The sequence below is a fragment of the Oryzihumus sp. genome (genome assembly GCF_054325275.1).
In genome coordinates this window covers 56,342-114,012 of sequence record NZ_JBTCWL010000001.1, presented here as the reverse complement: position 1 = coordinate 114,012, position 57,671 = coordinate 56,342, and the positions used below count along the sequence as shown (strand labels likewise).

Genomic DNA, 57,671 nt, shown 5'->3' with positions numbered 1-57,671 from the left:
CGGAGGCGTTCTACCTCGACCTCGAGCGTGACCAGGCCGAGCGCGCGACCATGTCGATGCTCGTGCCGCCGCAGATGATGAACACGATGGTCCCCTCGACCGACGGCCCCATGCCGGCGGCAGGCGCCGAGTTCACCGCCGCGTTCTACGCCGACCCGGTCCGGCGCTACATGCTCCCGGTGTTCAGCGACCGGCGCACCGACTGGCCCTCGCACCCCTACTCCTCGCGCGACTCCCTGCACGAGCACGACATGTGGGTGGCCGAGGGGCTGACCCACCGCTACCCGACCAAGGTGCTCGCCGAGCTGCTGCCGACCTGCCCGCAGTACTGCGGGCACTGCACGCGCATGGACCTCGTCGGCAACTCCACGCCGACCGTGGCCAAGCTGAAGTTCGACCTCAAGCCGGTCGACCGCTACGCCGCGATGCTGGCCTACCTGGGCAACACGCCCTCGGTTCGCGACGTGGTCGTCTCCGGTGGCGACGTGGCCAACATGCCGTGGAAGAACCTCGAGTCCTTCCTGGACCGGCTGTTGGAGATCGACAACATCCGCGACATCCGCCTGGCGACCAAGGCGCTCATGGGCCTGCCGCAGCACTGGCTGGCCGACGACGTCGTCGAGGGCGTGGGCCGGGTGGCCCGCAAGGCGCGTGAGCGCGGGGTGTCCCTGGCGATCCACACCCACGTCAACACCGCCCAGTCCGTCACCCCGGCGGTCGCCGCGGCGACGAAGGCGATGCTCGACGCCGGGGTGCGCGACGTGCGCAACCAGGGCGTGCTCATGCGGGGCGTCAACGACAGCACCGAGGCGCTGCTGGACCTGTGCTTCGCCCTGCTCGACGGCGCCTCGATCACGCCGTACTACTTCTACATGTGCGACATGATCCCGTTCAGCGAGCACTGGCGGATGTCGCTGGCCGAGGCCCAGCACCTGCAGCACTCCATGATGGGCTACCTGCCCGGCTTCGCCACCCCGCGCATCGTGTGCGACGTGCCGTTCGTCGGCAAGCGCTGGGTGCACCAGGTCGACTCCTACGACACCGAGCGCGGCATGTCGTACTGGCGCAAGAACTACCGCACCTCGATCGAGGGCGCGGACACCGAGGCGCTCTCGCGCGAGTTCGTCTACTACGACCCGATCTACACCCTGCCCGAGGCCGGCCAGCAGTGGTGGGCCCAGCACGGCGGGCACGAGGAGGCCCACGCGGCCGCCGTCGAGCAGGCCCGTGCCTCCCGCGAGGCCGCCGAGGCCCAGGCCCTCGACCCGGTGCCCAGCCACTCCGTCCACGCCTGAGCCCCCCGCGCGGGCCTACCCGCGCCCACCCAGGTATGCCGTGCCCCTCACCGTGAGGGGCACGGCATACCCGTTCCCGTGGGCCGGTGACGTCCTACGGTGGAGCTGGTGCGGGCCACCGGGGCCGGCGGGGAGGACACAAATGGACCTGAGCAAGTGTGCCGTGGCGACGCAGGTCGCCGTCTCGGACGAGCGGCGGGCGGTCGCCTTCTACGAGGGCGTCCTGGGGCTGACGCGCGGACCGGGCGCGCACGAGGGTAGCTGGGCCTACCCGTGCGGGGCCGGGACAGTGCTTCACGTGTACGTGGCGCCGGCCCACGCGGGCACGGCCACGGGCACGGTGGCGCGCTTCGACGTCGAGGACGTCGCCCGGGCCGTGGAGGAGCTCTCCGCCCGAGGGGTGACCTTCGAGCGGTACGACGTGCCCGTGGCGACCGACGAGCGCGGCATCCATGACTCCGGCTACGGCAAGGTCGCGTGGTTCACCGACCCCGACGGCAACACCTTTGCGCTCGAGCAGGTCTGAGGGTCGCCACTGCCCGGTCACCGCGCGTGGCTAGGGTCGGGCGCATGGGCAAGGCGAAGCAGGGCAGCACCGGGACGCCGGCGACGGTCGCGCTGACCCGGGCCGGGGTGGCGTTCGAGGCGCGCAGCTACGAGCACGACCCGGCCGCACCCTCCTACGGCCTGGAGGCGGCGCAGGCGCTCGGCGTGCCGGCCGAGCGGGTTTTCAAGACCCTGCTGGTGCAGGGCGAGAGTGGCCTGGCCGTGGGGATCGTGCCCGTCGACCGGCAGCTCGACCTCAAGGCCGTCGCGGCGGCGCTGGGCGCCAAGAAGGTGGCCATGGCCGACCCGGCGGCCGCCGAGCGCAGCACCGGCTACGTCGTCGGCGGTATCAGCCCGATCGGCCAGAAGCGGGCGCTGCCCACGGTGCTGGACGACAGCGCCCTGGCCCACGTCACCGTGCTGGTCTCCGGTGGGCGGCGCGGGCTGGACCTCGAGCTCGCCCCGGCGGACCTGGTCACGGTGACAGGCGCGACAACCGCTCCGATCGCCCGCTAACCTCGTCCCATGACATCCGTGCGCCAGTCCTGGTGGGCCGCCTGAGGGCGGACCTGTCCGGCGCACGCGCACACACCACCAGGGCCGCCTCGACGAGGCGGCCCTGTCGTGTCCCCGGCCACCCGTCGACGCACCCACCTTCGACGAAAGGCCACGACCATGACCACCGTCTCCGGCATCACCCCCTCGGGGCGGCTCACGCTGGGCAACCACCTCGGTGCCTTGCGCCGCTTCGCCGACGACCCCGAGGGGTTCTACTTCGTCGCCGACCTGCACGCCATGACCATGCCCCACGACGGCCGCCTGCTGCGGGAGCTGACCCGGGAGACCGCCGTGCTCATGCTGGCGGCCGGGGTGCGGCCCGGGCGGGTGTTCCTCCAGTCCGATGTCCCGGCACACGCCCAGCTGGCCTACCTGCTGGAGTGCACGGCCAGCGTCGGCGAGCTGTCGCGGATGATCCAGTTCAAGGAGAAGAGCGCGCGCACCGGGGACCGGTCGGTCCGCGCCTCGCTGTTCACCTACCCGTGCCTGATGGCGGCGGACATCCTGCTGTACGGCGCGCGCACCGTGCCGGTCGGCGGCGACCAGGACCAGCACGTGGAGCTCACCCGCGACCTGGCCCTGCGGTTCAACCGGGAGCACGGCGAGGTGTTCGTCGTGCCCGAGCTGCACCGGGCGGCGCTCGCGGCCCGGGTCGCCGACCTGACGGACCCCACCCGCAAGATGAGCAAGTCCGCGCCCGATGCCGCCATGGGCGTGGTCCGCCTGCTCGACACCCCGGAGGTCGTCCGCCGCAAGGTGATGCGTGCGGTCACCGACATCGACGGCACGGTGCGGCACGACCCGGTGGCCAAGCCGGGCGTGAGCAACTTGCTGGAGCTGCTGGCCGCCTGCACGGGCGGGGAGCCGGCGGCGCTCGCGGCCGGCTACACCTCCTACGGCGCGCTCAAGGCCGACGTCGCCGACGCGGTCGTCGCCACCCTGGAGCCGGTGCAGCAGCGGTATGCCGCGCTGGTCGCCGACCCCGCCGCGGTGGGAGAGGCGCTGGACCTCGGGGCGCGCCGGGCGCGGGACCACGCCGAGCCCCGGCTCCACGCCGCGATGGCGGCCGTCGGGCTGGGCCACGTCGCCTGACCTGACCCCTTTGCGCACGTTGGTGCTGCTGGACGCACCGGAAGCCGGCCATCCAGCAGCACCAACCTGCGCAAAGGCACGTTGACGCGGTCCGGGGGCGGTCCTACCGTCGAAAGGTCGTCCTGACGGCGAACGGAGCACCCCATGAGCCTGCCGACCCCTCCCCCGCTGGCACCGGTGCCCGACACGCTGCCCGCGCACACGGCATACGGCGTGGACGGCCTGGCACACCACCACGGGCCGGGCTGCTTCTGGGACCTGGCCGAGTGCGGCTGGCACTGCGCGCCCGCGGCCGCGACGACGCCGCCGGCCCCGGACCCGGTCATCGACCCCGGCTGCCCCGACGTGGCCTGAGCCGGGTCAGCCCTGGCGCTCGGGCGGCACGGGGCGGCCCTCCCACGGCGTGGACAGCACGACCGTGGTGCGGGTGGAGACGTTGGCCGCCGCCCGGACCCGGGCCAGCAGGTCCTCCAGGTCGCCCGGCGAGCCGACCCGCGCCTTGAGGATGTAGCTCTCCACGCCGGCCACCGAATGGCACGCCTCGAGGTCGCCGAGCCCGGTGAGCCGATCCGGCACGTCGTCCGGGGCCGCGGGGTCCAACGGGGAGACGGAGATGAACGCGGTCAGCGGCAGGCCGAGCGCGTCGTGGTCGACGATGGCCCGGTAGCCGCGGATGACGCCCCGCTCCTCGAGCCGGCGCACCCGCTGGTGCACCGCCGAGGTCGACAGACCCGTCGCCCTGCCCAGGTCGGTGTAGCTCATCCGGCCATCGGCGGTCAGCAGCTCGATGATCTGTCGGTCCAGGTCCTCCACGCCGCAAGGGTACGGGCCCGCGGGGCGCGGTGGCGCCAGGTTGCCCGGGTGCGACGATGTGGCCCATGACCGAGCGACTCATGCTGCTGGACTCCGCGAGCCTGTACTTCCGGGCGTTCTACGGCGTGCCGGACCGGCGCCGCACCCCGCAGGAGCCGCCGACCAACGCCGTGCGCGGGTTCCTGGACATGATCGCCACGTTGGTCACCACGCACGCACCGACCCACCTGGTGGCCTGCTGGGACAACGACTGGCGCCCGGCGTTCCGGGTGGCGGCCATCCCGACGTACAAGACGCACCGGCTCGCCAGCGGCAGCGACGCCGTCGAGGACACGCCCGAGGACCTCGTGCCGCAGGTGCCGGTCATCCGGGACGCGTTGCAGGCGCTGGGGATCGCGCGGGTCGGCGCCGACGGCTACGAGGCCGACGACGTCATCGGCACGCTGACCCACCTGGCCGGGGGCCGGATGCCCGTCGACGTGGTCACCGGCGACCGCGACCTGTTCCAGCTCGTCGACGACGCCGCCGGTGTGCGGGTCCTCTACACGGCCCGTGGCGGGGTGCGCGACGCCGACGTGGTCACCCAGGACTTCCTCCGTGCGAAGTACGCCGTGGCGACCGGTGCGGCGTACGCCGACATGGCCACGCTGCGCGGGGACACCAGTGACGGGCTGCCCGGCGTGCAGGGCATCGGGGAGAAGACCGCGGCAACCCTCATCGCCCGGTACGGCGACCTGGCCGGCGTGCGCCGTGCCCTCGCCGAGGGTGACCCCCAGATCAAGGGCGCGCAGCGGACCCGCCTCGAGGCCGCCAGCGACTACCTCGACGCGGCGCCGACCGTGGTGCAGGTGGCCCGGGACGCGCCCGTCGGAGAGGTCGACGGCGTGCTGCCCGGCGCCGTCGCCGACCCGGTGCTGATGTCGCGGCTGGCTGCCGACTTCGGCTTGGCCGGCTCGTTCAACCGCGTGCTGGCCGCGTTCGGCATCGACGGCTGAGCGCCAGCAGGGCTCAGGCCGGCTCCCAGACGGCCTCGTCGTGGGCGAGGACGACGCGGCGCGGGTCGAGGTCGAGCAGCCGGGCCACCCACGGCGGCGTCGGCGCCAGGTCGTGCCGGCCGGTGTCCCGGGCCGCGCCGACCTGGCGGAAGGCGGTGGCCAGCTCGGAGGTGGTCTCGGTGGACTGCCCGGCCAGCACCACCGTGCCGTCGGCGCAGCGCAGCACCAGCGCCTGGTGGCCCTCGGTGTGCCCGGGTGTCGGCACCACGAGCACGCCCGGGGCGATCTCGCCCTCGCCGTCCAGCTCCTCGTAGCGGGCCCCGGCGAAGTCGACCAGCTCGGGGACCGTGTAGTCCCCCGCCCGGGCGGTGGCCAGCTCGTGCCCCTGCACGAACACGGGGCGCCCGGCCAGCGCCGGGTTGCCGCCGCAGTGGTCGAAGTGCAGGTGGCAGTTGACCACGAGGTCGACGTCCTCGACGCCCAGGCCGGCACCGGCCAGGGCCTGCGACAACGGGACGCGGGACGGGTCGTACCAGGCGTCGGTCTCGGCGTCGGCCGCCCCGATGCCGGTGTCGAAGAGGATGAGCCCCTCGGGGTGCCGCACGGCATACCCCAGGACCACCTCGACGCGCGGGTGCTCGGCGCCGGTCTCGGCGCGCGGCCGGGTGAAGGTGCCGTAGTGCACCCGGTGGATGTCGCTGACCCGCAACGCCACGGCGCCCTCCTCAGTCCAGCCGGTCCGCGGCCACCACGCCCCGCATGACGGCGTCGACGGCCTTGCGGGCCGTGGCCGACAGGGTCGGCTCCGGCGCCGCGTCGCCGATCTGGCCGAGCAGGTCCACGACCTGCTTGCACCGGCGCACGAAGTCGCCGGCGGCCATGTCGCTGTCGCGCAGTACCGCCTCCAGCCGCTGCCCGCTGGCCCAGCGGTGCATCATCCACGCCATGCCGGCGTCCGGGTCGCCGGTGGTCGGCAGGGTGTGCAGGCGCTCGCGGTCCTCCAGCTCGCTCCACAGCCGGACCATCACGTCGAACGCCTCGTGCACGTCCTCGTTCGGCATCCGCGGAGAGATCTCGCCCTCGTCACGGCGGGGCTCGTGCACCAGGGTCGAGACGACCGCAGCCAAACCGGCCGCGTCGAGGCGCTTCCAGACCCCGTGGCGCAGGCACTCGGCGGCCAGCAGGTCTTTCTCGGTGTAGAGCCGGCGCAAGTTCTCGCCCTGCGGGGAGACCGCTGTGCCGCCCTCGGTGAGGTAGCCCATCTCGGCGAGCAGGTCGCAGATCCGGTCAAAGGTGCGGGCCACGGAGTTGGTGCGGCCCTCGACCCTGCGCTGCAGCACGTCGGTCTCGCGGCGCAGCCGCCACCAGCGCTCGGCCCAGCGGGCGTGGTCCTCCCGCTCGGGGCACTGGTGGCAGGGGTGCGCCTTCATCCGGCGGCGCAGGTCCGCGATCCGCTCGTCCTCCGTGCCGGCGCTGCCACCCTTGCCGGTATGCCGTGCCGGCGGCGGGTCGTGCGGGACGGCGGTGCGCAGCGAGGCGGCGAGGTCCCGGCGGGACTTGGGGTTCTTGGCGTTGAAGCTGGCCGGGATCCGGACGTGCGTGACCGGCTCGACCGGCACCGGCACGTCGACGGCCGTCAGGCGCCGCACCTGCCGGTCGGCGGTGAGCACGGTCGGCGAGGCCGGGTCGTTCTTGCCGCCGCGGTTCGGCTGGATCACCACGGCGTAGCCGGAGCGGCGCCCGGCGGGGATGCGGATGACGTCGCCGGCGCGCAGCTTCTCCAGGCTGAGCACCGCCTCGGCCCGGCGGCTGGCCGAGCGCGCCCGCGCCGCCTCCTTCTCGACGTCGCGGATCTCGTTGCGGATCGCGGCGTACTCGCTGAAGTCCCCGAGGTGGCAGGTCATCGACTCCGCGTAGCCCTCGAGGGCCTCCTCGTTGCGGCGCAGGGTGCGGGCGAGGCCGACGACCGCCCGGTCGGCCTGGAACTGGGCGAAGGAGGTCTCCAGGATCTCCCGCGCCGTCTCGCGGCCGACCTGGGCGACGAGGTTGACCGCCATGTTGTAGGTCGGGCGGAAGCTGGAGCGCAGCGGGTAGGTGCGGGTGGAGGCCAGGCCCCCGACGGCCAGCGGGTCCAGCCCGCGGTTCCACAGGACGACGGCGTGGCCCTCGACGTCGATGCCGCGCCGGCCGGCCCGGCCGGTCAGCTGGGTGTACTCCGCCGGCGTGATGTCGGCGTGCACCTCGCCGTTGAACTTCACCAGGCGCTCGAGCACCACGGTGCGGGCCGGCATGTTGATGCCCAGCGCCAGGGTCTCGGTGGCGAACACCGCCCGGATCCGCCCGGCGGTGAACAGCTCCTCGACGATCTCGCGGAAGGTGGGCAGCATCCCGGCGTGGTGGGCGGCGAACCCGCGCGAGAGGCCCTCGACGAAGTCCCAGTAGCCCAGCACGGACAGGTCCTCGTCGGCCAGGGACTGGATCCGCTCCTCGACGGTGCGGCGGATCTTCTCGCCCTCGGACTCGGGGATGAGCCGGGTGCCCCACGCCAGCAGCTGGCTCACCGCGGCGTTGCAACCGACCCGGCTGAAGATGAACGTGATCGCCGGCAGCAGGCCCTCGCGGTCGAGCCGGTCGATGACCTCCGCGCGGCTCGGTCCGCCGCCGGGCCGGGTGCCGCGGGCCATCCCGGCCCCGCCGTGGCCACCACCTGGGCCGCGCCCACCGGATCCACCCCGGTAGCGCTCCTTGCCGCGGCGACCGCGCGGTCCGCCGTCGTCGTCCAGCCGGCCACGCCGCTCCGAGGCCCGGATCGCGTCGAGCAGCTCGGGGTTGACGTGGGTCGTCTCGACCCGCTCCCCCGGCGTCGCGGTCTCGTCGACGAACAGGTCGTACATCGACGGGCCGACCATCATGTGCTGCCACAGCGGCACCGGCCGGTGCTCCTCGACGATGACGGCGGTGTCGCCGCGCACCTCGCCCAGCCAGGCGCCGAACTCCTCGGCGTTGCTGACCGTCGCCGACAGCGAGACGACCTGGACGTCGTCGGGCAGGTGGATGATGACCTCCTCCCACACCGCCCCGCGGAAGCGGTCGGCGAGGTAGTGCACCTCGTCCATGACCACGTAGCCGAGACCGCGCAGGGTGTGCGACCGCGCATACATCATGTTGCGCAGCACCTCGGTGGTCATGACCACCACGGGCGCCTCGCCGTTGATCGAGGAGTCACCGGTGAGCAGCCCGACCTTGTCCGAGCCGTGGCGGCGCACGAGGTCGGCGTACTTCTGGTTCGACAGCGCCTTGATCGGCGTGGTGTAGAACGCCTTGCGCCCGGTGGCCAGCGCCAGGTGCACCGCGAACTCGCCGACGATCGTCTTGCCCGCGCCGGTGGGCGCTGCGACCAGGACCCCCTGGCCGGACTCGACCGCCCGGCAGGCCTGCACCTGGAAGTCGTCGAGGGGGAACTCGTGGAGCGAGGCGAACGCCTCGAGCTGGGGGTGCGCCACCCGGTCGGCCTCGGCCTTCCTGGCGGCGGAGTACCGCTGCGCGGGGGTGGACATGCCGCTCAGGCTACGTCAGGCCCGCGGCACCATGACGCGCAGCGCGCCGGGGACGGCCTCGGCGGTCAGCGGCAGCGGGGCGAAGCGCTCGCCGTCGGCGTAGCCCATGATCCCCTGCGCCTCGAGCCGGACCCGCCGCCCGCGCAGGATCTCCACCGCCGGGTGCCGCACGTGCGCGCCGGAGAACACGGTCGGGAAGACGCGCAGGAACGCGGGGATCGAGATCTTGTGCAGCACCAGCACATCGAGCTCGCCGTCGTCGAACTTCGCGTCCGGGCAGACCATCATGCCCCCGCCGTATGACGGGCCGTTGCCGACGGCGACGAGCATCGCCTCGGTGTCCTGCCGCACCCCGTCGACCTCGATGACGTAGGGAATCGGCTTGAACACCGGCAGCTCCCGGGCGATCGCCAGGTTGTAGCGCATCCGGCCTCGGGGCCAGTCCCAGCGGTTGGCCCGCTCGTTGACGAGGGAGTCGAAGCCGGCGCCCAGGACCCCGGCGAACCACCGTGGCTCGGCGAGGTCGTCGCCGACGCGGGCCGCGTCGATGCGACGGATCGAGCCGGCACCGATCACGTCGGCCGCGGCGGCGGGGTCGTGGACCGGCAGGCCGAGGCCGCGGGCGATGTCGTTGCCGGTGCCGGCGGCCACGATCCCCAATGCGGTGTCCGTGCCCGCGGTGAGGTTCACCCCCAGGTTGACGATGCCGTCGCCGCCGGTGACCGCCAGGACGTCCAGGCCCGAGGCGACGGCGGCCAGCGCACGGTCCCGCGCGGCCGCGGCGGTCTCGTCGGAGCAGTCGACCACCTCGTGGCCCTGCGCGACCAGGCGGGCAGCGACCTCGGCGCCGATCCGGGCACCCCGGCCCTTGCCGGAGGTGGGGTTGACGACCAGCCCGATCCGCTTGTGCACGCGCGCACGCTACAGGGAGCTGGCCTCGTCGTCGGCGACATGGGTCCACTCGGGCTCGTGCCGGGCCCGGCGCCGGTCGAGCAGCAGGGCGACGCCGTACGCGCCGAAGTACAGGCCCACCATCGGCATGGCCAGCGCGATCATCGTCCACGCGTCCGGGGTGGGCGTCATCATCGCGGCGAAGACGAAGATCAGCATGACCGCCGGGCGCCAGCCCTTGAGCATGACGTGGGCCGGCAGCACGTGCGCGACGTTGAGCGCCACGAGGAGCACCGGCAGCAGGAACGCCAGGCCGAAGGCCAGGATGAACCGGATGACGAACGTCAGGTAGTCCGAGGCGTTGGTGAGGTTGACCGCGCCGGTCGGGGTGAAGCCCAGCAGCACCTCGACTGCCTTGGGCAGCGCCCAGTGGGCCAGGTAGCAGCCGCCGAGGAACAGCGGCACCGCGGCGCAGATGAAGCCGACCGCCGTCCGCTTCTCGCGTCGGGTCAGGCCCGGGACGATGAACGCCCAGAGCTCGTAGAGCCACACCGGGCTGGCCAGCAGGACCCCGACGAACATCGAGACCTTGAGCTTGATCGAGAACGCCGAGGTGACCCCGCCGAAGTTGATCCCGACGAGGCTGCCGGCGCGCTGATGGCTGACCACGCGCAGCGGCTCGGTCAGCGTCGTCAGCAGCCAGTCGTACTGCAGCCAGCCGACGACACTGCCGAGCGCGACGGCGATCGCGGCGATGACGAGGCGTCGGCGCAGCTCACGCAGGTGGTCGCCGAGGGACATCCGCCCTTCGGGGTTGCGGCGTCGGCGCAGCAGGGCCATCGGGTGCGCGGGTGGGCTGGAGGTGGTGCGGCCGGTCAGGCCGGCGGCTGGTGCTGCGGCGGGGTGTGCGCCGGCGGGGCCTCAGCCGCGGGCGGCTGCGTCGGGTCGGCGACCGGGCGGGCGGCCTGCTGGGTGGGGTCGACGGTCTCACCGCGCACGGTGTCGCTGCTGGCGGCGCTCGGCGACGGCTTGCCGTCGTTCTTCATCTCGCCGACCTCGGCCTTGAAGATGCGCATCGAGCGGCCGAGGCTGCGCGCCGCGTCGGGCAGGCGCTTCCAGCCGAAGATGAGCACGACCACGACGATGAGCACGACGATGTGCCAGCCCTCGAACAGTCTGCCGAACATGGGAACCAATCCTTCGCGGTCGTGGTGCGATGCGGCCGTCGTCAGTCTACGTGGCGGGCCCAGGTGGGGCGTCGGCCAGCCCGCCGGTGCGCCCGCTCGTGGCGTTGCCGGGCGCGGGTGCGCTCGTGCTCCTTGCGCAGTGCGGCGGGGTCACCGAAGACGGCGAGCTGGTCGGGTGAGGAGATCTTCTCCCCCAGCAGGTCGAGCTGCCCCTGGACCTGGTCCAGCCGCTCCTGGGCGATCATCACCTCGCGGCCGAAGTCCTTGCTGCGGCCCCACAGGTCCCACAGGCGCGAACCGATGTAGGCCGCCGCGCACACGAGCAACAGCGCCCAGATCAGCACCCACCACCACATGGCAGGCGACCCTACCCGGCCGCCGGTGCGGACGCGGCATACGCCTCCAGCGCGGCGCGGGCGCCGTCGGCGACCTCGTCGGCCAGGGCGGCGGGCTCGAGCACGGTCGCCTGCCCACCCAGCCTCCACATGAGCCGGCGCAGCCAGGCGGTGTCGGCGGTGCGCAGGGTGACGACCTGGCCGCCGTGGCCGTCCGGCTCGGCGGACTCGGTCGGGTAGTAGTCGGCCACCCACGCCGCGCCCGGCTGCAGGTGCAGGCGCACGAGCAGGTCGGTGGGGTGCGGGGTGAACACGCCGGAGTCGAGGTCGCGGGGCCGCGCGTCCGCCGGGGGCGTGCCGTCGACGTCGAGGACGGTCAGCGCCTCGATCCGGTCGAACCGGAACAGGCGCACGTCCTCGGCCCGGTGGCACCAGCCCTCGAGGTACCAGTGGCCGTCGAAGTTGACCACGCGCATCGGGTCCACGTCGCGCTCGGTGGCCTCGTCGCGGCCGGCCACGAGGTAGCGCAGGTGCACCCGGCGGTGCCCGGTCAGGGCGCGACGGGCCTCCCCCAGCGTGGCGGCCGCGGCGCCGGTGTCGATGGCCACGGAGATGTGCGTGGCCGCGGCTGCGACGGACCCGGTGGCCGACTCCAGCTTGGCCAGTGCGCGGTCGACGGCGTCCCGGTCGCCGATGCCGGGCACCGCGGCCAGGGCGCGCAGGCCGACGATGAGGGCCAGGGCCTCGTCCACGCCGAGGCGCAGCGGCCGGTCGATGGTGTCGGCGTTGCCGAGGTAGACCTTGCCGCCCTCCCACTCGGCCTCGATGAGGTCGTCGGGCATGTGCCCGGGCGTGCCGCAGACGAACAGCAGCATGAGGTCGGCCTCGACCTGCTCGCGGGAGACCCCGAACTCGCGGGCGGCCTCCTCGATGTCGACGCCCTGCCGGCGCAGCAGCCACGGCACCATGGTCAGCAGCCGGGACAGCCGCGTGGTCGCGGACTCCTGGGCGCTCATCGGCCCTCCCCCTCGTGCTCGGCCATCGCGCCCTTGAGTCGGCGGATGACCGCCTCCTGCAGGTCCGGTGGCTGCTCGACCACCACGTCGGGGCCGAAGCCGGCCAGCTCCTCGGCGAACGTCTCGGCGTCGGTGAAGTCGACGTCGACCAGCGACCAGTGGTCGTCGACGTCGCCGATGGTGCGGGCCCGGCGACGCAGCGAGTTGCCGGCGCCGACCCGCACCCGCAGCACCGCCGGCTGCGGGTCTCGCTCGACGGCCATGGTCTGGATCATCGCGGTCGGCTCGTGGTCGGCCGGCACGTCGTAGGAGCCGGGCCGGCCGTCGGTGGCCACGCTGCCCTCGATCCGGCTGAGCCGGAACACCCGCGGCGCGCCGCGGTCGGTGTCGAAGCCGGTGACGTACCAGCGGCCGTGCCACGAGGCCATCGCCCACGGCTGGAGGTGGCGGGTGCGCACGTCGCCGCTGCGGGCGGTGCGGTAGGTGAAGGTGACCGGCTGGCGCCGCACGACCGCGTCCTTGATCGCGTCGAACGCCGGCTCGGTGGTGCGCAGCCGCGGCTCGATGCCGATGAGCGAGGCGTCGTCGCGCTCCACCCCGGCTGCCTCGAGCTTGCGCAACGCCTGCGCCGCGGGACCGGCCAGGCTGGCCTGCTGCCACGCCCGGCTGGCCAGGCCGAGCACGGCCAGCTCGTCCGGGGCGAAGGCGATCTCCGGGAGGGCGTACTCGCGCCGGTCGATCCGGTAGCCGGGCTCGTCGTCGAAGAGGGGGTCGACCGCCTCGGTGACCAGCGGGATGCCGAGGTCGCGCAGCTCGTCCTTGTCGCGCTCGAACATCCGGTCGAAGGCCTCGACCGAGGCGGTCTCGCCGTACTGCGGGACGGCGCTGCGGATCCGGGCCTTGGTGAGCGGCATCCGGGTGTAGAGCAGGCAGATGACCAGGTTGAGCAGTCGCTCGGTCTTGGCCGCTGCGGCGGGCAGGGCTGCCACGGGTGCGTGCCTCCTGCGGTGAGTCGTCGTGTGCGTCGCGTGGGAGTCGTCGCTGATGCCCCTCACGGGACGCTACCGGAGTGTCGCGGTCCGCGCGGTTAGTCTTTCCGATCGTGATCCACTGGCGCGCCGCAACCGTCCTGCAGGTCCGCTCCCGGTGGGCCGGGGCGGTGGAGTATGCCGTCCGGCTGGCTTCCGCGGACGGTGTCGCCGACCTCAACGAGCCCGTGCGCGCCCTGGCCTACCCCGACCTCGTCGGGGAGGCGCAGCCCGGTGACACCGTGCTGCTCAACACCAGCGCGCTGCAGCGCGGCCTGGGCACCGGCGGGCTCGCGCTGGTCGTGGCCGTGCCCGACCGGCTGCCCGCCGACCCTCCGCCCGGCCCCGGCCACGTGGTCAAGGCCCGCTACACCCCGCTGCAGGCGATGGTGCTCGGCGTGGACGAGCAGGAGAGCCCGCACCACGAGGTGCTGCGCGAGGCCGACTCGGTCGACGGGCTGCCCGTGGTCGTCGCCGACCTGCACTCGGCCCTCCCGGCGGTCATCGCCGGGCTGCGCGCCGAGCGGCCGGACGTGCGGGTGGCCTACGTCATGACCGACGGCGGGGCCCTGCCCGTGGCGTTCTCCCGCGCCGTGGCCGGGCTGCGCGAGGCCGGCTGGCTGGCGGCCGCCGTCACCGTCGGGCAGTCCTTCGGTGGCGACCTGGAGGCGGTCAACGTGCACACCGGGCTGCTCGCCGCGGCGCACGTGCTGGACGCCGACGTCGCCGTGGTCGCCCAGGGCCCTGGGAACCTGGGCACCGGCACCCGCTGGGGCTTCTCCGGCACCAGCGCCGGGGAGGCCGTCAACGCCGTGCACGCCCTCGGCGGGCGGGCGGTTGCCTCGCTGCGCGTCTCGGAGGCCGACCCGCGCGAGCGGCACCGCGGGGTCTCCCACCACAGCCTCACGGCATACGGGCGGGTGGCGATGGCCCCGGCCGACGTCCCCGTGCCGCGGCTTGAGGGGGCGTTCGGCGCTGCGGTGCTGCGCCAGGCCCGCGAGCTCACCCAGGGCTCGGGTGGGCGGCTGCGCCTGGTCGAGGTCGACGTGGACGGCCTCGACGCTGCGCTGGCGACCAGCCCGGTGCGGCTGTCGACGATGGGGCGCGGGCTGGACGCCGACCGGGCCTCGTTCGTGGCCGCTGCCGCGGCCGGCCGGCACGCCGCCACCCTGCTGTAGCACCCGCTTCCTTCTCACTCCTTCTCGGCCAGACACGGCGAAACCCGCGTTTCGGCCCCGGGGAGGGCTCGAAACGCGGGTCTCGCGGTGTTCGGTCGGAGGACCTGCCGTCAGCGGACGGCGACGAGGTCCACGACGAAGATCAGCGTCTCGCCGGGCTTGATCACGGCGCCGGCGCCACGGTCGCCGTAGGCCTTGTGCGCGGGGATGACCAGCTTGCGGCGGCCACCCTCCTTCATGCCCACGATGCCCTCGTCCCAGCCGGCGATGACCTGGCCGACGCCGAGGCGGAAGTCCAGGGGCGCGCCGCGGTTCCACGAGGCGTCGAACTCCTCGCCGGTGGAGTGCGCGACACCGACGTAGTGGGCGCTGACGGTGTTGCCCGGCTTGGCCTCGGCGCCGTCACCGACGCTGATGTCCTCGATGACGAGGTCGGCGGGCGGGGTGTCGCCGGGGAACTCGATCTCCGGCTTGGTGGTGCTGGGGTCGAAGCCCATGGTGGTCACGCCTTTCGGTCGGTGGTGGTCAGCTGGCGTCGAGCAGGTCGATGACGAAGACCAGGGTGTCGGTGCCCTTGATCCCGGCGCTCGGCTGGCCCTTGGCGCCGTAGCCGTCGGCCGGCGGGATGACCATGAGCAGGCGGCTGCCGACGCGCTGGCCGACGATGTGCTTGTCCCAGGCGGGGATGAGCTGGCCGACGCCGATCGGGAACTCGGCGTAGCCCTCCTTGGTCCTGGCCGAGCTGTCGAACATCTCGCCGTTGCGGTAGATGACGCCGGTGTAGCTGAACCGCACCAGCTGGCCGGCCTTGATGACGTTGCCCTTGCCCTGGATGAGCGGCTGGACGACCGTCGTCTTGGGCGGGGCCGACTTCGGGACGGTGATCTTGGCCGCCTCGTGGTTGTCCTTGCCCATCACGACGGTCGGCAGGCCGGCCTTGGGCGCGACCGCGGTGCCGGTGGCCCGCGTCAGCGGCTTGCCGGCGGCGGTGATGTCGACGAGGAAGAGCATCGTGTCGTTGGCGCCGATGCCGATCTGGGGGTTGCCGTTGGTGGCGAAGCCGTCTGCCGGCGGGATCGCGACGAGGACGCGGGAGCCGACCTTCTGGCCGAGCAGGCCCTTGGACAGGCCGGTCAGCAGCTTGCCGGAGGACAGGTCCATGCGGGCCGGCGCCTTCCCGAAGCTGCTGTCGAGCTGCTTGCCGTCCTTGCCGTTGACCAGCAGGTAGTTGGTGGTGAGCGCCTCGTCCTTGGTCACCGACGGACCGGTGCCGGGCTTGACCACCTTGGTCACGGTCTTCTTCACCGTGAGCGGCTTCGTCTTGAGCGTGAGGGTCGGCGCCTTGGCGTCACCGGCGACGGTGACCGAGTCGAGCACCTTGGCCTCGGCGTCGACGGGCTTGTTGGAGGAGCCGCAGGCCCCCACGAGCAGGAGCAACGGGACCGCAGCAGCGGCCACGAGCTTGTGACGGTTCAGACGCACGCGAAAACCTTCGGTCGACGGGGGTGGGATTCGCGTTCACCATAACGCCCCCGCCCGTGGAGGCCGACCGCACCGGTGGGCGCGCGGGCCTCACATGCTCTCGATGAGGCGCTCCACGCGGGCGTCCACGGCGGCGAACGGGTCCTTGCACAGCACGGTGCGCTGGGCCTGGTCGTTGAGCTTGAGGTGCACCCAGTCGACGGTGAAGTCGCGCCGGTGCTCCTGGGCGGCGCGGATGAAGTCGCCGCGCAGCTTGGCCCGGGTGGTCTGCGGCGGGCGGTTCTTGGCCTCGAAGATCTCCACGTCGGAGCACACCCGCGCCGCCCGGCCGTGCCGCTGCAGCAGGTAGAACAGTCCCCGCTGCCGGTTGATGTCGTGGTAGGCCAGGTCGAGCTGGGCCACCCGGGGGCTGGCCATCGGCAGGTCGTGCTTGGCCGCGTAGCGCTGGATCATCTGGTACTTGATCACCCAGTCGATCTCGGTCTCGACGGCCTCGAGGTTGCCGGTCTCGACGGCGGTGAGGGTGCGTTCCCACAGGTCCAGCACGCTCTTGTGCGTCGGGTCGTCCAGGCCCTCGCGGTCGGCGAACGCCAGCGCCCGCTCGTAGTACTCGCCCTGGATCTGCAGCGCCGACAGCTCGCGGCCGTTGGCCAGGCGCACCGCACGGGTGCCGGTCATGTCGTGGCTGATCTCGCGGATGGCGCGGATCGGGTTCTCCAGGGACAGGTCCCGCATGACCACCCCGGCCTCGATCATGCGCAGCACCAGGTCGGCCGAGCCGACCTTGAGCATGGTCGTGGTCTCGCTCATGTTGGAGTCGCCGACGATGACGTGCAGCCGGCGGAACTTCTCGGCGTCGGCGTGCGGCTCGTCGCGGGTGTTGATGATCGGCCGGGAGCGGGTCGTGGCGCTGGAGACGCCCTCCCAGATGTGGTCGGCGCGCTGGCTGACGCAGTAGGTCGCGCCGCGGGAGGTCGTGGTGACCTTGCCGGCGCCGCAGGTGATCTGGCGGCTGACCAGGAACGGGATGAGCACGTCGGACAGCTTCTGGAACTCCCCGTGCCGCCCGACGAGGTAGTTCTCGTGGCAGCCGTAGGAGTTGCCGGCCGAGTCGGTGTTGTTCTTGAAGACATAGATCTCCCCGGCGATGCCCTCGTCGGTGATCCGCTGCTGGGCGTCGGCGACCAGGCCCTCGACGATCCGCTCCCCCGCCTTGTCGTGGGTGACCAGCTGGCGCACGTCGTCGCACTCGGGGGTGGCGTACTCCGGGTGGCTGCCCACGTCGAGGTACAGCCGCGAGCCGTTGGACAGGAAGACGTTGCTGGACCGGCCCCATGACACGACCTTGCGGAACAGGTAGCGGGCCACCTCGTCCGGGGTGAGCCGCCGCTGGCCGTCGAACGTGCACGTGACGCCGTACTCGTTCTCGATCCCGAAGATTCGGCGCTCCATGAACTCACTCTAGGCGCGATCAGCCCGCAGCGAACGCGCGATGACAATCCGCGGACCGGCGTGTTGGGTGATCGGCATGCGGATTCTTGTCCTGGGAGGGACCGCCTGGCTCGGCGGTGAGGTGGCGCAGATGGCGCTGGAGCGCGGGCACGACGTGACCTGCCTGGCTCGCGGGGAGTCCGGCCAGGCGCCGCCGGGGGTGCGCATGGTTGCCGCCGACCGCTCCAGTGCCGCGGCCTACGGGCTGGTCGCCGACCGGGACTGGGACGGGGTCGTGGACGTGTCCTGGCAGCCGGGGCTCGTGCGCAGCGCCGTCGCGGCGCTCGCGGACCGCGCCGCCACCTGGGTCTACGTCTCCTCGTGCAGCGTGTATGCCGCGCACGGCACCCCGGGCGCCGACGAGAACGCCGAGCTGCTGCCCGCGCTGGAGGGTGACGTCGCCGACCGGGAGTCCTACGGCGAGGCCAAGGTGGCGTGCGAGCAGGCGGTGCTCGCCGGCGTGGGTGCCGACCGGGCGGTGATCGCCCGGTCGGGGCTGATCGGCGGCCCGGGCGACCACAGCGACCGCACCGGCTACTGGCCGTTGCGCTTCGCCCACCCCGCCACCGAGGACGCGGCGGTCCTGGTGCCGGACACCCCCGACCTGGGCACGCAGGTCATCGACGTGCGCGACCTGGCCCGGTGGCTGGTGGAGTCGGTGGAGCAGGAGCGGGCCGGGGTGTTCAACCTGAGCGGCGACGTGACCCCGCTCGCGGAGCACCTGGCCACGGCCCGCCGGGTCGCCGGCCACGACGGGCCGCTGGTGCCGGCGTCCTCGGAGTGGCTGGTGGCGCAGGGCGTCGAGGAGTGGGCCGGTGACCGCTCGCTTCCGTTGTGGCTGCACAGCGAGGGCTGGGAGGGGTTCGGGCACCGCAGCAACGCGGCGGCCCGGGGGTCGGGGCTGGTGCTGAGGCCGCTGGAGGACACGCTGCGCGACACCCTGGCCTGGGAGCTGAGGACCGGCCCCGGCCGGCCGCGCAAGGCCGGTCTCTCCCCCGAGGACGAGCGCGACCTCATCGCCAAGGCCCGGGCGTAGCGCCCGGGCGTAGCGCCCGCGGTGGTGACCCGGCATACCGTCGTGCGGCGACGTTCCGCGGAGGTTCAGCCGGGCTCCTGGCCTGTCGCCCCGACGGCTCCCGCGGGCTCCCCCAGTGCCGACAGGGCCACCTGAAGAGCGTCGAGCTCGCGCTCCACCCGCTGCAGGGCGGGGGTCGGCTCGGCCCCGGCGGTGCGTAGCTGCGCCGACAGCGCCCAGACCGCGTCCTCGACCGCGGCGACCCGGGCGCGCAGGGTGCCGAGCACGTCGGGGCTGCCCTCGCGCTCACCCATCTGTCCGCGCAGCATGTCGGCCTGGGTGGCCAGGCGCCGCCCGGCCACCCACAGGTCCACGAAGACCTGGACCTTGGCGCGCAGGATCCACGGGTCGAACGGCTTGGCCAGGTAGTCGGCCCCGCCCGCGGCGTAGCCCCGGTAGGAGGAATTGGTGTCCTTGTCCACCGCGGTGAGGAAGATGATCGGGATGTCCTTCGTACGTTGCCGGCGCTTGATCCGGGCCGCGGTCTCGTAGCCGTCCATCCCGGGCATCTGGGCGTCGAGCAGGATGAGCGCGAAGTCGTCGCGCAGCAGCGCCCGCAGCGCCTCCTCTCCGGAGCCGGCCCGCACCAGCACCTGGTCCAGGGAGGCCAGGATCGCCTCCAGCGCGAGCAGGTTCTCCGGTCGGTCGTCGACCAGCAGGATCCGGGCCCGCTCGCTCACGACAACCACGACCGGATCACCGAGAGCAGCTGCTCGACGTCGACGGGCTTGGTCACGTAGTCCGAGGCCCCGGCGGTGAGGCTGTTGTCCCGGTCGCCGGGCATCGCCTTGGCGGTCAGGGCGATGACCGGCAGGTCGCGGAACGTGGGCATCATCCGGATCTCCCGCATCGCCGTGTAGCCGTCCATGCCGGGCATCATCACGTCCATCAGCACCAGGTCGATGTCGGGCTCGCGGCGCAGCGTCTGCAGGCCCTCCTCGCCGTTCTCGGCGTAGAGCACGTCAATCCCGTGCTGCTCCAGGGCACTGGCCAGGGCGAACACGTTGCGGACGTCGTCGTCGACGATGAGGATCCGCCGCCCTTCCACGGCCTGCTGCTCCGCCTCGACGTCCGGCTCCGCCGCCGGGGCCACGTCGGAGCGGTGGAGGAAGACCGCGGTCTGCTCCACGAGGGCGGCCATCGTGGGCGGACGCGTCACGGTCAGCGCCTCGGCGTACTGCCCCAGCCGGGCCTCGTCGGGCTCGGCCAGGCCGGTGCTGCCGCTGACCACGAGGGGGGTGTGCCGCATCGTGCGGCGTGCCCGCACCCGCTTGAGCACCTCCAGGCCGCCGGCGTCGGGCAGGCCGAAGTCGACCAGGACGCAGTCGTAGGTGCGCTCGCTGAACGCGGCCACAGCCTCCTCCGGCGTCCCGAGGACCTCGACCTCGACCTCGTCGACCCTCTCGAAGCGTTCGGCCACGGCGGCGGCGTCCGACCCGGCGTCGGCGGTGACCACGAGCAGTGACCGCTTGGAGCGTTCGATGAACAGCTCCAGCCGCTCCAGCGCCGCGTCGAGCTGGGCCCGGATGAACGGCACCTCGACCACGTCCAGCGCCCCGGCCACCCAGCCGGCGTGAACGGTCTCCGCGGCGCCGGCCGGGTGCGTGGCCACCACGGGCACCTGCCGGGTCTCGTCCAGGCGCTTGAGCCAGTGCACCAGGGAGGTCCCGTCGTGCGTGACCATGTCCATGCCCACGACCATCCCGTCCGGGCGGCGCTCGCGGGCGGCCAGCACGGCACGGTCGGCGTGGACCGTGGCCAGGACCTTGAAGCCGTGGGCCCGGCCGACCGCCATCGCGGACCGGCACAGCTCGGCGTCGGGCAGCGCCACCAGCAGGACCCGGTCACCCGGGGAGATGACGGCCGCGTCGTCCTCGACCGGCTCGGGCGGCAGGTCGGCGGCCACCACCGCCGGGGTCGGGGCCGACGGAGAGGGCCGGGTTCCCACGTCGTCGGGCGTCGCGAGGACCGGCTTGGTCCCGGTGTCCAGGCGGGTCGGCACGTACAGCGTGAACTTGCTGCCCCGGCCCGGCTGGGACTCCACGTGGATCTCGCCACCGATCAGCCGGGCGATCTCGCGGCTGATGGACAGGCCCAGGCCGGTGCCGCCGAACTTGCGGCTGATCGTGCCGTCGGCCTGCTGGAAGGCCTCGAAGATGGTCCGCAGCTGCTCCACCGGGATGCCGATGCCGGTGTCGGTGACCTCGAAGGCCAGGACCTGCTCGGCGACGGTCAGCTGCGGGGTGGAGAAGCGTTCGTCGCTGCTGCTGCCGCGGATGGAGAGGGTGACCTCGCCGGCGCTGGTGAACTTCACCGCGTTCGAGAGCAGGTTGCGCAGCACCTGCTGCAGCCGGTGCTGGTCCGAGACCAGGGTGCGCGGCACGTCCTCGGACACCCAGACCGAGAAGCGCAGGTCCTTCTCGGCGGTCAGCGGGCGGAAGGTGGCCTCGACGTACTCGACGATCCCCGAGACGGCGACGTCGGCAGGGTGCACGTCCATCTTGCCGGCCTCGACCTTCGACAGGTCCAGGATGTCGTTGATCAGCTGGAGCAGGTCGGTGCCGGCGCTGTGGATGGTCTGGGCGAACTCGACCTGACGGTGGTTGAGGTTGCCGTCGGGGTTGTCGGCCAGCAGCTTGGCCAGGATGAGCAGCGAGTTCAGCGGCGTGCGCAGCTCGTGTGACATGTTCGCCAGGAACTCCGACTTGTAGCGCGAGGACAGCGACAGCTGCTCGGCCCGGTCCTCCAGCGCCCGCCTGGCTTCCTCGATCTCGAGGTTCTTGATCTCGATGGCGCGATTCTGCTTGGCCAGCAGGCTGGCCTTCTCCTCCAGCTCGGCGTTGGACTGCTGCAGCTCGCGCTGCTGGGTCTGCAGCTCACCGGACTTGCTCTGCAGCTCGGCCGCGAGGCGCTGGGACTCCACCAGCAGGGCCTTGGTGCGCGAGCTGGCGATGATCGCGTTGAGGGAGACCCCGATGATCTCCATCAGCTGCTCCAGGAACTGCCGGTGCACCACGCTGAACGGGTGGAACGAGGCCAGCTCGACGACGCCGAGCACCCGCTCCTCGAAGACCACCGGGAGGATGATGATGGTCAGGGGGGAGGCCTGTCCCAGGCCCGAGCCGATGTGCAGGTATGCCGGGGGCACGTCCGTGACGAGGATCGGTGCCCGTTCCAGCGCCGACTGCCCGACCCGGCCCTCGCCGAACCCGAACGTGTCCGGGACGTCCTTGCGCCGGCGGTAGCCGTAGGAAGCGATCCGGCGCAGCCGCTCGGGGCCGTCCTGGCCGTTCTCGGTGAGGAAGAAGGAGCCCTGCCGGGCCCCCACCAGCGGGGTCAGCTCGTTGACGATGAGCTGGGTGACGTCGAGCAGGTCGCGTCCGCCCTGCATGTGGCCGGTGAAGCGGGCCAGGTTGGTCTTGAGCCAGTCCTGCTCCTGGTTGGCCCGGGTGGTCTCGCGCAGGTTGTCGATCATCTGGTTGAGGTTGTCCTTGAGCTCGGCGACCTCCCCCTCGGCCTCGACGGTGATCTGCTGGCTCAGGTCGCCCTGGGTCACCGCGGTGGAGACCTCGGCGATGGCCCGCAGCTGGGTGGTCAGTGTCCCGGCGAGCTGGTTGACGTTCTCGGTGAGCTTGCGCCACGTGCCGGAGACGTCGGCGACCTCGGCCTGGCCGCCGAGCTTGCCCTCGGTGCCGACCTCGCGGGCCACGCGGGTGACCTCGTCGGCGAAGGAGGACAGCTGGTCCACCATCCGGTTGACGGTCGTCTTGAGCTCGAGGATCTCGCCGCGGGCGTCGACGTAGGTCTTCTGGGTCAGGTCGCCGTGGGCGACCGCGGTGGTGACCAGCGCGATGCTGCGGACCTGGCTGGTGAGGTTGCCGGCCATGGAGTTCACCGAGTCGGTGAGGTCCTTCCACGTCCCGGCGACCCCGCGCACGTGTGCCTGGCCGCCGAGGATGCCCTCGGTGCCGACCTCGCGGGCCACGCGGGTGACCTCGTCGGCGAACGCGCGCAGCGTGTCGACCATCGCGTTGATCGTGCTGGCCAGGGCCGCGACCTCGCCGCGAGCCTCGATCGAGATCTTCTGGCTGAGGTCGCCGCGCGCGACCGCGGTGGAGACGGCGGCGATGTTGCGGACCTGGTTGGTCAGGTTGGAGGCCATCGAGTTGACCGAGACGGTCAGGTCGCGCCAGGTGCCGGCGACGCCGGGCACCCGCGCCTGGCCGCCCAGCATGCCCTCGGTGCCGACCTCGCGGGCCACGCGGGTGACCTCGTCGGCGAAGGAGGAGAGCTGGTCGACCATGGTGTTGACGGTGCTCTTGAGCTCGAGGATCTCCCCGCGGGCGTCGACGGTGATCTTGCGGGTCAGGTCGCCGCTGGCCACCGCGGTCGTCACCTCGGCGATGTTGCGCACCTGGCTGGTGAGGTTGGCGGCCATCATGTTGACGTTCTCCGTCAGGTCCTTCCATGTGCCGGAGACGTCGTGCACGTCGGCCTGGCCCCCGAGCCGCCCCTCGGTGCCGACCTCGCGGGCCACGCGGGTGACCTCGTCGGCGAAGGAGGAGAGCTGGTCGACCATGGTGTTGACGGTGTTCTTGAGCTCGAGGATCTCCCCGCGCGCCTCCACCGTGATGGTGCGGGTCAGGTCGCCGCGGGCCACGGCGGTGGTGACCTCGGCGATGTTGCGCACCTGGGCGGTGAGCGTGCCGGCCATGAAGTTCACCGAGTCGGTCAGGTCACGCCAGGTGCCCGAGACACCAGGCACGGCGGCCTGACCCCCGAGTCGGCCCTCGCCGCCGACCTCGCGGGCCACGCGGGTGACCTCGTCGGCGAAGGAGGAGAGCTGGTCGACCATGGTGTTGACGGTGTTCTTCAGCTCGGCGAGCTCGCCGCGCACGTCGACGGTGATCTTCTGGCTGAGGTCGCCGCGGGCCACGGCGGTGGTGACCTGAGCGATGTTGCGGACCTGGTTGGTCAGGTTGGAGGCCATGGAGTTCACCGAGTCGGTGAGGTCCTTCCACGTGCCGGCCACGCCGGGGACGTCGGCCTGGCCGCCGAGGATGCCCTCGCTGCCCACCTCGCGGGCCACGCGGGTCACCTGGTCGGCGAAGGAGGAGAGCTGGTCGACCATGACGTTGACCGTCGTCTTGAGCTGTGCCAGCTCCCCCTTGACGTCGACGGTGATCTTCTGGCTGAGGTCGCCGCGGGCCACGGCGGTGGTGACCTGGGCGATGTCACGCACCTGGGCCGTGAGGTTGTCGGCCATGTAGTTGACCGACTCGGTGAGGTCCTTCCAGCGCCCGGCCACGCCGGGGACGTCGGCCTGGCCGCCAAGGATGCCTTCAGTGCCGACCTCGCGGGCCACGCGGGTGACCTCGTCGGCGAACGTCTGCAGCGTCGCGGTCATCGAGTTGAGGGTGTCGGCCAGCTCGGCGACCTCGCCCCGTGCGGTGACCGTGATCTGCTGGCTGAGGTCGCCGCGGGCCACGGCCTGGGCGACCGAGGAGATGCCCCGCACCTGGCTGGTCAGGTTGGAGGCCATGATGTTCACCGAGTCGGTGAGGTCCTTCCAGGTCCCGGAGACCCCGCGCACGTCGGCCTGGCCGCCCAGACGTCCCTCGGTGCCGACCTCACGGGCCACGCGGGTGACCTCGGAGGCGAACGACGAGAGCTGGGCCACCATCCGGTCGACGGTGGCCTTGAGCTGGGCCATCTCGCCGGCCACCTCGACGGTGACCGAGCGGGTGAGGTCGCCGTCGGCGACCGCCGTGGTGACGAGGGCGATGTCCCGGACCTGGTCGGTCAGCCGGGAGGACATGGTGTTGACCGCGTCGATGAGGTCGCGCCAGCTGCCGTCGGCCGCGCGCACCTTCGCCTGCCCGCCGAGCGTGCCCTCGGTGCCGACCTCGCGGGTGACCCGCGTGATCTCGTCGGCGATCGAGGAGAGCTGGTCGACCAGGCCGTTGACGCTACGGGCCACCCGCAGGGGCTCGCCCCGCAGCCGCCGGCCGTCCAGCTTGAGGTCCATCCGCTGGGTCAGGTCGCCCTCGGACACCGCAGCCACGACGCGGGCGAACTCGCCGGTGGGTCGGACCAGGTCGGTGACGATCGAGTTGGCCGCCTCGGCGCAGCGCGCCCAGCCGCCCTCGCCCAGGCCCTGGTGGAGGCGCTCGCTGTGGCGACCCTCCCGCCCGACGACGCGCTGCACCCGGGTCAGCTCGGAGAGCAGGTGCTGCTGGCGGTCGGCGATCTCGTTGTAGACGATCGCCAGCTCCGCGGGCATGCCGTCACCGGACACGGGAAGCCGGCGCCGGAAGTTGCCGTCGCGCATGGCCTCCAGCGCGGAGAGGAGCCGACTCAGCTGGGCGACGTCAAGGTCACCGACCTCGCCGGCAGGCTCCTCCGGCCCCGTGGTCTCTGCCCCCTTCGTGCTGGTGCCGGGCATGTGGACCTCCTCGGCCACGGCCGTACTGCTGACCCCGTGAGTCTGGCACCATGAGGTTCCCCAGCCAACGTCTTGTTCCGAGTCGCCATGCCACCAGCTCTCCTGCGTGTGCACCGCACGTTCGCCGCGGAGGCCCGCTCCGTGGTGGAGGCACGCCGTTTCGCGCGCGAGCAGCTCGAGCAGTGGGGCGCGACCGACGTGCTGGACAGCGTCTCCCTGGTCGTCAGCGAGCTGGTGACCAACGCCGTGGTCCACACCGGCACCCCGGCCCGGGTGGCCCTGCAGCTGCAGGGGTCCGACCTGCGCGTCGAGGTCGAGGACCACCACCCCGGCCGTGCGGTGCCCCTGGTCCCCGAGCGGCCGGTGGACCGCGCCGAGCACGGCCGGGGGCTGCTGATCACGGCGTCGCTGTCCTCGGCCTGGGGGGTGGAGTACTCCCCCACCACCAAGCGGGTGTGGGCGACCTGCCCGCTGCCCGGTGGCGACAGGAGCCTGCCCCACCCCGCGGCGGCCGAACCGGCCGGGACCGCCCGGGTCGGGGTCGTCGAAACCGCGCCGGACGGGAGGGTCACCCACTGGAACGAGGACGCCTGCGCGATGTCCGGGTGGCTGTCTTCGGACGTCACCGGACGGCCGGCGGCCGACCTGCTCGACCCCGAGCCCGGCCAGGGCCTGCCCGCGGACCTGGCCGACCCCACCTTCGCCGCCCGCTGGCAGGGCACCTGCCAGCTGACCTGCCGGGACGGGAGCACCGTCGACGTCTACGCGACGTCGGTGCGCCGCACCGCCGGCGGCCAGGTCGTCCTGTTCGTGCCGTCGGGCCAGCGCGAGGTGGTCGCGCCGCCCGTGGGCGCCACGGCACGGCCTGCCGCGCCCCCCTCGCCCGTGCTCCCGGGCCTGCGCCCCGAAGCGCTGGTGCGGCTCGGCAGCCAGGAGCTCCTGGCCCTGGCGGTCGAGCACGTGCGGGACCCCGTCCAGGCCGACGCGACGTGGCTGCTGCTCGTGCACGAGGTCGACGACGACATGGAGGTCGCGGCCGTCAGTGGGCTTCCCGAGGCGGTCCTCGGGACCCGGCTGGCCCCCGGGAGCCCAGGGGCGCCCTCGGCGCAGTCGCCGGAGCGGCCGGTGGTGTTCACCGACACCGCGGATCACCCAGTGTCGCTGCTCGCCGGCACGGACCTGCGCTCGCTGGTGGTCGTCCCCCTGCTGGTCGAGGGGCGCGTCGTGGGTGCTCTGGGGGCCGCCTCGGCGCGGGTCGATGGGTTCACCGACGACCAGGCCGTGCTGCTGCAGCGGTTCGCCGACTCCATCGCCGTGGCCGCGGACCGCGCCCGGCTGCAGGCCTCGGAGCGGGCGCGTCGGGAGTGGCTGACCTTCATCGCCGACGCCGGTGACCTGCTCGCGGCCTCCCTGGACCATGACATGACGATGGCGATCACCGGGCAGATCGTCGTCCCGAGGATCGCCCCGTGGTGTGCCATCCACCTGCTGGACCAGCGCGGCGTACCCGTGCTGCAGCAGGTCTGGCACCAGGACGAGACCCGCGTCGACGCGCTGCGGGAGGAGCTCGCGCAGCCGCCGCCCGCTGCTGCCACCACCGACGGCGGCGACGAGGGGGCGCTGTGGCCGCAGGTGCAGGGGCAGCCGGTCACGACGATCCCGCTCGTGGCCCGCCGGCGCCGGATCGGTTACCTGACCCTTGGCCGCCCGCCCGAGGAGCTGCGGCGCACCGAGTTCTACCTCGTGGCCGAGTCGATCGCGCGCCGTGCCGCGCTCGCCATCGACAACGCTCGCGCGCACGGCAACCTCCAGGCGGTCGGACGGGCGCTCCAGGAGAGCCTGCTGCCGCCGTCGACGCCGTCACCGCCCGGCCTGGACGTCGGCGTGGTCTACGAGGCGGCCGGGGAGGACACCCTCGCCGGTGGCGACTTCTACGACCTGTTCCCCGCCGGCAACGGACGGTGGTGCTTCGTCGTGGGGGACGTGTGCGGCACCGGTGCCGAGGCGGCTGCGGTCACCGGCCTGGCCCGGCACACGGTCCAGGCGCTGGTGCGCGCCGGCTTCCCCCTGCCCGCCACGCTGGAGCGGCTCAACACCGCGATCCTCGAGGAGGGTGAGCGCTCCCGGTTCCTCACCCTGGTCTGCGGCACGCTGCACGTCGAGGGCGGGCGGATGCGCCTGACGCTGGTCAACGCCGGGCACCCGCCGGTGTTCCTGGTGGGGCCTGAGGGTCAGGTGCGCGAGGTCGGCAACCCCCAACCGCTGCTCGGGGTGGTCGAGGCGGTGGCCTACACCGCCGAGGAGCACGTGCTGCAGCGCGATGACCTGCTGGTGGCCCTCACCGACGGGGTGACCGAGCGCCGCGACGGTGACGTCATGCTGGGCGCCGAGGGGGTGGCCCGGGAGCTGGCCTCCACGTCGGGTATGCCGGCCCAGGCGGTCGCCGAGCAGGTGCGCCGGCTCGCGGTGGACTACAGCGCGGCCCCGCAGCGCGACGACATGGCGATCCTGGCCATCCGGGTCCAGGTGGGTCCGGTGGTGGCGCAGGGGCCCGCCTGACGCGTCCTGGCGCCCCACAGGGCCGGCGTCCGATCGACCGACTGACCGACGACGCGACCCGGCCCGGGTGGGTCGGGCTCAGAGGTTGATCATGTGCCCGGCGATGCCCTCGACGGCCTCCTTGACCGCCTCGGACAGCGTCGGGTGGGCGAAGACGTTGCGGGCGACCTCGTCGGCGGTGAGGTCCCAGCGCTGGGCCAGGGTCAGTGCCGGCAGCAGCTCCGTGACGTCCGGGCCGATCATGTGCGCGCCGAGGATCTCGTTGTGGGTGGCGTCGGCGACGATCTTGACGAAGCCGACCGCGTCGCCGAGGCCCTGGGCCTTGCCGTTGGCCGAGAACGGGAACTTCGCGGTCTTGACGTCGTAGCCCTTCTCCCTGGCCTGGGCCTCGGAGTAGCCGAACGAGGCGATCTGCGGCTGGCAGTAGGTCGCGCGCGGGATGAAGTCGTACTCCACCGCCATGGTCTCGGCGCCGGCCATCGTCTCGGCGGCCACCACGCCCATCGCCTCGGCGGTGTGGGCGAGCATGAGCTTGCCGGTGCAGTCACCGATGGCGTAGACGTTCGGCACGTTGGTGCGGCAGAACTCGTCGATCTCGATGGCGCCGCGCTCGCCGACCGTGACGCCGGCTGCCTCGAGGCCGAAGCCCTCGACGCGCGGGGCGAAGCCGATGGCCTGGAGCACCTTGTCGGTCTCGATGACCTGCTGGTCGCCGCCGCCAGCCGGCGAGACCGTGACCTTGACCTTGTCGCCGGAGTCGTCGATGGACTCCACCTTGGTCGACAGCAGCACGGTGATGCCGAGCTTCTTGTAGTGCTTGAGCAGCTCCTTGGAGACCTCGATGTCCTCGGTCGGGACCATCCGGTCGAGGAACTCCACGATGGTGACGTCGACGCCGAAGTTCTTCATGACGTACGCGAACTCGACGCCGATCGCGCCGGAGCCGGCGATGACGATGCTCTCGGGCAGCTGGTCTGTGAGGATCTGCTCCTCGTAGGTCACGACACGCTCCGAGAGCGAGGTGCCCGGGATGAGGCGGGTGGTCGCGCCGGTGGCGATGATGAGGTTGTCGAACGTCAGCTGCTCGACCTGGCCGTCGGAGGTCTTGACGTCCATGGAGGTCGGGCCGGTGAGGGTGCCCCAGCCGTTGACCTCCTGGATCTTGTTCTTCTTCATCAGGAAGTGGACGCCCTTGACGATGCCGTCGGAGACCTTGCGGCTGCGGGCGTGGGTGGGCTTGAAGTCCATCGAGGCATCACCGGTGATGCCGAAGGTGTCCTTCTCGTGGGTCAGGATGTGCGCCAGCTCGGCGTTGCGCAGGAGCGCCTTGCTCGGGATGCACCCGACGTTGAGGCAGACGCCGCCCCAGTACTTCTCCTCCACCACGGCCACCTTGAGGCCGAGCTGGGAGGCGCGGATGGCGGCGACGTACCCACCGGGTCCGGCACCGAGGACAACGAGGTCGAAATGAGCAGCCATGGACCGAACGCTAGACCAGATGGGCCCAGGCGTCGGGCTCGGCATCCAGGAACTCCTCGAAAGACAGCGGTCGCACCCCTGTGACGTGCTGGATCGTGTGGCTGGTCACCGCTCCCTCCCCCGTCGCCAGGGCCAGGTAGGACCCGATCCAGCCGTCGACCAGCCAGTCCGGGTGGCCGGCCCGTGAGGTCCGGGCCTCCTCCAGCGTCTCGGGGTGGTAGCTGATCGGCCGCCCGGTCACCGACGTCAGGGCCCGGGCGGTCTCGTGCAGGTCGATCGAGTGCGGCCCGGACACGTCGTAGACCTGGTCCTCGTGCCCCTCGCCGGTCAGCAGCGCGACCGCCAGGCGGGCCACGTCGCGGCGGGCGACCCACGCGACCCGGCCCTGGCCCGCCGGGGCCCGGATCACGCCGTCCTGGCCGACGAACCAGGGCGCCACGTCGGCATACAGACTGTCGCGCATCGCGGTCAGGGCGATCCCGGCCTCGCGCACCGCCTGCTCGGTGAGGCTGTGGTCACGGGCGTAGGTGAAGGTCGCGTGCGGCGCGGCGCCCATGAACGAGGTGTAGACGATCCGCCGGACCCCGGCCCGGCGTGCCGCCTCGACGGCGCTGAGGTGCAGGGAGACCCGGTCGGGGTCCTCGTGCCCGGAGACGAGGAAGAAGGTGTCCACCCCGTCCAGGGCCCGGGTCATCGCCTCGGTGTCCTGGTATGCCGCCTGCGCGACGTCCGCTCCGGTCCAGTCCGCGAGGCGGCCCGGGTCGCGGACGACGAGGCGGGGGTTGACCCCCTCCAGGCGCAGGCCCCGGGCGACCAGGGCGCCGAGCGCCCCGGTCACGCCCGAGACCGCGATGCTCATCCCTGGGGCCCGTCCTCGGCCGGCACCCCGGTGGTCGGGTCCTCACTGGAGAGCAGCGCCTCCAGCAACGGGCCGGTGACCCGGCGGAATGTGCGCCGGGGCCGGTTGCGGTCGATGACGGCGACCTCGAGCTGGTTGGCCCCGAGCGTGCGCGGCGCGCCACCGGAGGGGTCCTGGGCGAGCAGCTCGACGGCCAGGCGCAGCGCCGCCGACAGGGTCATGCCCGGCTGCCAGCGCTCCTGCAGCCCGGCCACGATCGGCTCGGCCGTGCCGCCCATGGCCACGAAGCCGTGCTCGTCCGCCACGGAGCCGTCGTAGGTCAGGCGGTAGATCTGGTCGCTGTCAGCGTCGGTGCCGACCTCGGCCACGACGATCTCGACCTCGTAGGGCTTGGACTCCTGGGTGAACACCGTGCCCAGCGTCTGGGCGTAGGCGTTGGCCAGGCCGCGGGCGGTCACGTCGCCCCGGTCGTAGGAGTAGCCGCGCAGGTCGGCGTAGCGCACGCCCGCCACCCGCAGGTTCTCGAACTCGTTGTACTTGCCGACCGCCGCGAAGGCGATCCGGTCGTAGATCTCGGAGACCTTGTGCAGCGCCCGAGAGGGGTTCTCCGCGACGAACGCGATGCCACCGTCGTAGCCGAGGACCACCACCGACCGGCCACGCGCGATGCCCTTGCGCGCGTAGTCGGCCCGGTCCTTCATCAGCTGCTCGGGCGAGACGTAGAACGGCATGGTCATCGGGCGCCTCCGGGGTTGCCGCGGCGGCCGGCGACGATCTGCTCGACCACGCCCGCCAGCGCGTCGTCGTCCAGGAAGCGCAGGCCCTCGGTGTCGATGACGGCCACGGTGGGCCAGATCCGCCGGCCCAGGTCGGGACCGCCGGTGGCCGAGTCGTCGTCGGCGGCGTCGTAGAGGGCTTCCACCGCCACGCTCACGGCGTCCGCGGAGGCCATGCCGGGCCGCCAGAGCTTCTTCAGGGCGCCGCGGGCGAACAGCGAGCCGGAGCCGACCGAGTGGTGGTCGTGCTCCTCGTAGCAGCCGCCGGTGACGTCGTAGGAGAAGATCCGCCCGGCGGTTGCGTCGAGGTCGAACCCGGCGAACAGCGGCACCACGGCCAGGCCCTGCATGGCCAGGCCCAGGTTGGAGCGGATCATCGTGGCGAGGCGGTTGGCCTTGCCCTCCAGGGAGAGCAGCGCGCCCTCGATCTTCTCGTAGTGCTCGAGCTCGACCTGGAACAGCTTGACCAGCTCGATCGCGATGCCCGCGGTGCCGGCGATGCCGACCGCGGAGTAGTCGTCGGCGCCGTAGACCTTCTCCATGTCGCGGTTGGCGATGAGGTTGCCCATCGTCGCCCGCCGATCTCCGGCCATCACCACGCCGCCGTCAAAGGTCAGCGCGACGATCGTGGTGCCGTGCGGCGCCTCGAGCGCCCCGCCGGGTGGCAGCGGGCGTCTCGAGGGCAGCAGGTGGGGGGCGTGGGCGCCGACGAACTCGGTGAAGGAGCTCGACCCCGTGGCGGTGAAGGCTGCGGGCAACCGGCCCGCGTCCTGGTGGCCGGGGAAGCTCACTGGCCGCCCTTCTGGACGAAGCCGCGCACGAACTCCTCCGCGTTGGACTCCAGCACGTCGTCGATCTCGTCGAGCACGCTGTCGATGTCGTCGTCCAGGGCGTCCTTGCGGGCGCTGGCCTCCGGTGCCGTGGGAGTGGGCTCCGGGACCTCGGGCTCGTCGTCGCGCCGCTGAGGCCGACTCTGCTCCTGGCTGGGCATGGATCCTCCTTGCGCTACCGCTGGTCCTGCCGGTCAATCGCCAGCCTAGTCACACCTATCCGGACGCGGCTGCCAACTCCCGCAACAGTGCTGTCGCATCCTCGCTGCGGTCGATCAGCGCCCCCACGGCGGCACGGGTGCCGCGCAGCGGCTCGAGCATCGGCACGCGCTGCAGCGAGGTGTGGCCGGGCAGGTCGAAGATCAGCGAGTCCCACGACGCGGCGGCGATCTGGTCGGCGTACTTCTCCAGGCAGCGGCCGCGGAAGTAGGCCCGGGTGTCCTCCGGTGGGTGGGTCACGGCGTGCCCGACGGCTTCCTCGGGCACGAGCGTCTCGATCCGGCCGCGCTGCTGGAGCCGGTGAAACAGCCCCTTCTCGGGGCGCACGTCCGACCATTGGATGTCGATCGCCCGCAGCCGGTGGTCGGACCACTCCAGCCCGTCGCGGTCGCGGTAGCCCTGCATCAGCGCCAGCTTGGCCACCCAGTCCAGCTCGCGGGCGCACTCCATCGGGTCGCGTTCCAGCCGGGCCAGCACCGACTCCCACCGCTGCATCACCTCGGCGGTGTCGGCGTCGAGCTCGCCGGCGTAGCGCGAGTCCAGCCAGCGAGAGACCTGCTCGTGGTAGAGCCACAGCAGCTCCACGGCGGTGACGTTGCGGCCGTCGCGCAGCTCGATCAGTGTCTTCAGGGACGGGTCGTGGGAGACGGCGTGCAGGGTCGAGACCGGTTTGTTGACCACCAGGTCCGCCGTCAGGGCGCGGTCCTCGATCATCGCGAGGACCAGGCTGGTGGTGCCCATCTTGAGCAGGTTGGCGACGTCGCACAGGTTGGCGTCCCCGATGATCACGTGCAGGCGCCGGTAGAGGTCGGCGACGGCGTGCGGCTCGTCGCGGGTGTTGATGATCGGCCGCTTCAGCGTGGTCTCCAGCCCCACCTCGACCTCGAAGAAGTCGGCGCGCTGGCTGATCTGGAAGCCGGTGGTCGAGGAGTCCTGGCCGATGCCCACACGGCCGGCCCCGCACATGACCTGCCGGGCCACGAAGAACGGGACGAGGTGGCGCACGATCTCGGCGAACGGGGTCTCCCGGCGCATGAGGTAGTTCTCGTGCGTGCCGTAGGAGGCGCCCTTGCCGTCGGTGTTGTTCTTGTAGAGGTTGACCCCGCCGGTGCCGCGCACCGGCGCCAGCCGGCGGACCGCCTCGAGCATGATCCGCTCCCCCGCCCGGTCCCAGCGGATCGCGTCGCGGGGGCTGGTCACCTCCGGGGAGGAGTACTCCGGGTGGGCGTGGTCGACATACAGGCGTGCCCCGTTGGTGAGGACCACGTTGGCGAGGGTGGGGTCCTCCTCATCGGTGAGCTGGCTGGCGTCGGCCAGCTGGCGGTTCATCTCGAAGCCGCGCGCGTCGCGCAGCGGCGCCTCGTCCTCGTAGTCCCAGCTGGCCTTGGTGGCTCGCGTCCCGCTGCTGCCGGCGCTGGCGTAGGCGTTGACGACGTAGCCCGAGAGCAGCATCGGGTTGGCGGTGGGGTCACCGGGCACCGAGATGCCGTACTCGGTCTCGATGCCCATGACGCGACGGACGCTCATGCCGCCAGCCTAAGCGAGCCGGGCGCCCGGGCATCGGGCATAGTGGCGGCCATGTCCCGGATGCCGCTGCGCACCAAGGTCTTCACGACGCTGCTGGACCGCTTCGGCCGGGAGTCGATCCTCGGGATGGACCTGGCGGCGATCCGCCGCAGCCGCGCCAGCGTCGCGCCGACGGTCCCGCCGTTCACGTGGGTCACCGGGCCGGTATCGCGCGCCGTCGCCATCGAGGACGCCACCTTCCCCGCCCGTGACGGCCACCCGGTCCCGCTCCGCATCTACCGCCCCGCCGGTGCGGGTCCGTCCGCCCCGGTGCTGCTGTGGTTCCACGGCGGCGGGTGGGTCCTCGGCAGCCCCCGGATGTACGACCCGTTGTGCAGCCACCTGGCCGAGGGCGTGGGCGCAGTCGTGGTCAGTGTCGACTACCGCAAGGCCCCCGAGCACCGGGCACCCCAGGCGGTCCACGACTGCGTCGACGCAACCCGGTGGGTGGCCTCGGCCGGGGCGCAGCTGGGCGCCGACCCGTCCCGGCTGGCGGTCAGCGGCGACAGCGCCGGCGGCAACCTGGCGGCCGTCGTGTGCCAGGTGGTGTGCGACGAGGGCGGTCCGCCCATCGCCCACCAGGCGCTGGTCTACCCCGCCACCGACGCCACGATGAGCCAGCCCTCCGTCACCGAGCACGCCCACGCACCGGTGCTCACCCGGGAGAAGATGACCGTCTTCCGCGCCCACTACCTCGGCGAGGACGGCCTGGCCCCCGACCACCCGCTGGTGTCGCCGTTGTGGGGGCAGGACCTGTCCGGGCTGCCGCCGGCGCTGGTGCAGACCGCCGACGTGGACCCGTTGCGCGACGAGGGCGCCCGCTACGCCGAGGCGCTTCGTGCCGCCGGGGTGCGGGCCCGGCTGACCAACTACCCGGGGGCGCCGCACGGGTTCGCCAGCTTCCCCGGCGCGACGACCGTGGGCCGGGCCGCTCGCGAGGAGCTGGTGGCCGAGCTGCGCCGTCATCTGGCCCCGACGCAGGCCCCGGTGGAGGATCGGGTCACCGACCGCGACTGAGAGGGCGAACCCATGGACGCCGTGGAGACCATCCTGGGCCGGCTGACCCTGGAGCAGAAGGCGTCCCTGACCTCCGGTGGCGACTTCTGGCACACCCAGGCGGTCCCCGACGCGGGGGTGCCGGCGGTCATGGTCACCGACGGGCCGCACGGGCTGCGCAGGCAGTCCGACGCCGGCGAGCCCATGGGCCTGGGCGGCAGCGACCCGGCGACCTGCTTCCCGCCCGCGGTCACCCTGGGCTCGACCTGGGACGTGGGTCTGGCCAGCCGGGTCGGGGAGGCCATCGGCGCCGAGGCCCTCGCGGCCCACGTCGCCGTGGTCCTCGGTCCCGGGGTCAACATCAAGCGCTCGCCGCTGTGCGGGCGCAACTTCGAGTACTTCTCCGAGGACCCGTTCCTGTCCGGCCGGATGGGCGCCGCGTGGGTGGCAGGGGTGCAGTCCCGTGGGGTGGGCACCTCGCTGAAGCACTACGCCGCGAACAACCAGGAGACCGACCGGTTGCGGGTCAGCGCCGATGTCGACGAGCGCACGCTGCGGGAGGTCTACCTGCCGGCGTTCGAGCACGTCGTGCGGCAGGAGCAGCCCACCACCGTCATGTGCGCCTACAACAAGCTCAACGGCACCCACGCCAGCGAGCACCACTGGCTGCTGACGCAGGTGCTGCGCCGGGAGTGGGGGTTCGCCGGGACGGTCGTCTCCGACTGGGGGGCCGTCAGCAACCGGGTCGCCGCGCTCGCCGCCGGGCTGGACCTGGAGATGCCGCCCTCGGGCACGGACCAGCAGGTGGTCGACGCGGTCCGCTCCGGTGAGCTGCCCGAGGAGGTGCTGGACGAGGCGGTACGCCGCGTGCTCACCCTGGTGGGCCGCGAGCAGTCCCTGCCCGAGGAGCGACCGGCCGTGGACCTCGACGCCCACCACGCGCTGGCCCGGGAGGTGGCCGCGGCCGGGGCGGTGCTGCTGAAGAACGAGGGCGGCATCCTCCCCCTGGCCGCCGACGGGTCCGAGGCGCTCGCCGTCATCGGGGAGCTGGCCCGCACGCCGCGCTACCAGGGCGCGGGCAGCTCCCAGGTCGCGCCCACCCGGCTGGACGCGGCCCTGGGGGCGGTCCGGGCGCTCGCCGGCGACGAGCGGGTGCACTTCGCCCCCGGTTACACCCTCGACGGACCCGTGGACTCCGCCCTCGTCGACGAGGCAGTCGAGGCGGCGCGGGAGGCCAGCACCGTGCTGTTGTTCCTCGGCCTGCCGCCGTCGGCGGAGTCCGAGGGGTTCGACCGTCCGGACATCGCCCTGCCCGCCGCGCAGCTAGCCCTGCTGCGCGCCGTCCGGGCCGTCAACGAGCGTGTCGTGGTCGTGCTGGCCAACGGCGGGCTGGTCTCGGTGTCGGGGTGGGAGGACCAGGCGGCGGCGGTGCTCGAGGGCTGGCTGGGCGGTCAGGCCGGCGGCAGCGCCACGGCGGACCTGCTCTTCGGCCGGGCCAACCCCTCGGGCCGGCTCACCGAGACGCTGCCGCTGCGGCTCGAGGACACCCCCTCGTGGCTGTTCTTCCCCGGCGGGGAGCAGCACGTGCGCTACGGCGAGGGGATCTACGTCGGCTACCGCTACCACCACACCCTCGGCGACCCGGTCGCCCACCCGTTCGGCTTCGGGCTGTCCTACACGACGTTCGACCTCACCGACCTCGCGGTGCGCCGGACCGGCCCCAATGCCGCGGAGGCGTCGGTGACGGTCACCAACACCGGGCCGGTGGCCGGGAGCGAGGTGGTCCAGGTCTACGTCCACGACCGGGCGGCCTCGGTGGACCGGCCCGAGCAGGAGCTGAAGGGCTTCGCCAAGGTCCACCTCGAGCCCGGTGCCAGCGGCACGGTGCGCGTCCCGCTGGAGCAGGAGGCCTTCCGCTTCTGGTCACCCGGTCGGGGGCGGTGGGTGGTCGAGGCGGGCGAGGTGGAGGTCCGGGTGGGCACCTCCTGTGCCGACATCCACCTGGTGGAGGTCCTGGACCTGGAGGGCGACGGAGTGCTCCCGGAGCTGGACGCCACCTCGACCCTGGACGAGTGGTTCGCCCACCCGGTCGGCGGGCCGGTCCTGCGGCAGGCGCTCGCCGAGGGCGGCGGCCGCGACCTCGACGAGGTCGACGCCCATGAGCGGGCCATCCTCGGGGCGATGCCTTTGGGCAAGCTCTCCGCGTTCGGCCTGGGTGTGCCGCGCGCGGAGGTGGACGCGCTGGTCGAGGAGGTCCGCGCCGAGGGGTGATCGGGACCCGCGGTCAGCGCCCCGGCAGGGGCGCCTCGAGCAGGGACTGAACCAGCCCGGCATACAGATCGAGGGCGGGGGCGCTCTCGGCGCGGTCGTCGGGGGCGAAGCCGTAGACGCGGGTGCCGCCGGCCAGGCCGATCAGGGCGCAGGCGACGAGCTCGGCCCGGGTCTGGGCCTCCGGGCCGCCCCCGAGGGCCTCGGTCAGGGGGGCGACGTAGGCACGGACGAACCGGGTCTTGACCTCCTCGCGGTTGGGGGCGGGAAGGACGAGCACGATGGCGCGGACCCAGGGCTCGGAGGCCAGCTCCTCCCGGCGGCGCAGGACCCGGCGGACCAGCTCCCGGCCGAGGTCGGCCAGGGGCAGGTCCTCCGGCCACGGCTCCGGGTCGAACGAGGCCGCGTCGAGGAAGAGCTGCTCCTTGCTGCCGACGACCTTCATCACCATGGCCGGGGACAGCCCGGCCTCCGCGGCGACGTCGCGGATGGTCACCGACCGGAAGCCGCGCTCGGCGAACAGGCGCCGGGCGGCGGTGATGACGACCTCGCGGGTGCCGGCCTCGGTCACGCCAGGACCCGGGTCGGCGCCGGCAGGTCGACGTCGACCGTCTCGGGGTGGCCCGTGACGGTGACCAGGGTGGACCCCGCACGTCGCTGCGTGGCGTCGACCACCGTCAGGACATACCGGCCGGCACCGGGCAGGGGCAGCGCGTAGCGGCCCTCGGCGTCGGCGCGGGTGCACGCCACGGACTCCCCCGACGGCCTGGTGAGGGTGACGAGCGCGCCCTCGGCGCAGCCGTCGGCACCCCGGACGAGACCGGTCAGGGACAGCCGCTCGGTGAGCACGAGGTGCTGGTGGGTCGTGCCCTCGCCGAGGTCGAGCACGTCCGACCGGGGGGACCAGCCGTCGGCGGCGGTGACCACGAGATAGCGGCCGGGACCGGGCAGGGCCACCTGGTAGGCGCCGGTGCTGTCGACGCGGGACCAGTCCACCGGCTCGCCGTCGATGCGCAGCACCGAGACGACCGCGCCGCGGATGGGCCGGCCGGAGTCGGCGTGCACAACGCCGCGGACGACGATCTCGTGCTCCCGGCCGGGGCCCTTGACCTCGTCGTGCACGGGGGCCTCGGGTGCCGGGGCCATGGCTTCGGCGGTCCCGTGAGCCACCGCCGGCGCGGGGGCCGCGGCCCGGGACCGCGGCAGCGCCAGCGCGACGGCCGCGGCGGCCAGGCCGGCGATCGCGGCCAGCCAGAAGATCTGCTTGAACGCGTCCAGCGCCGGCACGGTCACCGGCCCCAGGCGCATCACCGTGCCCGTCAGCACCGCGGCGACGGTAGCGCTGGCGGTCGAGGTGCCGATGGCGCGCAGCAGGGTGTTCAGCCCGTTGGCCGAGGCGGTCTCGGTGATCGGCACGGCGCGCATGATGAGGGTGGGCATCGCCGCATAGGAGACGGCCGTGCCCATCGAGACCAGGGCGGCGCCGACGATGACCTGCCACAGCTGGTCGAGCAGGAACACCCGGCCGACGTAGGCGCCGGCCATGATCAGCGCGCCGGTGATGAGGGTGGTCTTGGCGCCGAAGCGGCGGGTGATCGCGGCCGAGACCGGGGCGAGCAGGACCATGGCCAGCCCGGCCGGCAGCATGCCCAGCCCGGCGTCGATGACCGACAGGCCGAAGCCGTAGCCGGTCGCCTTGGGCATCTGCAGCAGCTGGGTGGTCGTGAGCATGTTGCCGAACATGGCGAAGCCCAGCAGCACCGAGGCCAGGTTGGTCAACAGGACCGCCGGGCGGGCGGAGGTGCGCACGTCCACCAGCGGCCGGGCCACCCGCAGCTCCACCGGCAGCCACACCGCCAGCAGGACCGCGGCCGCCACGAACAGCACCAGCGTCCGCTCGCTGGTCCAGCCCCAGTGACCGCCCTTCGAGATCGCCAGCAGCAGCGAGGTCAGGGCGGCCGAGAGCAGGATCGCGCCGCCGACGTCGAACCGGCCGCGGCTGCGCACCGACGACTCGGGGATGACCAGCGGCACCGCGACCAGCATGAGCGCGCCCATGCCCGCGGCCACCCAGAACAGGGCGTGCCAGTCGGCGTGCTCGCTGATGAAGCCGGACAGGGGCAGACCGATCGCGGCGCCGATGCCCAGGGTGGCGCTCATGAGGGCGACCGCGGAGCCCACCCGCTCCCGGGGCAGCTCGTCCCGCATGATGCTGATGCCCACGGGGATGAGCGCAGCGGCGAAGCCCTGGAGCGCCCGGCCGGTGACCACCGCGCCGAGGGACGTGCCGAGGGCGCCGACGACCGAGCCGGCGATCATCACGACCAGGCAGACGATCATCATCAGGCGCTTGCCGGCCATGTCGGCCAGCCGGGAGACGATCGGGGTGGCGACCGCGCTGGTGAGAAGGGTCGCCGTCACCAGCCAGGAGGCGTCCTCGGTGGTGGTGTGCAGGAGCCCGGGGAACTCCGGCAGCAGCGGCACCACGAGGGTCTGCTGGAGCGCGACGATCGTGCCGCACAGGCTGAGCACGGCGATGACGAGCGGGGTGGGGGCGACACGGCGGGGGGAGGCGTGGGCAGACACCGGGGTCCTTCGCAGGGTGGGTGAACGAACGTTCACCAGCAGTGAACCACTGTTCACCACGCGCCCCCAAATCCCCGCCCGGCGCTTGTTAGGGTCGCGGCATGGCCGCCGACGAGCTTCTCGCCCTCTACGACCCGGGCGACGACACCGGCCGGGTCACCGGCGCCGCCCCCCGCTGGCAGGTCCGCGCCGAGAACCTGCCCCACGCCGCCACCGCCGTGATCGTGCGGCGTCCCGACGGCGCGGTCTACGTCCACCGGCGCACCGACACCAAGGACGTCTACCCCGGCATGCACGACGCGTTCGCCGGCGGCTGCGTCGACGCCGGGGAGGACCCCGAGGACGCCACGCGTAGGGAGCTGGCGGAGGAGCTGGGGATCACCGGGGTCGAGCTGGTCCCCCGCTTCCGCCGTTGGTACCGCGACGAGCACACCCACTACCTGGCCTTCGGCTACGAGGTCATCTGGGACGGCCCGGTGGTCCACCAGCCGGAGGAGGTCGCCGACGGCGGGTGGATGCCGTGGCAGGAGCTCCTGGAGCGCCTGGCCGACCCGACGTGGCCGTTCGTCCCCGACGGCCGCGCCGGGATCGCGGCCTACCTCGACGCCCTGGCGGGACAGCAGTGAAGTCCCTGACCGCGAAGGCCCTCGCCCTGCTGGCGATCGACACCCTCCTCGTGCTCGCCTTCGCCGCCATCGGCCGGCGCAGCCACGAGGAGTCCTCCGCCCTGGCCGGGGTCCTGGTCACCGCATGGCCGTTCCTCGCCGGTATCGCGGTCGGCTGGCTCATCTCGATCACCACCTTCGGTGCCGTCCCCGGCACGGTGCGGCACGGCATACCGGTGTGGCTGTCCGCCGTCGCCGTGGGGATGTTCCTGCGGGACATGACCGGACGCGGCATCGCCGCCTCGTTCGTGGTCGTCGCCACCGTCGTTCTCGGGGCGTTCCTGCTCGGGTGGAGGGCGCTCGCGGGGTGGCTCAACCGGTGGGAGGGACCCGGGCATGCCTGAGCCCACCATCCGCGCGGCGCTCGCGGGCGACGTGCCGGCGATCGCCGCGATCTACGGCCATGCGGTGCGCGGCTCCGTGGCGACGTTCGACGTGGCCGACCCTGAGCCGGCGTACTGGCAGGCGAAGCTGGACAGCCCCCACCCCGGCGACCACGTGCTCGTCGCCGAGGACACCGACGGCACGGTCCTCGGCTACGCCTACTCCTCCTCGTTCCGGCCACGGCCGGCCTACGACCGCACCCGGGAGACCTCGGTCTATCTCGACCCGCGGGCCGTCGGCCGCGGCCTGGGCGCCACGCTCTATGCCCGGCTGCTGGAGCTGCTGCGCGACTCCGGCGTCCACCTCGCCGTGGCCGTGGTCGCCCAGCCCAACCCCGCCAGCGACGCGCTGCACCGCCGCCTCGGCTTCCGGGAGGTCGGCGTGCTGGAGGAGGTCGGGCACAAGTTCGGCGCCTACGTCAGCACCCGGTGGTACCAGCTGCTGCTGGAGCCACCGGGTGCCGAGGGGCCGGGGCCGGACTAGAGGTACTGGCCGGTGTTGGCGACGGTGTCGATCGACCGGCCCGGCTCGGTGCCGTCCTTGCCGGTGATGAGCGTGCGGATGTAGACGATCCGCTCGCCCTTCTTGCCCGAGATCCGCGCCCAGTCGTCGGGGTTGGTCGTGTTGGGCAGGTCCTCGTTCTCCTTGAACTCGTCGACGCACGAGGCAAGGAGGTGCTCGACCCGGATGCCCTTGGCGCCGCTGGTGAGGAAGTCCTTGATCGCCATCTTCTTGGCCCGGTCCACGATGTTCTGGATCATCGCGCCCGAGTTGAAGTCCTTGAAGTAGAGGACCTCCTTGTCGCCGTTGGCGTAGGTGACCTCCAGGAAGCGGTTCTCGTCGATCTCGGAGTACATCCGCTGCACCGCGGAGTCGATCATCGCCTCCACCGTGCGCTGCCTGGACCCGTCGTGCTCGGACAGGTCGTGCTCGTGCAGCGGCAGCGTCGCGGTGAGGTACTTGCTGAAGATGTCCCGGGCGCTCTCGGCGTCGGGCCGCTCGATCTTGATCTTCACGTCGAGCCGGCCGGGACGCAGGATCGCGGGGTCGATCATGTCCTCGCGGTTCGAGGCGCCGATGACGATGACGTTCTCCAGACGCTCGACACCGTCGATCTCCGAGAGCAGCTGGGGCACGATCGTGGTCTCGACGTCGGAGGAGACGCCGGAGCCACGCGTGCGGAACAGGCTGTCCATCTCGTCGAAGAACACCACGACCGGGGTGCCACCGGAGGCCTTCTCCCGGGCCCGCTGGAAGATCAGCCGGATGTGCCGCTCGGTCTCGCCGACGTACTTGTTGAGCAGCTCCGGGCCCTTGATGTTGAGGAAGAAGCTCTTGGTCTCGGTCCGGCCGGTGCGCTCGGCGACCTTCTTGGCCAGGGACGCGGCGACCGCCTTGGCGATCAGCGTCTTGCCGCAGCCGGGCGGGCCGTAGAGCAGGACGCCCTTGGGCGGCTTGAGCTCGTGCTCCTTGAACAGGTCGGGGTGCAGGTAGGGCAGCTCCACCGCGTCGCGGATCTGCTCGATCTGCCCGGCCAGGCCACCGATGTCGTCGTAGTCGATGTCTGGCACCTCCTCCAGGACCAGGTCCTCGACCTCGGCCTTGGGGATGCGCTCGTAGACGAAGCCGGAGCGGGTGTCGAGCATGAGCGCGTCGCCCACGCGGATCGGCTCGCCCTCCAGGCTCTCGGCCATGCGCACGACGCGCTCCTCGTCGGCGTGGGCCACCACGAGGATCCGGTCGTCGCCGAGCAGCTCCTTGATCATGACGACCTCGCCGACCCGCTCGAAGCCGCAGGTGGCCACGACGTTGAGCGCCTCGTTGAGCATGACCTCGCGGCCGGCGGACAGCTCGGCCGGGTCGACCGCCGGCGACACCGCGACGCGCATCTTGCGCCCGCCGGTGAGGATGTCGACGGTCGCGTCGTCGTAGGACTCCACGATCAGCCCGTAGGCCGACGGGGGCTGGGCGAGCCGGTCGACCTCGCTCTTGAGCGTGACGATCTGCTCCCGGGCCTCCTTGAGCGTCTTGACCAGCCGCTCGTTCTGGGAGGACACCGTGGCCAGGGAGGACTGCAGCTGCAGGACGCGGTTCTCGAGGTCCCGGCTCCGGGTGGGCGACTCGGCCAGTCTGCGGCGCAGCGCCGTCACCTCGTCGTTGAGCAGCGACTGCTGGCGCTCGACCTCTTCACGCTCGAGGCGCTCGTCGTCCCCGGCAGCCTCGTGGGGCTGACGGGCGTCGTGCTGCGGCGAGTTGTCGGACATCGTCGGAACCTCCTCGCGGGCGACTCCCGGCCGCTGCCGCGACCGATAGGACGACCCTAGCCCGCATCGGGCCCTACGTCTCGGACGTCTCAGTCACAGAACGGCGAACGCGACGGATCTTCTTCTCCGACAGGGGCCGCTCGCCGAGGTCCTCCGGCTCCCACTGCTCCGTGGCGGCCTCGCCGTAGGCCCCCTTTGCGGGGCGGCGCTTGCGCAGCGGCGGGGTCACCCCGGGGGCGAGCCGGCGCGTGGTGATGAGGAACCCGGTGTGGCCGTGCATCCGGTGCTCGGGACGCACCGCGAGGCCCTCCAGGTGCCAGCCGCGGACCAGGGACTCCCACGCCTGGGGCTCGGTGAAGCCGCCGTGGTCGCGCGCGGCCTCGGCGACCCGGGAGAGCTGGGTGGCGGTGGCGACGTAGCAGATGAGGACGCCGCCGGGGGCGAGGGCGTCGGCGACGACGCCCAGGCACTCCCACGGCGCGAGCATGTCCAGCACGACGCGGTCCACGGTCCCGGGCTTGACCGCTCCCGGGAGGGTCTCGACGAGGTCGCCGACCGACAGGGTCCACGCCGGATGCGGGCCGCCGAAGAACGCCTCCACGTTGCCGCGGGCGATGTCGGCGAAGTCCTCACGCCGCTCGAAGGAGTGCAGGGAGCCCTGGTCGCCCACGGCCCGCAGCAGCGACATGCTCAGCGCGCCGGAGCCCACGCCGGCCTCCACGACGCGGGCGCCGGGGAAGATGTCGGCCATGGCCACGATCTGGCCGGCGTCCTTGGGGTAGACCACGGCCGCGCCGCGCGGCATGGACAGCACGTAGTCGGACAGCAGCGGGCGCAGCGCGAGGTACTCCACCCCGGCGGTGTTCTTCACGACCGAGCCGTCGGGCGCGCCGATGAGGTCGTCGTGGGCCAGCCGGCCGCGGTGGGTGTGGAACTCCTTGCCGGCACCGAGGGTGATGGTGTGCAGGCGGCCCTTGGGGTCGGTCAGCTGCACCCGCTCCCCCTCACCGAACGCCCCTCGGCGGGTGTGCGCCCCGGTGGGGCTGTCGTCCAGGGTGTCAGGCGAGGTGCTCATGGCGGGCAAGTCTAGGTGCGCCGCGACGGCCTTCGTGACAGGGCGTCCTCGAGGTCGCCGGCCAGGACGATGCCCGCCAGCGGCGCCCCCGGAGCCACGCGCACCGGCACCGCGTCGACGCCGAGCTGCTGCATCGTCTCGGCGATGGTCGTGACCGGCTCGGACGGCGAGGCCAGGGCGACCCAGCCGCGCGGCTGGGCCCGCATCACTGCGGAGACAGGCGTGCTCGCCAGCAGTGGCTCCGGTATGCCGCGCAGCGCGTCGTCGTCGACCAGCCCGAGCTCGGCGCCGGTCGGGTCCACGATGACCACCGCGGCGCCCCCCAGCTCGCTGGTGCGCAGGGCGTAGGCGTCCTGCGCGGTGGCGGACACCGGCAGGGTGGTGACCCGGCGCCATACGGTGTCGACCATGACGCCGTTGAGGCGTCCCCGGGTGCGTCCGGCGCGCACGGCCTGCGTCGCCCCGGCCCACAGGAACGCGCTGATCATGCCGCCCCAGACCAGGTCCACGATGTCGACCGGGCGGTTCTGCACCGCCGGCCAGACCACGACGAACCCGACGAAGGCGAGGACGGTCAGGACCCGGCCGCACCACCCGGCAGCCGTGAGCCCGGCCTCGCGGCGTCCGGTGAGCTTCCAGACGAGGGCGTCCACGATGAACCCGCCGTCCAGGGGCAGCCCGGGCAGCACGTTGAACAGGGCGACGAAGGCGTTGGTCCAGGCCGTCGCCCCAAGCAGGATGTGCGCGACGCCACCGCCGGCGACGAGGTGGCTCAGCTGCCAGGCGATGACGGCCAGCACCCCGTTGGTGGCCGGGCCGACGACGGCGACCAGGGCGCTGGCCCCGGGGGTCTTGCCCGCCGACTCGTATGCCGTGTGGCCGCCCCACAGATCGGCCACCACGCGGCTGACGCGGTAGCCGAAGGCCCGGGCGACCAGGGCGTGGGCGGCCTCGTGGGCCAGCACCGACACCAGGAGCAGGAGGGCGAAGGCCGCGGCGACGAGGTAGGCGCCCGAGCCCAGGTCGGGCCGCGAGGCCTGCAGGGACGGGCCGTAGAGCACAAGGATGACGACGGCGATGATCGGCCAGGTGCGGCCGATGTAGACGGGGATGCCGGCGAGGGTCGCGATGCGCAGGCCGGGGGCGCGCTGGGGCGGCGCGGCGCCGTCGGTCGTCATGCAGCGACCCTACGTCAGCCGGTGACCGTCGGGGTCAGGGATGGCTGTGGCCCACCTGTGAGCTGAGGTGCGCGCGTCCGCCGGGCTGTCGCCGGGTTGTCGGCCGTGCGCCCTACAGTGCACCGCATGGTTGCCGCGTTGTCCCCGAGCCGCGCCTCGGACTTCATGCAGTGCCCGTTGCTCTACCGCTTCCGGGTCATCGACAAGCTGCCCGAGCCGCCGAGCGCGGCCGCGGCGCGCGGCACGCTGGTCCACTCGGTGCTGGAGCGGCTCTTCGACCTGCCCGCCCCCGAGCGGACCCTGGCCGCCGCCGCCGGCCTGGTCGCCCCGCAGTGGGAAGCACTCGTCGAGGCCGAGCCCGACCTGGCCTCGCTGGTGGACGGGACCTCGCCCGATGCGCTCGCGGCGTGGTTCGAGGAGTCGGTGGCCCTCATCGAGCGGTGGTTCACCCTGGAGGACCCGACGCGCCTGGAGCCGGCCGAGCGCGAGCTCTACGTCGAGACCGAGCTCGACGGGCTCACCCTGCGCGGCTACGTCGACCGGCTGGACGTCGCGCCGACCGGGGAGGTCCGCGTGGTCGACTACAAGACGGGCCGCTCGCCCTCCGAGCTGTTCGAGGCCAAGGCGCTGTTCCAGATGAAGTTCTACGCCCTGGTCCTGTGGCGGCTGCGGGGCGAGGTGCCGCGACTGCTGCAGCTGGTCTACCTGGGCAACTCCGAGATCGTGCGCTACTCCCCCGACGAGACCGACCTGCTCGCCACCGAGCGCAAGCTCAAGGCGCTGTGGCAGGCCATCGAGCGTGCGGCGTCGACCGGTGACTGGCGGCCCAACAAGTCGCGGCTGTGCGACTGGTGCGAGCACCGCCAGCTGTGCCCGGCGTGGGGTGGCACTCCCCCGCCGCTGCCCGAGGGTGCGACCGTGCTCGCCCTCGACCCGCGCGCGTCAGCGGCGGTCAGCCCCACCGAGGAGTGACGGCACGGCCCGACGCATCCAGTCGAGGTGCGGCGGACCGTGCCGTCCACCCTCCTCGGGGCGGAGCCTGCCGTCCAGGCTGATGTGGTCTGCCCCGGTCGGGCGACCCGGCGAGGTGTGCTCGCCTCGGGCCCGTTATCTGGCTACCGTTATGGGCATGACTTCCCCCGCAGACCGCCTGGTCGGCCGCCTCGATGCTGCTGCGGAGCAGATCTCCACCCGGGGGGCCACGAGCGCCTCCCGCTCCCGCCAGGTGAGGTGGGTCGTCGGTGAGCTGCGCCGCGCCCTCGAGCACGAGGACTTCGGGGACCTCCCCCCGGACGTGCTGTCCCTGTTCACCGCGACGGCCCTGCAGCGCTACCTGACGCTGGCCCGCGAGGGCGCCCTGCGGGTGGCGCCCTACCGGCGGACCACACCCTCCCCTGCCTCCGAGCGCGTGCGCCTGGACTGTCTGGCCCTGCTGGCGGAGGAACTGCGCCTCAAGCTGCCGGACCTGGCCCGGCCCGTGCCGCCGGTCCTGAAGGACACCGTGCCCGAGCGGCAGCAACAGCGGGTGTGGGCGCACCTTGACTCCATCTCCAGGGACCCGCGCACGACGCCCGGCCGGGTCCGCCTGCTGGCGATGGTGGGCGTGGTCCTGGACACCGGCGCCCGCGCCGGCGAGCTGTGCGCGATGCGTGTGGACGACCTGGCCCCGGACCTGTCCTCGGTGCGGTTCCACCGGCGACCACAGGCCCTGCGGGTCAACGAGCCGGCACTGGACCAGGTGGCCCTGACCGCCGGGACCCGCGTGGCCCTGCGGCGCTGGCTGGACGAACGCGAGCTGATCGTCGGCCGTCTCGAGGGCACGATGGCGGCGCTCTGGGTGTCGGTCCGGGGCAACCACGTCGAGACCTCCACCGGTCGGTCGGTGCCACGGCCGGCCGGGATGCCACTGCAGAGCCGCGGGCTGCGCCGGGCCTACGAGCGGGCCGTCGACGAGCTCAACGTCGACTTCGCCGGAACGCCCGACTGGCAACCCCTGCCGTCGCGGCTGGAGCAGCTGCGACGTGGCATACCGGTCTCCACCGAGTAGGCGGCCTGCGCTCCTCGGCGTCTGTCCCTGGAGCCCGGCTCCCCTGCCCCGGGCAGGGGCTACTCCTTCTCGCACCGGGCCCGTTATCTCAGGGGCCTCGCTTCTGGTCGTCGAACCCCGCGTACGGCTCAGGGATGCCGGGCCGCATCCGGGCCGACGGCCACAGGAAGGGTCGGCAGCCTGCCTCAGGGTGCCGACCGCCGGTCCCGGCGCGGGGGCGGCCACTGCTGCCGCAGGGTGAACCGACGCGCGGGTATGCCGGTCCGCTCCCCGGTGCGGGCCTCAGAGGAAGAGGCGGGTGAGGTCCGGCGGGGTGAGGCCCCGCAGGGACGGCAGCTGCACCGCGCCGCGATGGATCGGCACCGGCACGACGTGCGGCACGGCGATGGTGCGCACCCCGGCGGCCACGGCCGAGGCCACTCCGGTCGGCGAGTCCTCGATGGCGATGCTCTCGGCGAGCTCGACGCCCAGGGCCCGTGCCGCGGCGCGGTAGGGCTCGGGGTGCGGCTTGCCGTGCGCCACCTCGTCGCCGGTGATCACCGCCGAGAACGTCCCCGCCGGCAGCGACGCGACGAACACGTCGGCCAGGGAACGCCACGACATCGTCACGAGCGCACACGGCACGCCGTGCTCGACCAGGCCGTGCAGCAGCTCGTGTGCCCCAGGGCGCCAGGGCACGTGCTCCTTGACCCGGCGCACGACGCCGGCGAGCAGCTCCTCGATGATCTCCAACGGCGACAACGAGATCGGCGAGTGCGCGCGGATGTACTCCGCGGACACCATGAGGTCGTTGCCGACGAGCTGGTGGGCGTGCTCGTCGGTCCACACCCCGCCGTGGGCCTCGACGAGCGCGTGCTCCTCGGCGATCCAGTAGGGCTCGGTGTCGACGAGGGTGCCGTCCATGTCCCAGAGGACGGCGGCGGGCAGGTAGGGCGAAGCGGCGGAGTGGCTCATGTCGCGTTGAAGTACTTGGCTTCCGGGTGGTGGACGACGAGCGCGTCGGTGGACTGCTCGGGGTGCAGCTGCAGCTCCTCGGACAGGCTCACGCCGATCCGCGAGGGGTCGAGCAGCTCCACGAGCGTGGCCCGGTCCTCGAGGTCCGGGCAGGCCGGGTAGCCGAAGGAGTAGCGGGACCCACGGTAGGCCTGGCGCAGGATCCCGCCCAGGTCCGGGTCGTCCTCGGTGCCGAAGCCGAGCTCCTCACGCACCCGCGCGTGCCACATCTCCGCCAGCGCCTCGGTCAGCTGCACCGACAGGCCGTGCAGCTCGAGGTAGTCGCGGTAGGCGTTGCGCGAGAACAGCTCTGCGGTCGCCTCCGCCACCCTGGCGCCCATGGTGACCAGGTGGAAGGCGATGACGTCCGGCTGCCCGTCGGCCTCCCACGCCTCCTTGCTGCGGAAGAAGTCGGCCAGGCACAGCCGCCGGTCGCGCCGCTGGCGCGGGAAGCGGAACCGCGCGCGCTCCTGCCCCTCGAGCTCGCCCTCGTGGTGCAGGACGACGAGCTCGTTGCCCTCGCTGTAGCAGGGGAAGTAGCCGTAGACCACGGCCGCCTCGAGCAGGTTGTCGGTCTTGACGCGGTCCAGCCACATGCGCAGCCGCGGCCGGCCCTCGGTCTCGACCAGCTCGTCATACGACTGCCCGCTCTCGCCGCGCGAGCCCTTCAGGCCCCATTGGCCCAGGAAGGTCGCGCGCTCGTCGAGGTATGCCGCGTAGTCGGCCAGCGCGATCCCCTTGACGACCCGCGTGCCCCAGAAGGGCGGCGTGGGGATGCTGTTGTCGGTCGCCACGTCCGAGCGCGTGGTGTCGGCCAGGGCCGCGTCGTCGCTCTCCGGTGTAGCCACCTGGCGCACCCGGCGCTTGCGCAGCTCCGGCAGCGTGTCCTCCACGGACAGCTCCGGGTTGGTCTTGGCTGCCGCGACGGCGTCCATCAGGCGCAGCCCCTCGAAGGCGTCGCGGGCGTAGCGGACCTGGCCCTCGTAGACCTCGGCGAGGTCGTTCTCGACGTAGGCGCGAGTCAGGGCCGCCCCGCCGAGGAGCACCGGCCAGCGCGCCGCCAGGCCGCGGGAGTTGAGCTCCTCGAGGTTCTCCTTCATGACCACGGTGGACTTCACGAGCAGGCCGCTCATGCCGATCGCGTCGGCGTCGTGCTCCTCGGCGGCCCGGATGATCTCCGAGACCGGCTGCTTGATGCCGATGTTGACCACGTCGAAGCCGTTGTTGCTCAGGATGATGTCGACGAGGTTCTTGCCGATGTCGTGGACGTCGCCCTTGACCGTCGCCAGCACGATGCGGGCCTTGGCCTCCCGGCCACCATCGGCGGAGCCCTCGATGTGCGGCTCCAGCCAGGCCACGGCGGCCTTCATCACCTCGGCGGACTGCAGCACGAACGGCAGCTGCATCTCGCCCTTGCCGAACAGCTCACCGACCGTGCGCATGCCGGCGAGAAGGTTGTCGTTGATGACGTCGAGGGCGGTCAGCCCCTTGTCGAGGGCCGCCTGCAGGTCGGTCTCAAGGCCCTGCCGCTCGCCGTCGACGATCCGCTGCTCCAGGCGCTTCTCCAGCGGCAGCGCAGCCAGCGCGTCGGCCCGGGAGGCCTTGAGGGAGGCGGAGTCCACGCCCTCGAACAGCTCCAGCAGCCGCGCCAGCGGGTCGTAGAGCAGCTCGCTCTGGCCGGGCTCCCCCGCCCAGCGACGCCGGTCGTGGACCAGGTCGAGGGCGACCTCGCGCTGGTCCTCGGGGATGCGCGCCACCGGGATGATCTTGGCGGCGTGCACGATCGCCGAGTCCAGGCCGGCCTTGACGCACTCGTGCAGGAACACGGAGTTGAGCACCACCCGCGCGGCGGGCTTCAGGCCGAAGGAGACGTTGGAGACGCCGAGGGTCGTCTGCACGTCGGGGTAGCGCCGCTTGATCTCGCGAATGGCCTCGATCGTCTCGACCGCGTCGCGGCGGGTCTCCTCCTGACCGGTGGCGATCGGGAAGGTGAGGGTGTCGACGACGATGTCGCTGACCTGCATCCCCCACTCCCCCGTGAGCGCCTCGATCAGCCGGGTGGCCACGGCCACCTTGTGCTCGCGGGTGCGGGCCTGCCCGTCCTCGTCGATGGTCAGGGCGACGACCGCGGCGCCGTGCTCGCGCACCACCGGCATGATCCGGCGGAACCGGGAGCCCTCGCCGTCGCCGTCCTCGTAGTTGACCGAGTTGACGACCGCGCGACCGCCGAGCAGCTCGAGACCGGCCTCGACGACTGCCGGCTCGGTGGAGTCGAGCACCAGCGGCAGCGTCGAGGAGGTCGCCAGCCGGCTGACCACCGAGCGCATGTCGTCGACGCCGTCGCGCCCGACGTAGTCCACGCAGACGTCGAGCAGGTGCGCGCCGTCGCGGGTCTGCTCCCGGGCGATCTCGACGCACTCGTCCCAGCGCTGGTCGAGCATGGCCTCGCGGAAAGCCTTGGAACCATTGGCGTTCGTGCGCTCACCGATGGACAGGAACGACGCGTCCTGGCGGAACGGGACCGCCTGGTAGAGCGAGGCCACGCCCGGCTCCGGGCGCGGGCGGCGCGGGGCGAGCGGCTGCCCGCCGACGGCCTTGACGACCTGTTCGAGGTGCGCCGGCGTCGTGCCGCAACAGCCGCCCACCAGGGACAGGCCGAACTCGGCGGTGAACTGCTCGTGCGCCGCCGCGAGCTCCTGGGGCGTGAGCGGGTATGCCGCGCCCTCCTTGGTGAGCATCGGCAGGCCCGCGTTGGGCATGCAGGTGACGGGGATGCGGGCGTGCTTGGCCAGGTGGCGCAGGTGCTCGCTCATCTCGGCCGGGCCGGTGGCGCAGTTCAGGCCGATCGCGTCGATCCCCAACGGCTCGAGGGCGGTCAGGGCCGCGCCGATCTCGGAGCCCATGAGCATCGTGCCGGTCGTCTCGACGGTGACCTGCACGATGACCGGCAGGTCCTCGCCGGCGGCCTTGAGCGCCCGCCTGGCGCCGATGACCGCGGCCTTGGCCTGCAAGAGGTCCTGACTGGTCTCGATGAGGATGACGTCAGCGCCGCCGTCGACGAGCCCGCGTGCCTGCTCGGCATACGCATCGCGCAGCGTCGCGAAGGGGACGTGGCCCAGGGAGGGCAGCTTGGTGCCCGGCCCCACCGAGCCGATGGCGAAGCGCGGGTGCTCGGGCGTCGACCACGCGGCGACAGCCTGGGCCGCGATCCGCGCGCCGGCCTCGGCCAGCTCGTAGATGCGGTCCTGGATGTCGTACTCGCCGAGGTTGCCCAGGTTGGCGCCGAAGGTGTTGGTCTCGACCGCGTCGACACCGACCTCGAGGTAGGCGTCGTGGACGCTGCGCACGATGTCGGGGCGGGTGACGTTGAGGACCTCGTTGCACCCCTCGTGGCCCTCGAAGTCCTCGAGGCTCGGGTCGGCGGCCTGGAGCATCGTGCCCATGGCGCCGTCGGCGACGAGGACGCGCTCGGAGAGGGCCTTGCGGAAGAGGTCGGAGCGGCTGCTCAATGTGGTGGACCTTCGCACTCGGGGAACCGGCCCCGAGTCTATCGGCGGGGCGCATGCCCGCCGGTTGGGCATTCCGTAGTCTGGTCAGACCACACACTGCGTGTGGCGCACGCCACGACCAGGTGCAGGCGCACCGACAGGAGGCCACCGGTGATCGAGCTCGAGGACGTCCCGGAGCTGCGCGACCCGGTCATGATCGCCGCGTTCGAGGGCTGGAACGACGCCGGCGAGGCCGCGACGGCTGCCATCGAGCACCTCGCCGAGGTCTGGAACGCCGAGCCGGTCGCCGCGATCGACCCCGAGGACTACTACGACTTCCAGGTCAACCGGCCCCGCGTGGTCCTGGAGGACGGCCAACGCCGGATCAGCTGGCCGACCACCCGCATCCTCCTGGCGACGTCGACCTCGATGGACCGCGACGTGATCCTCGTCCAGGGCATCGAGCCGTCGACGCGCTGGCGCAGCTTCACCATCGAGCTGCTCGAGTTCGCCCAGCAGATGGGTGTCGGCACCTTCATCACGGTTGGCGCGCTGCTGGCGGACGTGCCGCACACCCGGCCGATCCCGATCACGGTGACCTCCGACCACGAGGACGTCATCCACCGCTTCGACCTCGAGCCGAGCAAGTACGAAGGTCCGACCGGCATCGTGGGCGTCCTCGCCGACGCCGCGACCCAGGCCGGGCTGCCCTCACTGTCCGTGTGGGCCGCGGTGCCGCACTACGCCGGCGGCACCCCCTCCCCCAAGGCCACGCTCGGCCTGGTCTCCCGGATCGAGGAGCTGCTCGACACCACGCTCCCCCACGGTGACCTGTCCGACCAGGCCCGGGCCTGGGAGCACGGTGTCGACGAGCTCGCCGAGTCCGACGACGAGGTCGCGGAGTACGTCCAGTCCCTGGAGCAGGCCCAGGACACCGCCGAGCTGCCCGAGGCCTCCGGTGAGGCCATCGCCCGCGAGTTCGAGCGCTACCTGCGCCGGCGAGGGGACGAGCCCCCGGCCGGCTGAGCCCTGCCGGCGCCGGACCTCGTCGCGGGCCGACGCCTGCCCCTGGCCTCCGCTCTGGTCCGTGCGTCGGGAGGCGCCGGACCCTGTGAAACGTCCGAAATCACCCCCCTGTGGCACACACCATCTGCCACCATCGTCCCAACCGCACCAAACAGGGGGAAATGCCACGTGGCCCGGCGCCGTCCAACCCGCTCCACCACCGTTGTCACCATCGTCGCCGCCGCACTGACGCTGCTGCCCGGAGCCGGCCTGGCATCGGCCACCCCGGCCGCCCGGGCGAGCAGCGGGGGCGACCGGTCCGCCCTCGTGCGCGAGCTCCTCTCGCGCACCCGTGGACAGGCCCGTATCGCGCACGACCAGCGCAGCGGACGGGTCACCTTCGTCGGCGCCGGGAAGGCGCGCGTGGTCACGCGTCCCTCCGACGTGCCGGCGACGGGCTCCGCGGACGCGGCGGCCCGCGCATACCTGCGCCACCTCGCCCCGCTGACCGGCGTCGCCGAGCAGGCGGTGCGCTCCCCCGAGGTCCTCGACCAGCCCTGGGGCAGCACCGTCCACTACCAGCAGACCTCCGGTGGGCTGCCGGTCTTCGGCGGCGAGGTCACCGTCTCGCTGGACCGCAGCCACCAGCTGACCGCCTACGCGGCGAGCACCTCGGACACGTCCGTGGACACCACGCCACGGGTCAGCTCGGCCGCGGCGGCGAACACCGCGACGTCCAGCCAGGCGCGGCGCCTGCACCTCCCGCTGTCCGACGTCCGGGCCTCTGCGCCGGTGCTGGCGGTCTACGACTCAAGCCTGCTCGGAACGCCCGGTCCACGCACGCAGGCGCTGGTCTGGCGCACCGAGGTCACGGCCGCGGGGCGCCCCGGCGTCCGTGAGCTGGTGCTGGTCGACGCCATCCGCGGCATCGTCACCCTGCATTTCAGCGAGGTCGACCAGGCCGAGGACCGGGCCGTCTGCGACGACGCCCTGACGCCCGACGCCGCCAAGGACGCGGAGGAGGCCCCCTGCCAGCCCGCGGACTACGTCCGGACCGAGTCGACGAACACCAGCACCAACAAGGACGTCGACGACGCCTTCGTCAACGCGGGCAAGACCTACGACTTCTACCGCCAGGTGCTCGGTCGCGACAGCGTCGACGGCGCCGGCATGCCGATCGTCTCCTCGGTCGGCTACTGCCCCGTCGGCGCCGGCCCCACCAAGGGCCAGAACTGCCTCTATGACAACGCGTTCTGGAGCGGGGCCCAGATGGTCTACGGCCAGGGTCTTCCCGTCGCGCTGGATATCGTCGGGCACGAGCTGACGCACGGAGTCACCCAGTACACCTCGGGCCTGCTGTACTACTACCAGTCCGGGGCCATCAACGAGTCGCTGTCCGACGTCATGGGCGAGCTCATCGACCAGCTCGAGGGCTCGGTGGCGCCGGCCGACCGCTGGATGATCGGCCAGGACGTCCCCGACGACTCCCGCAAGATGCGCGACCTGCGGAACATGCAGGACCCGACCTTCGTGCACGTGCCGAACCCGTCCGCGCAGGGGCCGCAGCCCGACTCGATGACCAGCAGGTACTGGTTCTCCGGCGCCACGGGGGACGGCGTCGTCGATGCCGGCGGTGTCCACGAGAACAGTGGCGTCGGCAACAAGGCCGCCTACCTCATCGCCGAGGGCACCCATCTGGAGTCCGGCAACGTGTTCAACGGCCACACCTTTACCGGGATGACCGACGACGCCGGGCTGGACGTCACCAAGACCGGCGTCCACCGCGACGAGGTGCTGGAGAAGGTCGCCAACCTCTACTACACGGTGCAGCGCATGCTGCCGATGTCGGCCACCTACGCCGACCTGGCCAACCTGCTGCCCCAGGCCTGCACCGCGCTGGTGTCGGTGGGCACCGTGCGAGGGCGGGTCTTCAACCCCGTCGACTGCACCGCCGTCCAGCAAGCCGTCGCGGCCACCCAGATGTCCCTGGCCCCGGTCGTCCCCGGCGCTGCCGCCCGACCCGCAGCCGCCATGTGCGTCAACGGCGGCCAGCCGAAGGTCACGTGGTCCGACGACTTCGAGGACCCGACGACCAGCGCCGGCAAGTGGCGCACCGCGTCCACGTCGCCGGCGGCGGCTGAGCGCAACTGGTTCACGTCTCCCCCGGACTACGGGATCTACCCCCACCAGGGCCGGGGCAACATGTGGGGCGACGACCCGAAGGGCCAGACTCGCCTGGACTCCGCGGGCAACACGATCTATACCCCGATGCTGACGACCGCCACCCTGCGCTACGGGTCGTCGAGTGACGCGTTCGTGCCCACGGTCAACACCTACCTGTGGTTCGCCCACTCCTATGCGTTCGACGAGTACGACGAGTACGACGACTACGGCAACCCCACGGGCAACCACTACACCGACGACGGCGGACGCGTGGAGTACACCACGAACCCCAATGCGAGCCTCACCAGCGAGAGCGGGTGGGTCGACGCCGGACCGCTGATGGAGGCCAACGGCTACACCGGCCCCGTGGACGCCTCCACCAGTGCCCTGCAGGGCCATGAGGCGTTCGTCGGCACGAGTGCCGGCTACACGGCGACCCGTCTGAACCTCGGCAGCCTGGCCGGCAAGTCCGTGCGCCTGCGGTTCGCGATCGGTGCCTCCGGCTACTCGCTGGGCAGCTACGGCTGGTACGTCGACGACGTCAAGCTCTACACCTGCAACGCCACAGCCCTTTCCGTGCCCAAGCCCTTCACCGTGGCCTACGGCCACACGGCAACCGTGTCGGGCGCGCTCACCGTGGCGGGGACGACGAGCTGGATCAACGGCGCCCCCGTGCTGCTCTACCAGCGCGCCCACGGCACCTCCTCGTGGGGCTCGCCCGTCAGGGTGGCCACCACGAGCCACCACGGCAACTACTCGTTCACCGGCCTGCGCCCCACGCGGAACGAGGACTACCTGGTGAGGTTCAACGACAACTCGCCCTACGCCCACACCTGGTCAGCGAGCACGGTCTACGTGGCGCCCCTGGTCTCGGTGAAGGCCAGCTCCACGTCGTTCCGGCTCGGCGGCACGGTGACCCTGTCCGGCACGGTGTCCCCCAGCCACAAGGGCCAGTACGTCTACCTCCAGCGCTACCTCGGCAACGGCCGGTGGACCACGGTCACCAGCAGGCTGCTCTCGTCCTCGAGCACCTACGCGTTGCCCTGGAAGCCCACGGCCCGCGCGGCCTACGTCCTGCGCGTGGTCAAGAACGCCGACTCCGACCACGCCGGGGCGACCAGTTCCAACGTGACCATCCACGTCAGCTGACCCGGCACGGCGAAGGCCCCGCGGTGACCGCGGGGCCTTCGTCGTGTGGAGGGTGCGTCCCGCGTCAGACGCGGATGCCGAGGAGGGCGTCGAGGGCGCGCGCCACGAGGCCGGGCGCGGCCGGGTCGTCGCCCCCGCGGGACAGCGACTCCTTGGCCCACCGGTCGACCGCAGCCACGGCGCCGGGGCCGTCGAGGTCGTCGGCGAGGCACTCGCGGAGGCGCTCGATGGTCGCCGTCGCGTCGGGGCCGGCGTTGACGGACAACGCCTCGCGCCACGTGGCCAACCGCTCCTGCGCCGCGACCAGCACCTCGTCGGACCACTCCCACTCGGTGCGGTAGTGGTGCGCGACCAGGGCGAGCCGGATGGCCATCGGGTCGACGCCCTCGGCCCGCAGCGCGGAGACGAACACCAGGTTGCCGCGCGACTTGCTCATCTTCTCGCCGTGCAGCCCGACCATCGCCTGGTGCACGTAGGCGCGCGCGAACGGCTCGGTGCCGGTGAGCCCGCTGGCCTGCACGGCCGACATCTCGTGGTGCGGGAACACCAGGTCGGTGCCGCCACCCTGCACGTCGAAGCTCATGCCGAGGTGCTCGAGGGCGATCGTGGTGCACTCGATGTGCCAGCCCGGGCGACCGTCACCGAGGTCGCCGCCCTCCCAGGACGGCTCACCTGCTCGGGCGGCCCGCCACAGCAGCGGGTCGAGGGCGTCGCGCTTGCCCGTCCGGTCGGGGTCGCCACCCCGGTCGGCGAAGACGGCCATCATCTGCTCGCGGTCCCAGGACGACACCTGGCCGAAGCCGGGCTGGGTGGACAGGTCGAAGTAGACGTCGCTCGCCCCCGGCTCGCCCTCGCCGTCGGGCACCGGCACGCGGTATGCCACGCCGTCGACGAGCAGCTTGCTCACCGACTCGACCACGGCGGGGATGCTCTCCACCGCACCGACGAAGTGGTCCGGGGGGATGACGGCCAGGGCGGTGAGGTCCTCGCGGAACAGCGCGGTCTCCTGCTCTGCCAGCTCGCGCCAGTCGACCCCGTCACGCCCGGCGCGCTCCAGCAGCGGCTCGTCGATGTCCGTGACGTTCTGCACGTAGACGACCTGGTGCCCCGCGTCCCGCAGCGCCCGGCCGAGCAGGTCGAAGGTGACGTAGGTTGCCGCGTGACCGATGTGGGTCGCGTCGTAGGGCGTGATGCCGCAGACGTACATCCGCGCCACCGGCCCGGGTGTCAGCGGACGCACCACGCCCGCAGCGGTGTCGAACACGCGCACGGGCAGGCCCGTGCCGGGGATCGCGGGCAGGGAGGGCATCGGCCAGGAGATCACCCGCGAAGCCTAACCGGCGGCCTCACAGCGGTGGCCACGGGACGGCCGGCCAACCGCCACCGGGGCGGGGGAAGCGGCCCCGCCCGAGGAGGCGGCTCACCCGTGACCGCAGCGCCTCGACCTCCTCGACCGTGAGCAGCGCCGCAAGGGCGGTCCGCACCGCGGACGAGTCGTCGGCCAGCCCGGCCGACAGGCGCCCCAGCCGCTCCAGGTCGCGCTCGGGCAGCGGCTGGCCCATCCACCCCCACAGCACGGTGCGCAGCTTGGGCTCGACGTTGAAGCTGACGCCGTGGTCGAAGCCCCAGAGGCTCCCGGCCTCCAGCCGCAGGTGCGAGCCCTTGCGGTCGGCGTTGTTGATGACCGCGTCCAGGACGGCAGTGCTGGCCAGGTCCGGACGGTCGGCGTGCACCACGACCACGGGCTCGCCCCGGTGCGACTCGCCCTCGAACACCGGCAGCCACCCCGGGCGCACCTGCGACCTCGGGACGACGTCGATGAGGGCCTCCTGCGCCGACAGGTCGGTGTCCTCCTCCGTCGGGCCGATCCACAGCTGCACCGACCCCGGCCCCAGCGGCCCCTCGCGCAGGACCGTGGGCGGGACGACTCCCCAGCCGCCGGCCTCGGAGACCACCCAGGCGGCCGTCTCGCGGCCGGCGAGCGTCCCCTCGGGGAAGTCCCACAGGGGCCGCTCGCCGCGGACGGGCTTGTACATCGCGTGCGCCGTGCGGCCCGCGTGCTCGACGGTCGTGAGCAGCGCGAGGTTGGAGGCGTCGACGAGCCGGCCCTGCACCTCGATCTCGCCGAGGGTGAGCAG

General features: G+C 72.6%; 47 protein-coding genes (2 of these 47 running past the window's edge). 18 read left to right on the top strand and 29 right to left on the bottom strand.

What is annotated here, in order from left to right:
* The 5 genes from ACXVGS_RS00495 to ACXVGS_RS00475 form a co-directional block, all read left to right on the top strand.
* Positions 1-1,295: the 3' portion of a KamA family radical SAM protein gene (locus tag ACXVGS_RS00495; protein ID WP_458530006.1), read on the top strand. It extends 181 nt beyond the left edge of the window; only the last 1,295 of its 1,476 coding nucleotides appear in the window; its start codon lies beyond the left edge, outside the window; it ends in the stop codon at positions 1,293-1,295.
* Between the two features lie 142 nt (positions 1,296-1,437).
* Positions 1,438-1,821, top strand: a complete 384-nt coding sequence (locus ACXVGS_RS00490) for a VOC family protein (protein WP_458530007.1) — start codon at positions 1,438-1,440, stop codon at positions 1,819-1,821.
* 44 nt (positions 1,822-1,865) lie between these two features.
* On the top strand, positions 1,866-2,357 hold the full coding sequence (gene ybaK, locus ACXVGS_RS00485; protein ID WP_458530008.1) for a Cys-tRNA(Pro) deacylase: 492 nt from the start codon (positions 1,866-1,868) through the stop codon (positions 2,355-2,357).
* A gap of 159 nt (positions 2,358-2,516) precedes the next feature.
* A complete protein-coding gene (gene trpS, locus ACXVGS_RS00480) occupies positions 2,517-3,491 on the top strand; it encodes a tryptophan--tRNA ligase (protein WP_458530009.1) in 975 nt (324 codons plus the stop codon).
* Between the two features lie 144 nt (positions 3,492-3,635).
* Positions 3,636-3,845: a hypothetical protein gene (locus ACXVGS_RS00475; RefSeq protein WP_458530010.1), complete on the top strand. Its 210-nt coding sequence runs from the start codon at positions 3,636-3,638 to the stop codon at positions 3,843-3,845.
* 6 nt (positions 3,846-3,851) lie between these two features.
* Here the strand turns inward: ACXVGS_RS00475 and ACXVGS_RS00470 are convergent, their stop codons facing one another.
* Entirely contained in the window at positions 3,852-4,304 is a 453-nt protein-coding gene (locus tag ACXVGS_RS00470) for an Lrp/AsnC family transcriptional regulator (protein WP_458534733.1), read from the bottom strand.
* A 65-nt stretch (positions 4,305-4,369) separates the two neighbouring features.
* Between ACXVGS_RS00470 and ACXVGS_RS00465 the strand changes: the two genes are divergently transcribed.
* Entirely contained in the window at positions 4,370-5,299 is a 930-nt protein-coding gene (locus tag ACXVGS_RS00465; RefSeq protein ID WP_458530012.1) for a 5'-3' exonuclease, read from the top strand.
* A gap of 13 nt (positions 5,300-5,312) precedes the next feature.
* On the opposite strand, the gene ACXVGS_RS00460 is transcribed toward ACXVGS_RS00465, so the two are convergent.
* From ACXVGS_RS00460 to ACXVGS_RS00425, 8 genes are read right to left on the bottom strand one after another with little or no spacing between them, the layout of a single operon-like run.
* Positions 5,313-6,014: an N-acyl homoserine lactonase family protein gene (locus tag ACXVGS_RS00460; protein WP_458531482.1), complete on the bottom strand. Its 702-nt coding sequence runs from the start codon at positions 6,012-6,014 to the stop codon at positions 5,313-5,315.
* A 10-nt stretch (positions 6,015-6,024) separates the two neighbouring features.
* The gene (locus tag ACXVGS_RS00455; protein WP_458536510.1) at positions 6,025-8,856 is read right to left on the bottom strand and encodes a DEAD/DEAH box helicase; all 2,832 of its coding nucleotides are present in this window, start codon (positions 8,854-8,856) and stop codon (positions 6,025-6,027) included.
* Positions 8,857-8,871: 15 nt separating this feature from the next.
* Complete coding sequence (locus ACXVGS_RS00450) at positions 8,872-9,768, bottom strand: diacylglycerol kinase (protein ID WP_458536509.1); 897 nt, start codon at positions 9,766-9,768, stop codon at positions 8,872-8,874.
* A gap of 9 nt (positions 9,769-9,777) precedes the next feature.
* Complete coding sequence (gene tatC, locus ACXVGS_RS00445; RefSeq protein ID WP_458530016.1) at positions 9,778-10,587, bottom strand: twin-arginine translocase subunit TatC; 810 nt, start codon at positions 10,585-10,587, stop codon at positions 9,778-9,780.
* A 35-nt stretch (positions 10,588-10,622) separates the two neighbouring features.
* Complete coding sequence (gene tatA / locus ACXVGS_RS00440) at positions 10,623-10,934, bottom strand: Sec-independent protein translocase subunit TatA (RefSeq protein WP_458530017.1); 312 nt, start codon at positions 10,932-10,934, stop codon at positions 10,623-10,625.
* Between the two features lie 41 nt (positions 10,935-10,975).
* Entirely contained in the window at positions 10,976-11,290 is a 315-nt protein-coding gene (locus ACXVGS_RS00435; protein WP_458530018.1) for a hypothetical protein, read from the bottom strand.
* Between the two features lie 11 nt (positions 11,291-11,301).
* Positions 11,302-12,285 (bottom strand): helix-turn-helix transcriptional regulator, encoded by a 984-nt coding sequence (locus ACXVGS_RS00430; RefSeq protein WP_458530019.1) that lies wholly within the window; start codon positions 12,283-12,285, stop codon positions 11,302-11,304.
* Positions 12,282-13,274: a helix-turn-helix transcriptional regulator gene (locus ACXVGS_RS00425; protein ID WP_458530020.1), complete on the bottom strand. Its 993-nt coding sequence runs from the start codon at positions 13,272-13,274 to the stop codon at positions 12,282-12,284. The genes ACXVGS_RS00430 and ACXVGS_RS00425 overlap by 4 nt, the downstream gene beginning before the upstream one ends.
* Before the next feature lie 113 nt (positions 13,275-13,387).
* On the opposite strand from ACXVGS_RS00425, the gene ACXVGS_RS00420 reads away from it, so the two are divergent.
* A complete protein-coding gene (locus ACXVGS_RS00420) occupies positions 13,388-14,491 on the top strand; it encodes a DUF3866 family protein (RefSeq protein ID WP_458536508.1) in 1,104 nt (367 codons plus the stop codon).
* A gap of 110 nt (positions 14,492-14,601) precedes the next feature.
* On the opposite strand, the gene ACXVGS_RS00415 is transcribed toward ACXVGS_RS00420, so the two are convergent.
* The 3 genes from ACXVGS_RS00415 to pafA form a co-directional block, all read right to left on the bottom strand.
* Positions 14,602-14,988 carry an FKBP-type peptidyl-prolyl cis-trans isomerase gene (locus ACXVGS_RS00415; RefSeq protein WP_458530022.1) on the bottom strand — a complete coding sequence of 129 codons (387 nt, stop codon included), beginning with the start codon at positions 14,986-14,988 and terminating at the stop codon, positions 14,602-14,604.
* Positions 14,989-15,016: 28 nt separating this feature from the next.
* Positions 15,017-15,973, bottom strand: coding sequence for an FKBP-type peptidyl-prolyl cis-trans isomerase (locus tag ACXVGS_RS00410; protein WP_458531478.1), 957 nt, complete (start codon positions 15,971-15,973; stop codon positions 15,017-15,019).
* Between the two features lie 90 nt (positions 15,974-16,063).
* Positions 16,064-17,425: a Pup--protein ligase gene (gene pafA / locus ACXVGS_RS00405; protein WP_141788224.1), complete on the bottom strand. Its 1,362-nt coding sequence runs from the start codon at positions 17,423-17,425 to the stop codon at positions 16,064-16,066.
* Positions 17,426-17,501: 76 nt separating this feature from the next.
* On the opposite strand from pafA, the gene ACXVGS_RS00400 reads away from it, so the two are divergent.
* Positions 17,502-18,500 (top strand): NAD-dependent epimerase/dehydratase family protein, encoded by a 999-nt coding sequence (locus ACXVGS_RS00400; protein ID WP_458536507.1) that lies wholly within the window; start codon positions 17,502-17,504, stop codon positions 18,498-18,500.
* Between the two features lie 65 nt (positions 18,501-18,565).
* On the opposite strand, the gene ACXVGS_RS00395 is transcribed toward ACXVGS_RS00400, so the two are convergent.
* The gene (locus ACXVGS_RS00395; RefSeq protein ID WP_458531476.1) at positions 18,566-19,219 is read right to left on the bottom strand and encodes a response regulator; all 654 of its coding nucleotides are present in this window, start codon (positions 19,217-19,219) and stop codon (positions 18,566-18,568) included.
* Positions 19,216-24,984 carry a HAMP domain-containing protein gene (locus ACXVGS_RS00390; RefSeq protein WP_458536506.1) on the bottom strand — a complete coding sequence of 1,923 codons (5,769 nt, stop codon included), beginning with the start codon at positions 24,982-24,984 and terminating at the stop codon, positions 19,216-19,218. The genes ACXVGS_RS00395 and ACXVGS_RS00390 overlap by 4 nt, the downstream gene beginning before the upstream one ends.
* 87 nt (positions 24,985-25,071) lie before the next feature.
* Here ACXVGS_RS00390 and ACXVGS_RS00385 point away from each other — a divergent pair, with 87 nt between their 5' ends.
* Positions 25,072-27,543 carry a SpoIIE family protein phosphatase gene (locus tag ACXVGS_RS00385; RefSeq protein ID WP_458536505.1) on the top strand — a complete coding sequence of 824 codons (2,472 nt, stop codon included), beginning with the start codon at positions 25,072-25,074 and terminating at the stop codon, positions 27,541-27,543.
* 78 nt (positions 27,544-27,621) lie between these two features.
* Here ACXVGS_RS00385 and lpdA read toward each other — a convergent pair whose 3' ends face one another.
* From lpdA to dop, 6 genes are read right to left on the bottom strand one after another with little or no spacing between them, the layout of a single operon-like run.
* Complete coding sequence (gene lpdA, locus ACXVGS_RS00380) at positions 27,622-29,022, bottom strand: dihydrolipoyl dehydrogenase (protein WP_458533959.1); 1,401 nt, start codon at positions 29,020-29,022, stop codon at positions 27,622-27,624.
* 10 nt (positions 29,023-29,032) lie between these two features.
* Positions 29,033-29,881 carry an SDR family oxidoreductase gene (locus tag ACXVGS_RS00375; RefSeq protein WP_458531298.1) on the bottom strand — a complete coding sequence of 283 codons (849 nt, stop codon included), beginning with the start codon at positions 29,879-29,881 and terminating at the stop codon, positions 29,033-29,035.
* Positions 29,878-30,618, bottom strand: coding sequence for a proteasome subunit alpha (gene prcA / locus ACXVGS_RS00370; protein ID WP_141788218.1), 741 nt, complete (start codon positions 30,616-30,618; stop codon positions 29,878-29,880). Before prcA ends, ACXVGS_RS00375 begins: the two co-directional genes overlap by 4 nt.
* On the bottom strand, positions 30,615-31,448 hold the full coding sequence (prcB, locus tag ACXVGS_RS00365; protein ID WP_458527866.1) for a proteasome subunit beta: 834 nt from the start codon (positions 31,446-31,448) through the stop codon (positions 30,615-30,617). Before prcB ends, prcA begins: the two co-directional genes overlap by 4 nt.
* The gene (locus tag ACXVGS_RS00360) at positions 31,445-31,648 is read right to left on the bottom strand and encodes a ubiquitin-like protein Pup (RefSeq protein WP_141788216.1); all 204 of its coding nucleotides are present in this window, start codon (positions 31,646-31,648) and stop codon (positions 31,445-31,447) included. Before ACXVGS_RS00360 ends, prcB begins: the two co-directional genes overlap by 4 nt.
* 55 nt (positions 31,649-31,703) lie before the next feature.
* Positions 31,704-33,233: a depupylase/deamidase Dop gene (gene dop / locus ACXVGS_RS00355; protein ID WP_458534262.1), complete on the bottom strand. Its 1,530-nt coding sequence runs from the start codon at positions 33,231-33,233 to the stop codon at positions 31,704-31,706.
* Between the two features lie 51 nt (positions 33,234-33,284).
* Between dop and ACXVGS_RS00350 the strand changes: the two genes are divergently transcribed.
* Positions 33,285-34,289 carry an alpha/beta hydrolase gene (locus ACXVGS_RS00350; protein ID WP_458532819.1) on the top strand — a complete coding sequence of 335 codons (1,005 nt, stop codon included), beginning with the start codon at positions 33,285-33,287 and terminating at the stop codon, positions 34,287-34,289.
* Positions 34,290-34,301: 12 nt separating this feature from the next.
* A complete protein-coding gene (locus tag ACXVGS_RS00345) occupies positions 34,302-36,539 on the top strand; it encodes a glycoside hydrolase family 3 C-terminal domain-containing protein (RefSeq protein WP_458536504.1) in 2,238 nt (745 codons plus the stop codon).
* A gap of 13 nt (positions 36,540-36,552) precedes the next feature.
* Here ACXVGS_RS00345 and ACXVGS_RS00340 read toward each other — a convergent pair whose 3' ends face one another.
* Both ACXVGS_RS00340 and ACXVGS_RS00335 read right to left on the bottom strand, forming a co-directional pair.
* Positions 36,553-37,107, bottom strand: coding sequence for a TetR/AcrR family transcriptional regulator (locus ACXVGS_RS00340; protein ID WP_458536503.1), 555 nt, complete (start codon positions 37,105-37,107; stop codon positions 36,553-36,555).
* Positions 37,104-39,122, bottom strand: coding sequence for an MFS transporter (locus ACXVGS_RS00335; RefSeq protein ID WP_458532820.1), 2,019 nt, complete (start codon positions 39,120-39,122; stop codon positions 37,104-37,106). The genes ACXVGS_RS00340 and ACXVGS_RS00335 overlap by 4 nt, the downstream gene beginning before the upstream one ends.
* Before the next feature lie 101 nt (positions 39,123-39,223).
* On the opposite strand from ACXVGS_RS00335, the gene ACXVGS_RS00330 reads away from it, so the two are divergent.
* The 3 genes from ACXVGS_RS00330 to ACXVGS_RS00320 are packed head-to-tail and all read left to right on the top strand — an operon-like array spanning position 39,224 to position 40,654.
* On the top strand, positions 39,224-39,748 hold the full coding sequence (locus ACXVGS_RS00330; RefSeq protein WP_458536502.1) for an NUDIX hydrolase: 525 nt from the start codon (positions 39,224-39,226) through the stop codon (positions 39,746-39,748).
* Entirely contained in the window at positions 39,745-40,131 is a 387-nt protein-coding gene (locus ACXVGS_RS00325) for a DUF3054 domain-containing protein (protein WP_458527873.1), read from the top strand. Before ACXVGS_RS00330 ends, ACXVGS_RS00325 begins: the two co-directional genes overlap by 4 nt.
* Positions 40,124-40,654 carry an N-acetyltransferase family protein gene (locus ACXVGS_RS00320; RefSeq protein WP_458527874.1) on the top strand — a complete coding sequence of 177 codons (531 nt, stop codon included), beginning with the start codon at positions 40,124-40,126 and terminating at the stop codon, positions 40,652-40,654. The genes ACXVGS_RS00325 and ACXVGS_RS00320 overlap by 8 nt, the downstream gene beginning before the upstream one ends.
* Here ACXVGS_RS00320 and arc read toward each other — a convergent pair.
* From arc to ACXVGS_RS00305, 3 genes are all read right to left on the bottom strand, one after another.
* Positions 40,651-42,435, bottom strand: a complete 1,785-nt coding sequence (gene arc, locus ACXVGS_RS00315) for a proteasome ATPase (protein ID WP_458531292.1) — start codon at positions 42,433-42,435, stop codon at positions 40,651-40,653. The genes ACXVGS_RS00320 and arc overlap by 4 nt on opposite strands.
* Before the next feature lie 73 nt (positions 42,436-42,508).
* The gene (locus ACXVGS_RS00310; RefSeq protein WP_458527876.1) at positions 42,509-43,510 is read right to left on the bottom strand and encodes a tRNA (adenine-N1)-methyltransferase; all 1,002 of its coding nucleotides are present in this window, start codon (positions 43,508-43,510) and stop codon (positions 42,509-42,511) included.
* A gap of 11 nt (positions 43,511-43,521) precedes the next feature.
* On the bottom strand, positions 43,522-44,688 hold the full coding sequence (locus ACXVGS_RS00305; protein ID WP_458532823.1) for a site-2 protease family protein: 1,167 nt from the start codon (positions 44,686-44,688) through the stop codon (positions 43,522-43,524).
* A 126-nt stretch (positions 44,689-44,814) separates the two neighbouring features.
* Between ACXVGS_RS00305 and ACXVGS_RS00300 the strand changes: the two genes are divergently transcribed.
* Together ACXVGS_RS00300 and ACXVGS_RS00295 are read left to right on the top strand one after the other, a co-directional pair.
* Positions 44,815-45,660, top strand: coding sequence for a RecB family exonuclease (locus tag ACXVGS_RS00300; protein ID WP_458527878.1), 846 nt, complete (start codon positions 44,815-44,817; stop codon positions 45,658-45,660).
* Positions 45,661-45,817: 157 nt separating this feature from the next.
* Positions 45,818-46,735, top strand: a complete 918-nt coding sequence (locus ACXVGS_RS00295; protein ID WP_458527879.1) for a hypothetical protein — start codon at positions 45,818-45,820, stop codon at positions 46,733-46,735.
* 282 nt (positions 46,736-47,017) lie between these two features.
* Here the strand turns inward: ACXVGS_RS00295 and ACXVGS_RS00290 are convergent, their stop codons facing one another.
* Both ACXVGS_RS00290 and metH read right to left on the bottom strand, forming a co-directional pair.
* Positions 47,018-47,689: an HAD family hydrolase gene (locus tag ACXVGS_RS00290; protein ID WP_458534256.1), complete on the bottom strand. Its 672-nt coding sequence runs from the start codon at positions 47,687-47,689 to the stop codon at positions 47,018-47,020.
* Positions 47,686-51,237 (bottom strand): methionine synthase, encoded by a 3,552-nt coding sequence (gene metH / locus ACXVGS_RS00285; protein ID WP_458536501.1) that lies wholly within the window; start codon positions 51,235-51,237, stop codon positions 47,686-47,688. The genes ACXVGS_RS00290 and metH overlap by 4 nt, the downstream gene beginning before the upstream one ends.
* 150 nt (positions 51,238-51,387) lie before the next feature.
* On the opposite strand from metH, the gene ACXVGS_RS00280 reads away from it, so the two are divergent.
* Both ACXVGS_RS00280 and ACXVGS_RS00275 read left to right on the top strand, forming a co-directional pair.
* Positions 51,388-52,242, top strand: coding sequence for a PAC2 family protein (locus ACXVGS_RS00280; protein WP_458527882.1), 855 nt, complete (start codon positions 51,388-51,390; stop codon positions 52,240-52,242).
* Positions 52,243-52,410: 168 nt separating this feature from the next.
* Positions 52,411-55,533 (top strand): M4 family metallopeptidase, encoded by a 3,123-nt coding sequence (locus tag ACXVGS_RS00275; protein WP_458536500.1) that lies wholly within the window; start codon positions 52,411-52,413, stop codon positions 55,531-55,533.
* Positions 55,534-55,597: 64 nt separating this feature from the next.
* On the opposite strand, the gene mshC is transcribed toward ACXVGS_RS00275, so the two are convergent.
* Positions 55,598-56,857, bottom strand: a complete 1,260-nt coding sequence (mshC, locus tag ACXVGS_RS00270) for a cysteine--1-D-myo-inosityl 2-amino-2-deoxy-alpha-D-glucopyranoside ligase (RefSeq protein ID WP_458527884.1) — start codon at positions 56,855-56,857, stop codon at positions 55,598-55,600.
* Between the two features lie 22 nt (positions 56,858-56,879).
* Positions 56,880-57,671 carry the 3' portion of an SCO1664 family protein gene (locus ACXVGS_RS00265; RefSeq protein ID WP_458527885.1) on the bottom strand. It continues 9 nt past the right edge of the window, so only the last 792 of its 801 coding nucleotides appear in the window; its start codon lies off the right edge, out of view — the gene reads right to left on this strand; the stop codon is at positions 56,880-56,882.

Coding starts and splice junctions, on each gene's coding strand:
- ACXVGS_RS00490 (WP_458530007.1), top strand. CDS start 1,438: ATGGACCTGAGCAAGTGTGCCGTGGCGACGCAGGTCGCCGTCTCGGAC.
- ybaK (WP_458530008.1), top strand. CDS start 1,866: ATGGGCAAGGCGAAGCAGGGCAGCACCGGGACGCCGGCGACGGTCGCG.
- trpS (WP_458530009.1), top strand. CDS start 2,517: ATGACCACCGTCTCCGGCATCACCCCCTCGGGGCGGCTCACGCTGGGC.
- ACXVGS_RS00475 (WP_458530010.1), top strand. CDS start 3,636: ATGAGCCTGCCGACCCCTCCCCCGCTGGCACCGGTGCCCGACACGCTG.
- ACXVGS_RS00465 (WP_458530012.1), top strand. CDS start 4,370: ATGACCGAGCGACTCATGCTGCTGGACTCCGCGAGCCTGTACTTCCGG.
- ACXVGS_RS00455 (WP_458536510.1), bottom strand. CDS start 8,856: ATGTCCACCCCCGCGCAGCGGTACTCCGCCGCCAGGAAGGCCGAGGCC.
- tatC (WP_458530016.1), bottom strand. CDS start 10,587: ATGGCCCTGCTGCGCCGACGCCGCAACCCCGAAGGGCGGATGTCCCTC.
- tatA (WP_458530017.1), bottom strand. CDS start 10,934: ATGTTCGGCAGACTGTTCGAGGGCTGGCACATCGTCGTGCTCATCGTC.
- ACXVGS_RS00435 (WP_458530018.1), bottom strand. CDS start 11,290: ATGTGGTGGTGGGTGCTGATCTGGGCGCTGTTGCTCGTGTGCGCGGCG.
- ACXVGS_RS00430 (WP_458530019.1), bottom strand. CDS start 12,285: ATGAGCGCCCAGGAGTCCGCGACCACGCGGCTGTCCCGGCTGCTGACC.
- ACXVGS_RS00415 (WP_458530022.1), bottom strand. CDS start 14,988: ATGGGCTTCGACCCCAGCACCACCAAGCCGGAGATCGAGTTCCCCGGC.
- pafA (WP_141788224.1), bottom strand. CDS start 17,425: ATGGAGCGCCGAATCTTCGGGATCGAGAACGAGTACGGCGTCACGTGC.
- ACXVGS_RS00400 (WP_458536507.1), top strand. CDS start 17,502: ATGCGGATTCTTGTCCTGGGAGGGACCGCCTGGCTCGGCGGTGAGGTG.
- ACXVGS_RS00390 (WP_458536506.1), bottom strand. CDS start 24,984: ATGCCCGGCACCAGCACGAAGGGGGCAGAGACCACGGGGCCGGAGGAG.
- ACXVGS_RS00385 (WP_458536505.1), top strand. CDS start 25,072: ATGCCACCAGCTCTCCTGCGTGTGCACCGCACGTTCGCCGCGGAGGCC.
- lpdA (WP_458533959.1), bottom strand. CDS start 29,022: ATGGCTGCTCATTTCGACCTCGTTGTCCTCGGTGCCGGACCCGGTGGG.
- ACXVGS_RS00375 (WP_458531298.1), bottom strand. CDS start 29,881: ATGAGCATCGCGGTCTCGGGCGTGACCGGGGCGCTCGGCGCCCTGGTC.
- prcA (WP_141788218.1), bottom strand. CDS start 30,618: ATGACCATGCCGTTCTACGTCTCGCCCGAGCAGCTGATGAAGGACCGG.
- ACXVGS_RS00360 (WP_141788216.1), bottom strand. CDS start 31,648: ATGCCCAGCCAGGAGCAGAGTCGGCCTCAGCGGCGCGACGACGAGCCC.
- dop (WP_458534262.1), bottom strand. CDS start 33,233: ATGAGCGTCCGTCGCGTCATGGGCATCGAGACCGAGTACGGCATCTCG.
- ACXVGS_RS00350 (WP_458532819.1), top strand. CDS start 33,285: ATGTCCCGGATGCCGCTGCGCACCAAGGTCTTCACGACGCTGCTGGAC.
- ACXVGS_RS00345 (WP_458536504.1), top strand. CDS start 34,302: ATGGACGCCGTGGAGACCATCCTGGGCCGGCTGACCCTGGAGCAGAAG.
- ACXVGS_RS00330 (WP_458536502.1), top strand. CDS start 39,224: ATGGCCGCCGACGAGCTTCTCGCCCTCTACGACCCGGGCGACGACACC.
- ACXVGS_RS00320 (WP_458527874.1), top strand. CDS start 40,124: ATGCCTGAGCCCACCATCCGCGCGGCGCTCGCGGGCGACGTGCCGGCG.
- arc (WP_458531292.1), bottom strand. CDS start 42,435: ATGTCCGACAACTCGCCGCAGCACGACGCCCGTCAGCCCCACGAGGCT.
- ACXVGS_RS00310 (WP_458527876.1), bottom strand. CDS start 43,510: ATGAGCACCTCGCCTGACACCCTGGACGACAGCCCCACCGGGGCGCAC.
- ACXVGS_RS00305 (WP_458532823.1), bottom strand. CDS start 44,688: ATGACGACCGACGGCGCCGCGCCGCCCCAGCGCGCCCCCGGCCTGCGC.
- ACXVGS_RS00300 (WP_458527878.1), top strand. CDS start 44,815: ATGGTTGCCGCGTTGTCCCCGAGCCGCGCCTCGGACTTCATGCAGTGC.
- ACXVGS_RS00295 (WP_458527879.1), top strand. CDS start 45,818: ATGACTTCCCCCGCAGACCGCCTGGTCGGCCGCCTCGATGCTGCTGCG.
- ACXVGS_RS00290 (WP_458534256.1), bottom strand. CDS start 47,689: ATGAGCCACTCCGCCGCTTCGCCCTACCTGCCCGCCGCCGTCCTCTGG.